The sequence below is a fragment of the Bradyrhizobium sp. genome, assembly GCF_035309285.1.
Classification (GTDB): Bacteria; Pseudomonadota; Alphaproteobacteria; order Rhizobiales; family Xanthobacteraceae; genus Bradyrhizobium.
This window is the reverse complement of the sequence record NZ_DATGFH010000034.1, coordinates 1-57,671: the sequence shown is the minus strand read 5'-3', so window position 1 is coordinate 57,671 and position 57,671 is coordinate 1. Positions and strand designations below refer to the sequence as shown.

The window sequence follows — 57,671 nt, the reverse complement described above, 5'->3', positions numbered from 1 at the left end:
CACCGGGCCATTGCCCTCGGCGGCCGAGATCAGGTGCTCGCCGGCGACGTCGACCTTCACCACCGCAAGCGCCACCGTGACGAGCTGGCCGTTGGCGTTGTAGCGCTGCTCGACATTGACGTCGAACTGCTCGACGCGGAAATATTCCGGCACCCGTCCGAGCGTGCGGCGCGCCAGAAGCTCGAACGAGGCATTGGCGGACTCATAGGCAAAGCCCTGCGCCTCACGCTCCTTCAGCTCGTCGACCAGCCGCGACAGTTTTGGATCGCTCTTGTCATAGGCAACGCCGGCGCGCTCGAGCTCGGCAATGACGTTGGAACGGCCGGCCTGGTCGGACACCAGCACCTTGCGATGATTGCCGACGGATTCCGGCGCCACATGCTCGTAGGTCTGCGGGTCCTTCATCACAGCGGAGGCGTGGATGCCGGTCTTGGTGACGAAGGCGCTTTCACCGACGTAAGCCGCGTGCCGGTTCGGCGCGCGATTGAGCATGTCATCCAGCGTTCGCGACACCTTCACGAGACCAGCGAGCTTGGCGTCCGGCACACCGATCTCGAAATGATCGGCGAACTCGCGCTTCAGCTTCAAGGTCGGGATCAGCGAGCAGAGATTGGCATTGCCGCAGCGCTCGCCGAGACCATTCAGCGCGCCCTGGATCTGCCGCGCGCCCGCGCGCACCGCTGCGAGTGAATTGGCGACCGCCTGCTCGGTGTCGTTATGGGCATGGATGCCGACATGGCTGCCGGGAATGTGTTTTGTGACTTCCGTGACGATGCTCTCGACCTCGTGCGGCATGGTGCCGCCATTGGTGTCGCACAGCACGACCCAGCGCGCGCCGGATTCGTAGGCCGCTTTCGCGCAGGCCAGCGCGAACGCCGCATTCTCCTTGTAGCCGTCGAAGAAATGCTCGCAGTCGAGCATCACCTCGCGGCCGGCCTTTTTTGCCGCCGTCACGCTGTCGCGGATGGAGGCGAGGTTCTCCTCGTTCGTGGTCTCGAGGGCAACGCGCACCTGATAGGCCGAGGACTTTGCGACAAAGCAGATCGCATCCGCCTTGGCTTCGAGCAGCCCGGCCACGCCAGGATCGTTGGAGACGGAGCGGCCCGCGCGCCGCGTCATGCCGAAGGCGGTGAAGCGCGCGTGATGGAGCTTCGGCTTCTCGGCGAAGAACTCGGTGTCCAGCGGATTGGCGCCGGGATAGCCGCCCTCGACATAATCGATGCCGAGATCATCGAGCATGCCGGCGATGACCTGCTTGTCGGCCAGCGTGAAGTCGACGCCGTTGGTCTGCGCGCCGTCGCGCAAGGTGGTGTCGAAGAGATAGACGCGCTCGCGACTCATGGCTGCCCCCCGTCTTGCAGCGTCTTCTGCATCGTGGTGTTGGTGAGCCATTCGCCGTTGACGGTGACGCTGTTGCGCTGCTTCGCAGCATAGCCGCGCTTCCTGAAGAAATCCTGCGCGTTGTCGCTGGCATCGACTGTAAGACTCGTCGCGCCGCGGCCGCCGGCGAGCTTCTCCAGCGCGTCACACAGCGCCGACGCCACGCCCCGGCCTGCTGCGCTCGGATGCACATACAGCATGTCGATGTGATCCTTGCCCTTGAGCGAGGCGAAGCCGACCGGCGCATTGTTCAAGCTTGCGATCAGCGTCAATTCGCCGGCGAGCTTCTTGCCAAATTCTTCCTCGTCATCGGCGACCGCTGCCCAGGCCTCCTGCTGATCGCTGCTATAGTCGTCGCCGGTCAATTCCTCGATCGCGGCGGTGAAGATCGCAGCGAGCACCGGAGTATCCGCCGGCAGGAACGGCCGCAGCGCGGGAGTATTGGGGCCGCTCATCAGGCCATCTCCCACGTCGTCACCGGTTTGCCCTCGGCATCCTTGCCGTCCTTCAATACGACGCCCATCGCGGCGAGTTCGTCGCGAATGCGATCGGACTCCTTGAAATCCTTGCGCGCACGGGCGGCGGCGCGGTCGGCGATCAGGGCATTGACGCGATCGGCGTCGACGCCGCTTGCCGTTTGCCTGCGTCCCTCCCATTGCGCATTGCTCTCGGACAAGAATCCGAGAAAGCGCAGCGAGGCCGCGAGCGCGCCTGTATCGCTGTTCCGCAGGCCATGCAGGGCAGCGAGCATCTGCGCGGTGTTGAGATCGTCGGCCAGCGCTTCCAACACGGAAGCCGCGGGCTTACCGCTCCGGACATCCGCGCTCGCGCGATACCAGTCGTCGAGCGTCCTGGCGCTCTCCTCGACGCTCTTCAGCGTCCAGTCGATCGGCGAGCGATAATGCGTCTTCAGCATGGTGAGGCGCAGCACCTCGCCCGGCCAATCGGCGAGAAGCTCGTGGATCGTGAAGAAGTTGCCGAGGCTCTTCGACATCTTCTCGCCCTCGACCTCGAGGAAGCCGTTGTGCATCCAGTAGTTGGCCATCGTGGGCGTGCCATGCGCGCAGCGCGACTGCGCGATCTCGTTCTCATGGTGGGGAAAGATCAGGTCGACGCCGCCGCCATGAATGTCAAAGACGTTGCCAAGATAGGCGGCGCTCATGGCCGAGCACTCGATGTGCCAGCCCGGACGGCCCCTGCCCCATGGGCTTTCCCAGCCCGGCTCGTTTTCGGTTGACTGCTTCCAAAGCACGAAATCGGCCGGATTTCTCTTGTGGGCTTCGACGGCGACGCGCGCGCCGGCAAGCTGCTCGTCGAGCTTGCGGCCCGACAGCGCGCCATAGTCCGGCATCGACTGGGTATCGAACAGCACCTCGCCGCCGGCTTCATAGGCGTGTCCGCGCGCGATCAATTGCCGGATCAGCGTCACCATGTCCGCCTTGCCGTCGGCGCGCGGCAACACGAAATCGGTGGCGCGCGGCTCGAAGGTCGGCAGCAAGCATCCCAATGCGGTGACATCGGCGTGGAACTGCGAAGCAGTCTTCTCGGTGACCTTGCGGATTGCCTCGTTCAGCGGCAGGCCCGGAAAATCCCGCGCGGCGCGGTCGTTGATCTTGTCGTCGACGTCGGTGATGTTGCGGACATAGGTGACGTGCTCCGCGCCATAGCGATGGCGCAGCAGCCGAAACAGCACGTCGAACACGATCACCGGGCGCGCGTTGCCGATATGGGCGAAGTCGTAGACTGTCGGCCCGCAGACATACATGCGCACGTTGTTCGGATCGAGCGGCACAAAGGGCCGCTTTTCCCGCGTCAGCGTATCGTAAAGGCGCAATTCCATGGATCACCCGTTCCCGCTAGCCGGGCGTCCAGTGATCTCAATGTTTTGAGAAAAGACGGCCTCAGCCAGCTCGTCGCTAGCTCGTAATCTCGCAAATGCTGCAAATGGCGAGGAAACCGTTCATGGCGGGCACCATGCGGCAAGCTGACCCTCCCCGTCAAGGTCGCATCCCCACGAAAAAGCCGCTTTCGACCCCAAGTAAGGCCTCCGCCATGGTTAATCATTATTAACCAATTGAGTTTATTCGTAATGCCTGCCGTCCTCTCATTCCCTGGTGATTCATGCGATTGCTCCCAGCGCTTTTGGCCGGCGCACTGCTCGCCTCTGCAACGGCGGCATCGGCCGAGACCCGCGTCTTCATCGTCGCCAACCATGCCGATGGCTATGGCATCGACCAGTGCCTGGCCAAAGGCGATAAGTGCGGCGCGCATGCGGCCCGCTCCTATTGCCAATCACGGAATTTTGCGCAGGCCTCCTCCTATCGTCGCGTCGATCCGGACGAAATTACCGGTTCGGTGCCGAAAGACGGCGCCAATTGCCGGCATGGCGGCTGCGACGGATACGTCGCGATCACCTGCCAGCGGTAACGGCAAGGTTCCTGCCACACCCGCGCCGCGGAAACGACGTGACGCTGCCTCCAGAAGCGGCTATGGGAGGCAGCCGCGGCCCATAGGGCATGCGCGGTTTCCCTGATGGCCGGATATGCCTAAGACATTGACCGTTTTTCCCTCCGGACGAATCCTGGCGTGCGCCGTGCTGCTTGGTGCTTTTGTGCTGAGCTCGAGCGCGTCAGCGCAGATGTATCCGCCCGCGCAGCAGCCGCCGCCTCCCGGCCTTCCGCCGCAAGGCGCACCGCCAATGCAAGGCGCTCCGCCGCCCGTCAATCCGGTTTGCCCGCGGCTTGAAACGCAGCTTGCGACGATCGACCGCGGCGGCAGCACCGATCCCGCGACGGACGATCAGATCCGCCGCTATCAGGACGCCCAGGCCCAGCAGCAGGCCGAACTCGATCGCGTCACCATGCAGGCCAAGCGCATGGGCTGCGACTCTACCGGCTTCTTCTCGCTGTTCACGGGGCAGTCGGCGCGGTGCGGCCCGGTCAATACGCGCATCCAGCAGATGCGGGCGAATCTCGACCAGATCACCAACAATCTCGAGCGCTTGCGCGCGGGTGGTGGCGGCTTCGGCGGCCCGGATCGCGACAGCCAGCGCCGCTCGGTCCTGATCGCGCTCGCGCAGAACAATTGCGGCCCGCAATATGCAAACGCGGCCGCCGCCGCGGCGCCTGCTGGCCCCGGCAGCTTCTTCAACAATCTGTTCGGCGGCAACAATAACAACAACAGCAATCCCGGGGCGCCGGGCACGCCCGGCATCGACGATTCCAGCACCTACCGCACCGTTTGCGTGCGCACCTGCGACGGCGGCTATTTCCCGATCTCCTTTGCCACCCCGCCCTCGCGGTTCGCCGACGATGAGAGGACCTGCAAGGCCCAGTGCCCGGCAACGGAGGCCGAACTCTACGCCTATCGCAATCCCGGCGAGGACATCAACCAGGCGGTCTCGATCAACGGCCAGCCGTATACGGCGCTGCCGAACGCGTTTAAATTCCGCACCGAGTTCAATCCGTCCTGTGCCTGCAAGGCGCCGGGGCAGACCTGGGCGGACGCGCTGAAATCGGTCGACGACAAGGCCGACGCCGCGCAACAGGGCGACATCATCGTCACCGAAGAGAGCGCGAAGAAGATGCAGCAACGCGCCCAGCAGCTTCCGAAGGGCAAGAAGGGCGCTCCGACTCCCGCGCAAGCCGGCACACCCGCCACCAACCCCTCCACGCCGCCCGCCAACACGACGGCCTCCTCATCCGACAAGTCGATCCGCACAGTCGGCCCGAAATTCCTGCAGGACAATCAGGGACCGTCGATCCCGCGCTGAATTTCACCTCTCCCATAGGGAGAGGTGAACCGAATTCGCGGCAGCCTAGTTCAATCAAGCTCATCCCGCCTTAACCCTCGAAGGCGTCCGCTGAGGCCCGCGCTGCGCGCGACAGCAGGGTCTCGTCCGGCTCGGGCAAGGGCTTTCCACTATCGCGAAAACGATTGGTGATGGGATAGCGGCGGTCGCGACCGAAATTGCGGCTCGTCACCTTTACGCCGGGTGCGGCCTGCCGGCGCTTGTACTCGGCGATGGTGAGGAGGCGGTCGACGCGCGCGACCACGTCGCGATCGAAACCGGCGGCAACGATCGAGGCCAGCGGCTCCTCGCGCTCGACCAGCCGCTCGAGGATGGCGTCGAGCACGTCATAGGGCGGCAGCGAATCCTGGTCGGTCTGGTTCTCTCGCAACTCCGCCGTCGGCGGCCGCGTGATGATACTGGGCGGAATCACCTCACCCGACGGGCCGAGCGCGCCGTCAGGCTTCCAGGAATTGCGCAAGGACGACAGGCGGAACACTTCGGTCTTGTAGATGTCCTTGATCGGGTTGAAGCCGCCGTTCATGTCGCCATAGAGCGTGGCGTAGCCGACCGACATTTCCGACTTGTTGCCGGTCGTGACCACCATCGCGCCGGTCTTGTTGGAGAGCGCCATCAGCAACGTGCCGCGGGTGCGGGCCTGTAGATTCTCTTCGGTGATGTCGCGCGGCAGCCCCGCGAATGGACCGGACAGGATCTTCTCGAAGCCGTTCACGGCATCGGCGATCGGCAACACCTCGTAGCGGATGTCGAGATTCTTCGCGAGCTTTGCCGCATGGTCGAGCGAGACCTGCGCGGTATAGCGGAAAGGCAGCATCACGCCGCGGACCTGCTCCTTGCCGAGCGCGTCGACCGCAATCGCCGCACACAGCGCAGAGTCGATGCCGCCGGAGATGCCGAGCAGCACGCCCGGAAAACCGTTCTTGCGGACGTAGTCGCGCAGGCCGAGCACGCAGGCCGCGTAATCGGCCTTGTCGGCATCGAGCTCGGGTGCGCTCGGCCGATTGCAGCGCCAGCCGTCATTGCCTTTGGTCCAGCGCAAGGTGGTGATGGTCTCGACGAACGCCGGCAATTGCGCTGCGACGGACAGATCGCCGTTCAACGCGAAGGAAGCGCCGTCATAGACCACCTCGTCCTGGCCGCCGACCTGGTTCAGGTAGATCAAGGGCAGCCCGCTCTCGGTGACGCGGGCGACCGCGATCGAAAGACGAACGTCGATCTTGTCGCGGGCATAGGGCGAGCCGTTCGGCACGATGATGATTTCCGCGCCGGTCTCGGCCTGGCACTCGACGACGTTTTCGTAGTCTTCGGATTCCTCGACCCAGACATCCTCGCAAATGGGAACCCCGACGCGGACGCCGCGGATTGCGACCGGTCCCGCCGCCGGCCCGCGCGCGAACAGGCGCTTTTCATCGAACACGCCGTAGTTCGGCAAATTGGCCTTGTAGCGCAGTGCCGCGATACGCCCACCATCGAGCAGCGCGCAGGCGTTGTAGAGCTTGCCGTCATCGACCCAGGGCGTGCCGATCAGCATCGCCGGTCCGCCGTCAGCGGTGTCGCGGGCTAACCCTTCAATCGCCGTCCGGCAGGCCGCCTGGAACGCCGGTTTGAGCACCAGGTCTTCCGGCTGATAACCGGCGATAAACAGTTCCGACAGCACCACGAGATCGGCGCCGTCGGCCTTGGCGCGCGCGCGTGCGGCGCGGGCTTTGGCGGCGTTGCCCTCGACATCGCCCACGGTCGGATTGAGCTGGGCGAGCGTGATAAGGAATTCGTTGGCGCGTTCGGTCATAGCGCTAATGTTGCATCGCGGCGTCGCAACTTCAATCCGGCGGTTTCAGATCACGCCTATGCGCTCGGCGATGGCAAACAGCCAGAACGCACCCGCCATCAAGAGCGTCACCCCGACCGCCGCCGATCCCATGTCCTTCACCCGTCCGATCTGCGGATCGTGGTCGGTGGTGAGGCGATCGGCGAGCTTCTCGATCGCGGTATTGAGCAGCTCGACCACGAGAACGAGCGCCACCGCACAGATCAGCTCGATCCGGCGCATGATCGTCGCGCCGATCAGCCAGGCCGCGGGCAACGCGAGCAACAGCGCCACCAGTTCTTCGCGGATGGCCTGCTCCGAGCGGACCGCAAAGATCAGGCCGTTGCGCGAATTGACCGTGGCCCGCCAGAGTCGCTTCAACTCAGAAACCCGCTGCCGCCGGCACCGGCTTCACCTTGCCGCCCCGCTCCTGCTTGAGCAATTCCGCGATCAGGAACGCCATGTCGATCGACTGCTCAGCGTTCAGACGCGGGTCGCAGACCGTGTGATAGCGGTCGTTGAGATCCTCGTCCGTGATCGCGCGCGCGCCGCCGATGCATTCGGTGACATCCTTGCCGGTCATCTCCAGGTGGACGCCGCCGGGATGCGTTCCTTCCGCATTGTGGATCGCAAAGAAGCTCCTCACCTCCGACAGGAGGCGGTCGAAAGGCCGCGTCTTGTAGCCCGTCGTCGAGGTGATGGTGTTGCCGTGCATGGGATCGCACGACCACACCACCACGCGGCCCTCGCGCTTCACCGCGCGGATCAGCCCAGGCAGATGATCGCCGACCTTGTCCGCGCCGAAGCGGCTGATCAGCGTCAGCCGGCCCGGCTCGTTATCGGGATTGAGCACGTCGATCAGCTTCACGAGCTCGTCGCTCTTCAGCGACGGGCCGCATTTCAAGCCGATCGGATTCCTGATACCGCGGAAATATTCCACATGACCGTTCTCGAGCTGGCGGGTGCGGTCGCCGATCCAGATCATATGGCCCGAGGTCGCGTACCAGTCGCCGGTAGTGGAGTCGACCCGCGTCATGGCCTGCTCATAGCCCAGCAGGAGCGCCTCATGGCTGGTGTAGAAGTCGGTCGCGCGCAGTTCGGGGTGGCTTTCGAGATCGAGGCCGCAAGCGCGCATGAAATTGAGCGCGTCGGAGATGCGATCCGCCAGCTCCTTGTAGCGGCGGGACTGCGGGGAATCCTTGAGGAAGCCGAGCATCCACTGATGCACGCTGGCGAGATTGGCATAGCCGCCGGTTGCGAAGGCGCGGAGCAGGTTCAGCGTCGCGGCCGACTGCCGATAGGCCATGAGCTGGCGCTGCGGATCGGGGACGCGCGCCTCCCTGGTGAAGGCGATGTCGTTGACGATGTCGCCGCGATAGCTCGGCAGCTCGACGTCGTTCTGTTTCTCGGTCGGCGAGGAGCGCGGCTTGGCGAACTGGCCGGCGATGCGCCCGACCTTCACCACCGGCAGCGCTCCGGCATAGGTGAGCACCACCGCCATCTGCAAGAACACACGGAAAAAGTCGCGAATGTTGTTGGCGCCGTGCTCGGCAAAGCTCTCGGCGCAATCGCCGCCCTGCAGCAAAAACGCCTCACCCGCGGCAACCCGCGCCAGCGCCCTTTTCAGGTTGCGCGCCTCGCCCGCAAATACCAGCGGCGGAAAGGTGGCGAGCTGCGCCTCGACATCGGCCAACGCCTTCGCGTCAGGATAATCGGGGACCTGCAGCACCTTTTTGGCGCGCCAGCTATCGGGGCTCCAGCGCTCGGACATGACGTTAACTCCTGAGCAAAAACCGCTACTTATCGAAGGGAAACGGAAGCGTCGCGTTATACACAGGCTGTTCCGCAAGGGCTACCGGCATTTGCCCCGGCTGGAACCAGTCGGCTTCGAAAGCCGGCCAGAAGCTTACGACAAGCCCTTGCGGCAAAAGCCAAATTCGCATTTGTTAATGGAAAACATGAAGCTTTGGGGGAAAGCGCTGTGACGGAAGCCGCGCTGGATGACGTTTTCGCCGATGACATCACGATCCCGGCGGCCGACGGCTATTCGCTTGGCGCGACCCTGTTCCTGCCGCGCGGCGCCAAGCGCCATGCGGTGTTGATCTCTTCGGCGACCGCGGTGCCGCGCAAGATCTATCGCGGCTTTGCCGGCTATCTGGCGCACCGCGGCTGCGCCGTCCTCACCTATGACTACCGCGGCATTGGCGGCAGCCGGCAGTTGGCGCTGGAAGGCTACAACCGGCCGAAATCGCTTCGCGGCTTCACGGCGACGATGGCGGACTGGGCGGCCCTCGACGTCTCCGCCGCGGTGAGCTGGATGCGCGAGCGCTACCATAACCTGCCGCTGTTCTATGTCGGACACTCCTTCGGCGGCCAGGCGCTCGGCCTCGTCCCCAACAACAAGGAGATCTCGCGCGCGCTCCTGATCGCAGCCCAAGCGGCGTACTGGAAGCTGATGACCTCGCCCGAGCGCTATCGCGTCTACGCCCTGATGAATTTCATCGGCAGTCCGCTCACTCGCGCGCTCGGCTACATGCCGGGCTGGACCGGCGTCGGCGAGGATCTGCCGAAAGGCGTGTTCCTGCAATGGACGCAATGGGTGAGCAGCCCTCACTATATGTTTGACGACACCACGCTGACGGGCCTTGCCAACTTTGCCAAATACAAGGGCGCGGTGCGCGCGCTCTGCATCTCCGACGATCCCTGGGCGACGCGGCCGGCCGTTGAAATGATGTGCGCCGGCTTTGCCGCAACCAAGCCCGAGATCATCACGGTGGCGCCGGCCGATGTCGGCGCGGGCAAGATCGGGCATTTCGGATTCTTCCGTCCCGACCATCGCGACACGTTGTGGCGGGGTGCAGCCGAGTGGCTGCAGGCCGAGTGAGCCGCTTGCTCGTCAGACTGCCGCGGAGCCGATCATCTAGTCCCATGCATGAACGCTTGCATCTCCTCCAGCGTAAGCTTCCCATCCTTGTTGGTATCCATTGCCTTGAAGATCCGTTCGTGAGCCGTCTGGAATTCCTGCAATGAGATGGTCCCGTCACTATCAGTGTCAATCAGTGCGAATATGATACGCAACATAACCGGGGGCGGACCCATCACGCTCCCGCCCATCATGCCGCGACCCATCATGCCTCCCCCCATCATACCCCCGCGCCCCATCATGCCGGCCCCTTCCTGGCCCATGGGCTGGGGTTGCGCTTGTTGCTGAACTGGTTGGGGCGTCATTTGCCCCTGTGCAAGTGCACCACCAGCGCCATACGCCAGAATGACAGCAGCTATCGAAAGTCCCAGAACGCGCGTGTACATTTCCAACCTCCTCGAACGCATGCGCCCCAGTCCCACTAATTCCGCCCGATTGATATCGATCCTATTTCCTGGCTCTCGCACCAAAAGCGGGCTGAGCCGATCCACGCCGCGGAATGGCTGCAGACGGAATGAGGAGAGTTGCGACAGAAGCCGCATTTGCGCGTACATGACTATTCGCCATGACGCAGGAGATCGCGCCGTATCAGTGGCTTCGTCCCCCGGGGGAAGAGCATGGCCAGAAGCGCGTCGTTCAGGATTCCCATGCGCGTGCTCGCGCCTGGCTTCTCAGCCTGGCTATTGCTGGCGCAGCTTGCTCACGTCACTCTTTGCGCCCAACCGGTCGGCGACCAATCAAGGCCGCCGCCGACCGACGACGAGGTCGCGCAAAGGCTGATCGGCGGTGACAGCTATGCGCGAGAGCAGTTTGAGCGAGGCCGCGCGCCTCGCCCGGCACGAGCCTCAATGTCTAGCCGTCGATCTCGCGCCCCATGATGGCGATGGCTTTCTCGTAGACCTGCGCGGCGTTCCAGGCTTCGATCGCGGCGAAATTCGGCTCGCCCGGCTGGTAGCCGGCGCCGGCGCGCCAGCCATGGGCTTTGAGGAAATTCGCGGTCGAGGCGAGCGCGTTGGCGGCGACATCGAGATTGCCGGAGCCGTATTCCAAGAGGGTCTTCGGCAGGAACTGGGTCTGACCGATCTCGCCGTGCATGGACCCGCGCTGGGCCGGCGACAGCACGCCGCGGTCGATCAGCTTCAACGCGGCATAGAGCTGGTCGGTAAAGTATTCCGGACGGCGGCAATCATAGGCGAGCGTTGCAATCGACGACAGCATGTTCTGATTGCCGCGTTGGCTGCCGAAGCCGGTCTCCATCCCCCAGATCGCAATCAGTGGTCCCGGCGGCACGCCATAGCGCTGCTGTATCGAGGCGAACAGCGCCGCGTTTCTCTGCTTCAGCGAGCGCCCGCGCGCAACGATTGCGGCAGAACCGCGCTTGACCATGAACGCCTCGAGCGAAAGCTTGAAGCTGTGCAGGCTGCGGTCGGCGGCGATGGTGGCACTCGCATAGTTCGTCCCCATCAGCGCGGAAATCCCGGCCGCGCCGACGCCCTGCGTCCTCGCCTCCGGAGCAAACTGTTGCTTCCAGGCCTCGAATCCGCCTGGGCCATTACCGCACTGCGCGGCACGCACTTCGCTCCCCATCCACGACAGCGCAACAAGCGTTGCGCAGATGGAAGCGGCAAGTGGCCTCAACCTGATCATCCAAAACTCCTGTGGTCGATGCGCTCTCGCGGGATTGAGGTTCGTGCCCGTCAGTTCAGCGGCATGCACGCACCATGCGCCCACCGTGTGCCGTACGGGCACGGCGGCATGGGTCGACTTGGCACGGGACACTCGTTGCGAATCCGGCCCCAGCCGTCCGCGACGCACGCGCCGTAGAGCGTCATGTGACAGCCGGGACCGCAGCCGGCCTCGGCACCGGCGGCCCAAAAGACCGAGACCGCGCCCGCGAGCAGAATCGCCACCAGGAGCTTGCGCATGTCGTACCTCTTAAGCTGGGCGCACGGCGCCATGAAGGAACCAAAAGACCGACCCGAGTTTAGCCAACATATGCGAAAATGAGGAGAAGGTGCGGCCAAGACCCGTCGTTTTTGCCCCTCACGCCCCCTACTTGGCCACCCACGCCGCCTCCTCCTCCGCCGGCGCGCTCGCGATCACGGGCTTGCCGATCCAGATCGCCAGACCCGCCGCAAAGATGAACAGCGCTGCCTCGGCCGCAAAGACCATCGCGTAGGACAGCGACACCGACGGGAGCAGATGCCGCGCGGCGTCGCTTACGAGCGTGCCGAGGAAGCCGCCGGTACCGTACGAGACCGCCTGCGACGCACCCCACAGCCCCATCCGCGTGCCTTCGCGGTCGCGATGGCCGGCGCCGACCAGGTTCATCATCGCGCCGATGGCGGCGATGGAATAGATGCCGGTCGTGAGCCCGAGGAACAGGAACGAGGTACGGAGCGGCCAGCCGGGCCCGGCCGCGGCGGCGCACGCGATGTTGAAAAGCCCGAGCGCGCAGGCGAGGCAGCCGCCGACGATCCAGGGCGTGGTGCGCGTGCGCCAGGCCGGAATCAGCCGGTGCAGGAATGGCACCAGCACCATGCCGATCATGGTGCCGGTGTGCTGGAAGCCGGCAAGCCGCGTGGTCTCGCCGGGTGTCATGCCGTACACCGCGCCGGCGAACGGCTCGAGGATCAGGTCCGGTGCGCTATAGGCCAGCATCGAGATGAAGATGAAGATCGCAAAGCGGCGGGCCTGCTTCTCGCTCCAGATTTCAGCGAGCTCCTCGCGGAACGTGGCTTTCGGCGGCGCTGCCGCAGCCGGGCGCGCATCGGGCGATGCGCCCTCGCCTTCGATGTTCCAGATGCCGATGAAGGTGAGCACCAAGGCGATCACCGAGATCGTCGATGACACTGCAACCAGCCGCATCGGCGAAAACGGATCGAGCGCAAAGCCAGCCGCCGCCGTGGTGCCGATAAAACCCGTGACCATCATGGTCCAGGCGATCGAGGCGGCCGCACTGCGCCGCGCCGGCTCGGTGCGCTTGGCGAGCAGCACCAGAAGCGAGGTGCCGGCGGCGGACACGCCGATGCCGATCATGATGAAGGCAACGACCGCGAGCGCAATACCGAGCGCGAGCCGCGTCGCCATCAACGCCGTCGCGACCGCGGCGAGCGCCCCGCCCGCCGCATGCAAGATCATGCCGCCGACGATCCATGGCGTGCGGCGGCCGCCGAGATCGGAACCATAGCCGAGGCGCGGGCGCAGGAGCTGCATGGCGTAATGCAGGCCGACCAGAAGGCCCGGCAGCATCGACGGCAGCGCCAGCTCCACCACCATGACGCGATTCAGCGTCGCCATGGTGAGCACCGTCACCGAGCCGAGCGCGGTCTGCACCAGGCCGAGGCGGACAATGCCGAACCAGGAAAGCGGGGGGTTTTGCATCATGCTCGCGTGGCTGAACTCGCTCGTGCGCATGATGACATGTGGGACAGGGCTGTAAAGCCATGCAAGAGGCGCAAGTCCCGTGGTTCCAAGGCGTCACCCCGAACTGTTGCCTTGCGCTCCCTCACGGCCGATGATGCGACAAAACGTGGGCGAGATGAGGAAGCGAATGCGCGGACGCCGTGTGCTGATGGAATCGTTCGTGTCGCACGGCGTGCGCCATATCTTCGGCAATCCCGGAACCACCGAGACGCCGCTGCTCGACAGCCTGCCGGCCTTTCCGCAAGTCGACTACATCATGACCTTGCATGAGGGTGTCGCCGTCAGCGCCGCGAGCTTCTATGCGCAGGCGTCCGGCCGCGTCACGGTGGCGAACCTGCACGTCGCCCCGGGGCTGGGCAACGGCATCGGCTCGCTCTACGGCGCGCTGAAGGCGGGCTCGCCAGTGGTCGTCACCGCAGGCCAGCAGGACACGCGGATGCGGCTCAACAATCCCATCCTCGGCCATGACCTCGTCGCGATGGCTGCTCCCGTCACGAAATGGAGCGTGCAGATCGAACGCGCCGATGAGATCGCGCCGATCATGCGCCGCGCCTTCAAGGTCGCGACCGACGCGCCCCAGGGTCCGGTCTTCGTGGCGCTGCCGATCGACGTGATGGAGCAGGAGACCTCCGTCGAGGCGATCGCACCGGATCAATTATGGCGGTCGGTCTATCCCAATCCCGCGGGCGTCGAGACGCTGGCGTCGCTGCTTTTGGCCGCGAAGGCGCCCGCAATCGTCGCCGGCGACGACGTGGCGCGATCAGGCGCCGAGACCAGCCTCGTCGCACTTGCAGAGGCGATCGGCGCCCCGGTGTGGTTCGAGGGGCTGCGGCATCACGCGCCCTTCCCGACCAGCCATCCGAATTACCGCCAGTCGCTGCCGGGCGATGCGCGGCAAGTGAAGAAGGCGCTGGGCGACGCCGATCTCGTCCTGCTCTTGGGCGGACCGTTTTTCGAGGACATCTGGTACGCGCCCGGCGGCCATTTTCCCGACGGTGCCGTCGTCCTCCAGATCGAGGAGGCGCCCGAGCGGCTCGCGTTCAATCACCGGCTTGATGCCGGCCTCGTCGGCGGTCTTGCGGCAAGCCTTGATGCAGTGACGAATGTGGTGCGTGCAAGAGCGAGCGCGGAGTTCAAACTCGCCGCAAAAGCGCGCAACCAGGCGCTTGCCGAACTGAGTGCAAAAGAAAAAGAGGCTTATCGCGCGCGCCTTGAAAAGGCCTGGGGCCGCGAGCCCGCCTCGATGCCGCGGGTGACGGCAGAGCTTCGGCGCGGCCTGCCCGACAATGTCGTGATCGTGGACGAAAGCATCACGGCGAGCCTCGATCTGGCGCGCGCCTTCGATTACCGCGGCTTCGGCGATTATTTCGGCGGGCGCGGCGGCGGCATCGGCCAGGGTCTGGCCGGCGCCATCGGCGTGAAAGTGGCGATGCCGGATCGCCCGGTCGTGGCGATCTCGGGCGACGGTTCGGCGATGTACTCGATCCAGGCGCTGTGGACGGCGGCGCATCACAAGCTCGCGATCGTGTTCGTCGTGCTGTCGAACCGCGAATACCGCATCCTCAAGCACAATGTGGACGTCTGGCGCCAGAACTTTGAGGCCGGCACGCAACATCCCTATCAGAACATGGACCTGGTCGGGCCCGCGCTTGATTTCGTGCATCTCGCCGCCGGCATGGGCGTCGAGGCTATCCGGGTCGAGAAGGCAACCGATATCGCGGGCGCCGTTGCGAATGCGGTGGCTGCCAATCAACCTTATCTCGTCGAGATCGCGATCGAAGGAAAACGGTGACGCCGAGCCCGCACAAGGAGTCTTTCATGGCAGGCATTCTGGATGGCAAAGTTGCATTGGTGACGGGCGGCGCGTCCGGTATCGGACGGGCAACCGCGGTGGCTATGGCGCGCGAAGGGGCGCGTGTCGCCGTATCCGACCTCTCGAAGGAAGGCCTTGAGGGCACAGTCGCCTTGATCAATGCCATTGGCGGTCAGTCGATTGCGGTCGAAGGCGACGTCACGGAAGACGCCGAGGTGGCCAACATGGTGGCGCGCACGGTCTCGGCGTTCGGACGCATCGACTGCGCCTTCAACAATGCCGGCGTTTCGGGACGCTCGGTCGGACCGGCTGGCCAGCGCATCCATGAACTCGCGCCATTGTCCGTTGCAAAAATACTTTCGGTGAACCTGATGGGCGTGTTCCTGTGCCTGAAGCATGAAATCACCCAGATGCTGGCGCAGGGTGGCGGCGGATCGATCGTCAACACGGCATCGATCGCGGGCCTGGTCGGCCTTGCCACGTCGGGTCACTACGTCGCGACAAAGCACGGCGTCGTCGGCCTGACCAAGACCGCGGCGATCGAGTACGCCCAGGACGGCATCAGGGTCAATTGCGTCAATCCCGGCTACATCCAGACGCCGATGACGAAGGACATGATGGAAACCCGCTATGATGAGATCATGGCGAAAGTCCCGATGCGGCGCCTGGGCGTCGCGGAGGAAATCGCAGAAGCAGTGGTGTGGATGTGCTCGGACAAGGCCTCCTTCATGACCGGCGCCTCGCATGTGGTCGACGGAGGCTACAGCGCCGCCTAAAGCGCGACGAGGCCTGCTGAAAGGATGACATGAGACGGCGTCACTTCCTTGCCGCTCTCGGTGGCGCGGCCGTTTCGTGGCCTTGTGCGGCGCTGGCGCAAAAGGCTCTTCCGCGCATCGGATTTCTGGCCGATGGCGCGGCCGCGTCGATCAACAGCGCCTATCAGATCAGAACGATCAAGCAGGGATTGGCTGACAACGGCCTGATCGAGGGCCGCGACTACATCTTCGAGCCGCGCTTTGCGGCCGCAAGTAACGAACGACTTTCCGAGGCGCTGCGCGATCTCTCAGGGATCGGCGTCAGCGTGATCCTGGCGGAAGCCGTCGCCTCGGTTCGCGCAGCCCAACGCCTGGTGCCGCCGCTGCCCGTCGTCATGATTGCCGTCGATGATCCCGTCGGCAATGGCCTGATTGCAGGTCTTGCAAGCCCGGGGGGCCGTACCACGGGGATCGCGACTGCAAATATCGAGATTGCGTCAAAGATGCTTGGGCTGCAGCGCTCCGTCCTTCCCAAGGCAGCTTCGACCGCCATTCTCCATAGTCCGACAAATCCCGGATTTCTGGACAGCATCCGAACGCGTGCAGGCGGGCTGGGGATTGCCGTGACGCCGATCGCGTTCCAGTCGCGCGACGAGCTCGAGGCAGCCTTCAGGAAGCTCGCGCAGAAGCCACCCGATGCCGTTCAGATCATGCTGGACGCGCAGACGAGCGACCTCATGGATCGGATTCCGGTGCTGGCGTTGATGCATCGGCTTCCCGCCTTCGCGAACACACCGGAGTTCGCCGGCTTTGGCGGGCTCATCGGCTATGGACCGTCGCGGGAGCATATTTATCTTCGATCCGGATATTTCGTGAAGAAAATACTGGACGGCGCAAGTCCAGCCGCGCTCCCGGTCGAACCGCCATCACGGATCGAGCTGTGGATCAATCAAAACACCGCGAGCGCGCTCAACGTCTCGATGCCGGCTTCCCTTCTCGCCTCCGCTGACAAGATAATGGGATAACGGGTTGGCTCGCCCTGTTGGCGCGCACGCCTTGCGCGGCTACGAATGGAAGTGAACGACAAGGGGAGAGAACAACATGAACCGACGGGATTTCATGGCAGCCGGCACAGCGGCTCTCTTCACGCACGCCGAAGCCGCTGCGCAGCCTGCGGGCGCTTCCGGCCTGCGCCTGGCGGCGCGCAATGCCTGGCTGTGGGGCCTTCCCCTGATCGAGATGGCCGGTCAACGCGCGGCGCGCAGCACGCAAGGCTTGAAGGTCAACACCCTCCATCACCAGCGCGCCCTGGTCGGCGCCAAGGACCAGTTCGTCACCACGCCGAACAACGACACGCTCTATTCGCAAGCCTGGCTGAACCTGGAGAAGGGTCCGGTCACGGTCAGCGTACCGGCCTCGGGCGACCGGTATTACTGCGTACCGCTGATGGACATGTACACCAACAACTTCGCCATCGTCGGCACCCGAACCTCCGGAAGTGCTGCGCGAACCTTCACCATTGTCGGGCCGCACGATCGAAGCGACGCGCCGCAGGTCATTCGCTCGCCGACCGACTGGGTGTGGCTGCTCGGGCGAACCCTCGTCGAAGGCGAAGACGATCTGGCAAAGGCGCATGCCTTCCAGGATGGTTGGACGATCAGCGGTCCCGAGGCGGACGCGCCCAAAAGCTTTGCGAAACGCGCCTCGCCCTGGGATGAATACTTTGCGTCCGTGCAGGCGCTGATGAACGAGAGCCCGCCGCCCGTCACCGATGCCCGCATGCTGGACAGCATGGCGCCTTTGATCCGGTTGGGCGCAAGGTTCGATCCGCAGCATTATTCCGCCGATCAGGTCGCCGACATCCGCGCCGGCATGGCCGACGCCCTCGTCCTGCTGAGGCAAGTGCGAAACTCCGCGCTGGTGCACAATGGCTGGACCTTTCCGCGCTATAGCCTCGGCGATTTCGGCCAGGACTATATTTACCGCACGGCGGTGGCGATCGGCGGCCTTGCCGCATTGCCCCGCGTCGAGGCGATGTATCTTCGCGCGGCAGGCGAGGACGGCGGCGGATTCGACAGTGCGCGATCGTGGCGATTGACCTTCGCGGCGGATCAATTGCCGCCGGTCGATTCGTTCTGGTCACTGTCGATGTATCGTCTGGCGCCGGCCGGCCAGCTCTTCTTCACAGAAAATCCGATCAGCCGCTACGCCATCGGCGATCGCACCGCCGGGTTAAAGCGCGGCTCCGACGGTTCGTTCGAAATATGGATGTCGCGGACGGAGCCCACTTCGAATCCGAATGCCAACTGGCTGCCGGCGCCGGCAGACGACAAATTTGTCCTGATCTTGCGCGCTTATTTGCCGCGGTCTTCGCTGATCGAAGGAAGCTATCTGCCGCCTGCGGTACAAGCGGTATAGGGCTCCCCAAGTTACCTTCAAGCAACCGCACCCGGTGCGGGACGTTGATCAAATGCGCCTTGCGGCAACGCTGGGAACGAACCGGAATTGGCGCGTTTGATCCGCGTGACCCCAATTTGAGCACGCAGCGCTTCTTGACTTATTAGCCGAACGTTGGTTGGACGGTCGGCGACCGCGCGGTGATAATGAGAAAAACGAACCCGGGGAGGTGGTTGGCGTGCAAAACCTGCTTCAGAAGAAGGACTTCTACGCGGGCCTGGCCATGGTGCTGCTGGGCTCCTTCGTCATCTTGCACTCGACGACCTACAATCTCGGAACGTTCATGCACATGGGCCCGGGCATGTTTCCGTTCATGCTCGGGATTTTGATGACCTTCATCGGGGTGCTGATCTTCATTTCGGGATTGATGACGCCGCTGCAGGATGGCGAACGCATCCTGCCCGAGAGCATGGAGTGGCGCGGCTGGATCTGCATCCTGGCAGGGCCGCTGATGTTCATTCTCTTCGGCGAATATTTCGGCATGGTGCCGGCGACCTTCATGTGCGTTTTTGTCTCGGCGCTCGGCGATCGAACCGCGACCTTGAGGGGTTCGGCCCTGTTGGCTCTGATCATCACGGTCTCCGGCGCGATCCTGTTCTCCTACATACTGAAGGTGCCCTTCCCGCTGTTCCGTTGGGGTTTCTAGATGCTGGCGACCGCTCTTTCCGATCTCTGGTACGGCTTTGGCGTCGCGCTCGAGCCGCAAAACGTCATGTGGTGTTTTCTCGGCGTGCTGGTCGGCAACATGGTCGGCGTCTTGCCGGGCATGGGACCGCTGGCCACCATCTCGGTGTTGCTGCCGCTGACCTTCGGCATCAAGCCGGTCGGCGCGATCCTGATGCTCTCCGGCGTGTTCTACGGCGCGCAATATGGCGGCGCGATCTGCTCGATCCTGCTCAACCTGCCATGCCACCCGCCGCACGCGGTGACATGCCTGGACGGCTTTCCCCTCACCAAACAGGGCCGCGGCGGCGCGGCACTCGGCATCACCGTGCTGTCCTCTTTCGTGGGCGCGTCGTGGGGCATCACCGAGATGATTTTCCTCGCGCCGCTTCTTGTGAGGGTCGCGCTGCAATTTGGCCCCACCGAAATCTGCTCGCTGATGCTGCTCGGCCTGCTCGCAGGCTCGACGCTGGCGCGCGGCTCGCCGCTCAAGGGCATCGCGATGACGCTGTTGGGCCTCTTGCTCGGCATTGTCGGAACCGACATCGAGACCGGAACGCCGCGCTTTACCTTCGGCATGACGAGCCTGTTCGACGGTATCGAACTGGTCGGGTTGGCGCTTGGATTGTTCGGCATCGCCGAGTTCATGAAGAGCGTGAACCAGTACTCCGACATCAACACGAAATACTCCAATGTCGGGCTTCGCGACCTGCGGCCCTCGCGCGATGAGCTGCGCCGCTCGATCCCCGCGATGTTCCGCGGCACGATCGTCGGCAGCCTCTGCTCGCTGATTCCAGGAACGGGTCCGACCATCGCCTCCTTCATCGCCTACGCTGCGGAGAAGAAGGTTTCGAGGACGCCGGACAAGTTCGGCACCGGCGTGATGGAAGGTGTCGCCTGCCCGGAGGCCGCGACCCACTCCTCGGTGCAGGGCGATTTCATCCCGACCATGAGTCTCGGCATTCCAGGCGATGCGGTGATGGCGCTCATTCTCGGCGCGCTGATGATCCAGGGCATCGTTCCGGGGCCGCAACTGATCAAGGAGCATCCGGATATCTTCTGGGGCCTGATCGCGAGCTTCTGGATCGGCAACATCATCCTGGTCGTGCTCAACGTGCCGCTGATCGGGTTGTGGGTGAAGCTGTTGATGATCCCCTACAAGTACCTCTATCCGAGCGCCCTGTTCTTCGTCGCGATCGGCGTCTACTCGACCAACAACGACATGTTCCAGGTCGGCGAGACCGTCGCGGTCGGGCTGGTCGGCTATCTCCTGCTCCTGCTCGACTTCCATCCGGCATCGATCCTGCTCGGTTTCGTGCTCGGTCCGCGCTTCGAGGAAAACTTTCGCCGCTCCATGCTGATCTCCCGCGGCGATATCTGGGTTTTCCTCGAACGCCCGATCAGCGCGTTTTTCCTGTTCCTCTGCGTGGTCCTGCTTCTCGCGCAAATCTATGTGCGCCTGCGCAAGCCGAAGGCGATGTCGGCTCTTCCTGACATCGGGCCGGAAGGCGCGTCCAGGGCAGCAGTGGCCCGGCATGACCTGACCACCGAGGACGCCTGATCAGGTTGCGGGTTGCCATCGCCGCAACGCGAGTGCGCCCGGGGCAACAATCACCGCGCCTTAGATCGCTCCCTTGTCTCGCAGCGCCGCGATCGCTGCCGCGTCGTAGCCGAGCTCTCCGAGTACAAGATCGGTGTGCTCGCCGAGCGTTGGCGGACGGGTGACGATTTCGCCGGGGGTCTGCGAAAGCCGTACCGCCGCTCGCGCGACCGGCGCGGGCTTCGGCAAGCCCGGATAGTTGACGTCGGTCATGAAGCCGGCTTCGCGAATATGCGGGTGATCCAGAGCCTGCTGCGGGCTCAGCACAGGTCCGGCCGGTATTTGTGCTCCACCGAGCGTGTCAACGGCCTCTTGTGTGGTGCGCTCGGCGCACCATCGCGCCATCCGCTGGCTGATGAGCGGGCCATTCTCGCCGCGCTTGAGGTCGTCGGAAAAGCGCGGGTCCTTCAGCCAGCAATCTTCTTCGCCCATCAATCTCGCCCAGCGAACGAATAGTGGATGCCCGGTGACCTGGCAGAGGACCCAACCGTCCTTGGTGCGGTAGATATCGGCGGGGGCCGCGGTCTGGCCGAGGTTGCCGGTCGGAACGCGATTGGCCGCGATCACCGCCTGTTCGATCAGGGTCGCGTTGGTAAAGCAAAGCGCGGTGGCGAGCAGTGCGCCTTCGACGATTTGTCCGCGGCCGGATTTGCCGCGCTCGATCAGGGCAGCGAGCGTGCCGAAGGCACAATGCAGCGCGGTGCCGAAGTCGACCCAAGCCACGGCCGCTCGGTAAGGCGGATCGCCCGCTCCCGTCATGAAGACCGCGCCGGACATCACCTGCCCGATCCCATCGAACCCGACCCGGTCCGACCACGGCCCCGGTCCGCCGAACGCTGTCGCGGTTGTGAGAATGATGTCGGACTTGACCGCCTCAAGGGATTCGTAGTCGAGCTTCATCGCCTTCAATGTCTGCGGCGGCAGGTTGGCGACCACCACGTCCGACCGCGCCACAAGGCGGCGCAGCACCTCTTGCCCCTCCGCCTTCATCGGATCGAGCGTGATGCATTTCTTGTTGCGGTTGATCTGGAGAAACAGCGCACCCTCTCCATCCGCACCCACCGGAACCACGAAACGGTCTTCGCTGCCGCCGCGTTTTTCGACGCGGATCACCTCCGCGCCGAACTCTGCGAGCAACGTCGCGCAATACGGACCCGCGATATAGCGTCCGAAATCGAGCACCCGCACCCCTTCCAGAATTCCCCCCATCGGTCGATCCTTTTTCGTTGGCAACAGGAAGCGCTTCTTCTTCGTACCGGCATCGTACGTGGATCCGGTTCGAATGGCACGCAGTCAAGCGGATCGAGCGCTCGGTTCGAGCTTCATTGAGGTCAAATATGGGATTGCGCGCCTCGCCCAGTTCGTTCGGCAGTCCGGCGAAGCCGCGCAGGGCTTGCGCCATCTTCACCCGGCCGCGTGTGCAGATTTCCCATGACCAACCCCCGCCTCGCTGGTAAGTAGGTAGGCCATGTTCAATCCGTTCGCCATTGCTGAGCTCTGACTAACGGAAAGCGCGGTCTCCGGCGAACCTTCCATGACAGTCATCCCCCAAATGCGTGGTCGGAATCGCGAGGTGCCGGGTCATCCGGACTCTCGACATGTCAGACTGCTACGAATCGTAATGCCTTTTGCGTTGGCACTCGTGTTGGCCAGCGTCTCCCTCTGGATCTTTACGCGGCACAATGATTTTCCCCGAGATTACCATCCGGATGAACCGAGCAAGATCGCCCAGTTGGTGCATCCAGCGCAGGAACGGAATTTCAACCACCCACTGCTGATGCTGGAAGCGACCAATGTCGTTCGCATGGCGCTTGGCGTTCACAACGACGAGCGGGCCGTACTGCTCATAGGGCGTTGGACCTCAGCCACTTTCGCGGCGATAGCCGTACTTGCGCTCGCTCTCGCGGGTTACTGTTTCGGAGGTTGCCGAGGCTTGTTGCTCTGCGGCGGGATGGTGGCGCTGTGCCCGGCTTTGGCCGTGTACGCACATTTTTTCAAGGAGGACACAGCCCTCCTCGCCGGGTTGGGAATAGCAATCGCGGGCGCGAGCTGGCTTTTGAGCGCCACACGCCCGCAGATGCAATGGTTGGCGGCGGCGGTGATGGGGACCGGATTCGCTGCCGCGACCAGTGGCAAGTATGTGGGCGTAGCCGCCGCACTCCCGTGCCTGGCGGCCCTTCTCGTCGCGCCAAGGATGGAGCCCCGCGGCCTGATGCGGCGCTTCGTTGCATTTGCCGTGCCCGCAGCCGCCGTCACGCTGATGGTCAATTTCCGAGCATTCCAAGACCTGGTGATGCTCACTCCGGCAGCGTCACAAAGGGTGGTCGGCGAATTCTTCCACGCGACAACAGGTCACGATGGCCTGGCGCTTGGGGTTCCGAATGCCTTCTTGCTGCGAGTGAGCGTTTCTGAACTGCTGCCTGATGCATGGGCCTTTGTTGCCGTCGCCACGCTGCTATTGCTGGTACGGCCGCGGGCCCTGGCTCTTTCGGAAATGGTCGGCGGGGTGTTTCTTCTGACCTTTGCGCTCGTGCTGAGCTGGAGCGCGTTTCCATTCCCGCGCTACGCACTGCCGGTAACCGTCCTCGGCTACTTTGTTGCCGGCCAGATGATGAACTCCGCTTTGCAGCGACTCGAACGGCCGATTTGGTTCAAATCGGCTGCGTTCGCAGGCTGCGTTGTCCTCATTGTTGCAGTTCAAGGAGCGCAGGTTTGGCGCTTCAACAAGCAGTTTGCCGATGACAGCCGTCAGCGCCTCCGTGAATGGGTCGCCAGTCACGTCGAGGAGCAGGCGGCGATCCTGGCGGAGGATTTCACCGTGCTCGAGGGCGCAGGCGACAGTTGGCGCTATCCAACGCAGAACAGAATCGCGGCACGAATCATCAGAGTGGGCTCGGTGGCCGACCGTGCGCCGACGTTCGAGCAATTAAAGATGTCGGGTGTTGACTACGTGGCGGTCGCAGAACCGAAATACGAGCGATATTTCCGTCCCGGCGTTCATTCGACCTCGTCCGAAGGAGCCAACCAGGTCGCCCAGCATAGGCGGTTTTACGAGGACCTCTTCGCACGTGCCGAACTGGTATGGTCGTCCGCACCCTCGCCACCGAGTCACGCTTACCTCAATCCTGAATTGCGGCTGTACCGTCTGCCGGACGTAACCGTTGTACGTCGGAAACCGCAGGAGGACGCGACGAAGACCCGACCGGACTGAATGATTGGTTAGGAAGCGACCCGGCCGGATTGGCGATCCCGGCAGAACACCCACCTTCAAGTCAAATCAATACCTTTAACCTGTCGTCCGGTTGCAAGCGTTGCATCACGAGCGATCGGGCGGCCGACCGCTCGCTTGCGCGAAATCAGCGCTACTTCGCGGCGACGTTGACCTCGATCGGCCTTGGCGCCTCGCCCTGCTCTTTCGGCAGCCCGGCGAAGCCGCGCAAGGCTTGCGCCATCTTCACACGGCCGCTGACGCCGGTGATGACCACGTCGACCATGGTGAAGGACGAGTGGAAATGGCCGCGCGCCTGAAGCTGCTCGACCGCAACGCCCGCCTTCGCGAGCGCCTCGGCATAGGCGATGCCCTCGTCGCGCAGCGGATCGAACTCAGAGGTGACCACGAACGCGGGAGGCAGGCCTTCGAGCTTGCCGCGCAGCGGCGAGACACGCGGATCGGTGCGGTCGGCGGGCGAGCAATAGATGTCCCAGAACCAGTACATCAGCCCGCGCGTCAGGAAGTAGCCGGTCGCATTGTCGACATAGGACGGCCGGTCGAAGGTGCAATCGGTGACCGGGCTCACCAGCAACTGGCCCGCGATCTGCGGCCCGCCGCGATCGCGCGCGAGCTGACACGTCACGGCCGCGATGTTGCCGCCGGCGCTCCAGCCCGCAACCAGCACCGGTCCAGGCCTGCCGCCGAGCTCGCTCGCATGCTCGGCGATCCAGCGCGTCGCCGCGTAGCCATCTTCCGCCGCCGCCGGGAAGCGATGCTCCGGCGCATGACGGTAGCCGACGCTGACGACGATCATGCCGGTGCGGCGGCACATATCGCGGCAGAAGGGATCGTCGGACTGCTCATCGCCCAGCACCCAGCCGCCGCCGTGGAAATACACCACGATCGGATGCGGCCCCGGCGTCGCCGGCCGATAGAGCTTGTAGGGCAACGGACCGTCGGCGCCCTGAAGCAAGCCGTCGCCGACCTCGCCGACCGGCCTTCCCGCCGGCCGGCCCTTGTTGAACTCGTTGACGAAGTCGCGCGCGCCCTGTGCGCCCATCGTCTCGATCGGCGGCAGGTTCATCTCGGCGAGCATGTTCAACACCAGCCGCACGTCCGGCTGCAGCCGCACCACCTCGCCGTCATTGCATTGCTCGGCAACGTTGGGACCGGTGAGGCGGAAGCCGAGCATGCCGCGGGCGACGACCTCGTTGCAGATGCTGCGATAAGGCCCGACGCCGCCGGTATAAGGCATCACGCCCCACGCCTTCCCCGGCACATTGGCGCCGGTGTACCAGGTGTTGGCCAGCCGATGCAGCGTGAGCATCGAGCAGTCGGCCATATGCTGCGCCCAGCCGTCCTGCGCCGCTTCGGTCGCCTCCACGGTCGTAAATCCCGCATCGCGCATCGCGATCAGGCGGTCGACGACCCAGTCGGCATGCTGCTCGATCGAGACCGCCATGTTCGACAGCACCGAGGGGCTGCCGGGTCCCGTGATCATGAACAGGTTGGGGAAGCCGGCCACCGTGACGCCGAGATAAGACTTCGGGCCGCCCGCCCAGACGTTACCGAGCGATTTGCCGGCGCGGCCCGTGATCGGATGCACGGCCATGATGGCGCCGGTCATGGCGTCGAAGCCGGTCGCGAACACGATGACATCGACGTCGAAGCTGCGCTTGTCCGTGGTGATGCCTTTGGCGGTGATCGCCTTGATCGGCTCCTGCCGCAAGTTCACCAAAGTGACGTTGGGGCGGTTATAGGTCGCGTAGTAGTTGGTATCGAGACAGGGACGCTTGGCGCCGAACGGATGGTCGTGCGGGGTCAGCGCCGCCGCGATCTCCGGATCCTTCACAACAGCGCGGATCTTTTCGCGAATGAGATCGGCGACGAGCCGGTTGCCATCGACGTCGACACCCTGATCGGCCCAGAGCTGGGTCAGGATGTGGACGAGATCGCCAGCCGCCCACGCCGTCTCGAACCGCTCGCGGCGCTCGGCATCGCTCAATTGCCAGCTCACCGCCGTCTGCTGCGGATACGGCACGCCGGCCATCGACCAGCGCGCCTGCTCGCGATAGGCGGCGCGGTCACCTTCGAAGTAGGTCTTGCGATCGGCCGGCTGAACACCGTTATGCGCGGGAAGCGCAAAGTTCGGCGTGCGCTGGAACACCGTGAGTTGCGCTGCCTCTTGGGCGATCATCGGAATCGACTGGATGCCCGAGGAGCCCGTGCCGATCACGGCGACGCGCTTGCCCTTGAGGTCGACGCCGTCATGCGGCCAGCGGCCGGTGAAATAGACCTCGCCCTTGAAATCCTTGACGCCATCGATCTCCGGCGGCTTCGGCGCCGATAGACAACCGGTCGCCATGATATAATGACGGCAGGACACGCCAGCGCCGTTGTCGGTCGCAAGCTGCCAGCGCTCGTTCGCCTCATCCCAATTCGCGGCCTTCACCTTGGTGCCGAAGCGAATGTCGCGCCTCAGATCATGACGGTCGGCGACGAAGCCGAGATAGCGCAGGATTTCGGGCTGGGTTGCGTATTTCTCCGACCACGTCCATGCCTTGTCCAGCTCCGGATCGAAGGTGTAGCCGTAGTCGATGGTCTGGATGTCGCAGCGCGCGCCGGGATAGCGGTTCCAGTACCAGGTGCCGCCGACATCACCGGCCTCCTCCAGCACGACTGCCGAAAAACCGGCCTTGCGCAGGCGATGCAGGAGATAGAGGCCGGCAAAGCCGGCGCCTACGACCGCGACGTCGACAACTTGCGTTGTTGCGCTGCTTGCCGTGTCAGAAGCACGTGCTGCAACAGTTGCGTCTTGCATGCCATCCTCCCGTGCGTTTTGATTTTGAGGGAGGCTAGTCCTGAGCGTTGAGTTTGTCATCAAGACAAACTCAATCGTCAGTAGTCACATATTTGGCGATGATTGCACGACGCAATTTTACACGCGACGACGACGCCTGGACGCAAGTCGGCGACAACACAACTTCGCGAAGACGCCGGCACCCCTACTCCGCCGCTGCCTCGCGCACATGTCGCGCGGTGGGCGTGCGCATGGTCACGAGTTCCTCGGCCGCGGTCGGATGCAAGGCGATGGTCGCGTCGAAATCAGCCTTGGTCGCCTTCATCTTCACGGCGATGGCGACCGCCTGGATGGTCTCGGCGGCGGCGTCCCCGACGATGTGGCAGCCGAGCACGCGGTCGCTCACGCCATCGACCACGAGCTTCATCAGGACGCGCGTGTCGCGGCCGGACATGGTGGCTTTGATCGGCCGGAACGTCGTCTTGTAGATATCGACGTGACTGAACTGGGCGCGGGCCTGGGCCTCCGTCAGCCCCACCGTGCCGACTTCGGGCTGCGAGAACACCGCGGTCGGGATGCTGGCATGGTCGACCTGAACCGGCCGCTTGCCGAACACGGTGTCGGCAAAGGCATGGCCCTCGCGGATCGCGACCGGCGTCAGGTTGAAACGGTGCGTGACGTCGCCGATCGCATAGATGTTCGCCACCGAGCTTCTCGACCAGGCATCGACCGCGATCCCGCCATTATGCGGATTGATGGCGACGCCGGCTGTTTCCAGGCCGAGATTGGCGACATTGGGATGGCGGCCGATCGCAAACATCACCTGGTCGGAGGCGAGGCTCGATCCGCTCGAGAGATGCGAGGTGAAATCCTTGCCGTGCTTGTCGACCCTGGTGACGGTGCAGCCGGTCAGGATGGTGATGCCCGCTTTTTCCATCTCGGTGCGCACGTGGCTGCGGACGTCGTCGTCGAAGCCGCGCAGGATGTTGTCGCCGCGATAGATCACCGTCACATCGGAGCCGTAGCCCGCGAAAATGCAGGCAAATTCCAGCGCGATATAGCCGCCGCCCTGGATCACGATGCGCTTCGGCAGTTCGGGCAAATGAAACGCCTCGTTCGAGGAAATCACATGCTCGATGCCGGGAATGACGGGGCCGTGGTTCGGCGCCCCGCCGGTCGCGATCAGGATGGTGCGCGCCCTCACGGTCTTGCCGTCGGCGAGACGAACGGTGTGTGCATCCTTCAGCACCGCCCGGGTCTTCAACACCTCGGCGCCCGATTTCTCGACATTGGCGGTGTAGGCCGCTTCGAGGCGAGCGATTTCCTTGTCCTTGTTGGCGATCAATGTCGGCCAGTCGAAGGTCGAAGTGGGAATGGTCCAGCCGAAGCCCGCAGCGTCCTCGATCTCCTGATGGACGTGGGAGCCGAGCACGAACAGCTTTTTCGGCACGCAGCCGCGGATCACGCAGGTGCCGCCCATCCGGTACTCTTCGGCGATCATGACGCGGGCGCCATGACCGGCCGCAATGCGGGCGGCGCGCACGCCACCCGAACCGCCTCCGATCACAAACAGGTCGACGTCGAACTCAGCCATCTTTCACCTCGACCTTCACTGCAACGTGCGGTCAGATCTGCTTGCCCCGCTTGCGCATTTCGGCGCGGAATTCGCCGTTGACGATGGTGGCAAAATTCTGCGCCCAGTTCGTCATATAGTTCATGCTGGTCTGGATTGCCTGGGGTTCGGCGGTCAGCAGTTTCTGGCCGAGCGGCGACTTGTAGAAGACTACAAGATCCTTCAGCTCCTGCTCGGTGAACATGTTGCAATAGATTTGCGCCATGCCTTCGCCGATTTCCTGTTCACGGCCGGCAAGCTTCTTGGCGACAATCACCTCAACCTCATTGAGGTCCTTCTGATAGTTGAGGTTGGTCGAGAGGATTTGATCCTTCGTCTGATGCACGATGTTGGGAACGGCGTTGGCGTACATGGCGCCGGCATGCTTCATCTGCAGGATCTCCTTGGCCGCAGCCACGCAGGCGGGCGTGGCCGGCTTCAACCCTGGGATCGGGGCCTGCGGTTGCTGTCCGTTGGCCGGCAACGATGCCAATGCCAGTCCCACCGCAAGACCTGCAGCCGGCAGGATTCCGAAAACGCTCTTCATTCCGCTTCTCCTTGGATTTACGGCGTTACTGCCGCTCGACAACGCGAATTCCTTGCCCGCCCGCCAGTACGGCCACACTCGCCAGCTTCGTGAACAGCCCATGCTCGACGACGCCCGGTATCGCGCAAAGCAGGCCCGCCAGGCGCACCGCATCACCGATGCGTCCCAAATGGGCGTCGATAATCCAGTGGCCGCCATCAGTGACAAAAACGTGGCCGTCCCGCCGCTTGCGGAGCACCATTTCGCCGGAAACGCCGCATTCCGCAAAGGCTTTGGCTATGCCGCGCCGGGTCGCGGCCAGCCCGAAGGGGATCACCTCGACCGGCAGCGGGAACCGTCCCAGAACTTCGACCCATTTGCTGTCATCGGCGATGACAATCATGCGGTCCGAGGCGGCGGCCACGATCTTTTCCCGAAGCAGCGCGCCGCCGCCGCCCTTGATCAGGTTGAGCGCGGGGTCGATCTCATCAGCGCCGTCGATGGTGAGGTCAAGCCGGTCGATATCGTCGAGCGTGGTCAGCGCGATGCCGCAGCTTTCCGCTTGCGCGCGGGTCGCCTCCGAGGTCGGCACGCCTACGACCTTGAGTCCGGCGCGTACCTTCTCGCCCAGAAGCTCGACGAAGTGCTTCGCGGTCGAACCGGTGCCCAGGCCCAGCCGCATGCCGTCGCGTACCTCTTCCAGCGCGCGCGCCGCCGCCTGCCGTTTCAGCGCTTCCATGGTCACGTGAGAGCCCACCCCGGAACGATTTGGGCGGGGTTCTAGCCTCGTTTGACGGCTGGGAACAGCCGGAAATCGGTCCGTTCCCGTACCTTTTTGGCTAAGGCGCCGTCACGCCGTCCATGGCGGCCTGGATCGCAGCAAAGCGCCCGTCGGTCCATTCGCGCATGTTTGGGTGGGTGAAGATGTAAAGCTGGTCCTCCCGGATCGCGGCGAGAACGCGCTTTGCCACCTCGGCCGGATCGAGGCCGGCTTCGATCAGCCGGGCCACCTCGGCGACGAGCGCGGCGGCCGGACTGTTCGGGTCGAGCCGCTGGGCCTTGCCGTAGCGCTCCGTGCGATTGCGCCCGCTCTCGCCGATCCTGGTGCGCACATAGGCCGGGCAGAGCACGCTGACGCCAATGCCGTGCGGCTGAAGCTGCAGCGCAAGTCCCTCCGACATCGAGACCACCGCGAACTTGGTCGCGGCATAGGGGCTGAAACCCATGCCGTTGATCATACCGGCCATAGAGGCGGTGTTGACGATGTGGCCGCCTTCGCCGTGCGCGCGCATATGCGGCAGGAATGAGCGGATGCCGTACACCACGCCCATCAGGTTGACATCGACCACCCAGCGCCAATTGTCGATCGAGATCGTGTCGATACCGCCGCCGGAGGCGACGCCGGCATTGTTGCAGAGGACATGCACGTTGCCGAAGGCCGCAAACGTCGCCTCTGCGGCGCGATCGACGCTGTCGGGATCGGCAACGTCGCAGGCGACGCCGCGCACGTCAGCGCCCAATCCACTCAAATCCCTGCATGCCCGGTCCAACGCGCCCTGCTCGATGTCGGCGAGCATCACCTTCATGCCGCATTCGGCGAACGCCCTGCCCATGGCAAGCCCGATGCCGGAAGCCCCGCCGGTGATGAATGCCGCCTTGCCCCTGAGCTCCCGCATGAAATTCCTCCCGCACCGTTTTGAGTTTCCACCGATGTCCAACGCGCCGACCTTGCATGATCACGCCGGGACCGATAGCGCTGCACCATGACACAATCCCCCACCATCGTCTTCGATCTCGACGGCACGCTGGTCGATACGGCGCCCGACCTCATCAGCGCACTCAATTTCGTGCTCGAGCGTGAAGGCCTGCCGCCGATGCCGCTGCAATCGGCGCGCAACCTGATCGGCGCCGGCGCGCGCAAGCTGATCGAACGCGGGCTTGAATCCGAGGGCCGCGTCATGACGGTCAAGGAGATCGACCGCTTGACCACGGATTTCATCGATTACTACGCCTCCCACATCGCGGTCACCTCGCGCCCGTTCGAGGGGCTCGAGCGCGCGCTCGACGATCTCACCGAAAATGGCTGCCGGCTCGCGGTTTGCACCAACAAGCTGGAATTTCTGTCGAAGCGCCTGCTTGACGAATTGGGATTGAGCGGCCGCTTTGCCGCGATCTGCGGCGCCGACACGTTTGGCGTGGCCAAGCCCGATCCCGCGATCCTGAAACAGACGGTGGCGCGCGCCGGCGGCACATTGTCGTCGACCATCATGGTGGGTGATGCCGGCACCGACATCGGTGTCGCGCGCCGTGCCGGCGTTCCCGTGATCGGCGTCAGTTTTGGCTACACGGACGTGCCGATTGCCGAGCTCAAGCCAGACCTGCTGATCAATCACATGCGCGATCTGCCGGCCGCCGTGGGGGAACTCAACTCGCGCTTTCTCTCGGTATAAGCTGTTGAAATGTTGATGGTTTAATGTACCCTCGCGGCCGTTAACCATTAATTAACGATGTGCCGGCGGATGGTTGCCTGGGGGGCATCAGGCTCCTAATGTCGGCGAGGGGAACGTGGCCGTATGGCCACAGGGTGAGTTGGCGGACTTCAGCATGCGTCGAGTCATTGTAATTGCCATAGCGGGCGCAAGCCTTGGCGGCTGCTCGTCATTCTCACTCGGCGACTATTTCAAATCCACGCCGCCCTCGGTCCAGGTGCAGCTTGAATCGCAGCCGCCCGGCGCTGAGGCCACGACGTCATTGGGACCGGGCTGCAAGACGCCCTGCTCCGTCTCCGTGCCGGCCCCTGACAGCAACAATTTCTCCGTCTCCTATGCGCTGAACAAGTTCCAGCCGGCGACCGTCCAGGTGTCGGTCGTCCGCAATCCCGGGGACTTCTCCAACCCCGCCACCACGGTGACCGATCCCAATCCGGTGTTTGTGGAACTGCAGCCTGCCGTCCCGGCGCGACACAAAGGCATGAAGGCGAAACGCGTGAAGAAGCCGAAGCCTGCGGCGGCCTCGACCGCGCCGGCGGCTCAATCGCCGTTCCCGGACCCGAACGCGCCGAAGCAGTAAGCCGGCGCGCCGCACCAGGCCGAAAAGCCGCCTTCCGGGGAACCTTTGCGGATTGTCGCACGACCCCGTCATGCTTACATTGTGACGGCCGCCGCGCCCGGCGTGTGGTGGCTCCATCTACGGCTTTGCGCAAGGCTTTCGCATGAACGGACCGGGTCCCCTTCCTTCGCTGCACCGACCGATGACCGATCCATTCGGGCGGACCATCAGCTACTTGCGGGTTTCGGTGACCGATCGCTGCGATCTGCGCTGCTTCTACTGCATGTCGGAAGACATGACCTTCCTGCCCAAGGTCGACCTGCTCACGCTGGAAGAGCTTGACCGGCTCTGCGCGGCCTTCATCGCCAAGGGGGTGAAGAAGCTGCGGCTCACCGGCGGCGAGCCCCTGGTGCGCCGCAACCTCATGTCGCTGGTGCGCTCGCTGTCGCGGCACCTTGCGACCGGCGCGCTCAGTGAATTGACCATGACGACCAACGGCACCCAGCTTGCGCGCTTTGCGCAGGAGCTCGCCGATTGCGGCATGCGGCGCATCAACGTCTCGCTCGATACGCTGGATGCGGCGAAATTCCGCGCCATCACCCGCTGGGGCGAGCTCGACAAGGTGCTCTCCGGCATCGAAGCCGCGCGCAAGGCCGGTCTTGCGGTGAAGATCAACGCGGTGGCGCTGAAGAACCTCAACGAGGAGGAAATTCCCGCGCTGATGCAGTGGGCGCATGGCCACGGCATGGCGCTCACGCTGATCGAGGTGATGCCGATGGGCGAGATCGGTGCAGGCCGCATCGACCAGTATGTGCCGTTGTCGCTCGTGCGTGCGCGGCTCGCCAAGCAGTTCACCCTCACCGATCTCGACGAGAGCACCGGCGGGCCGGCGCGCTATGTCCGCGTCGCCGAGACCGGCGGCAAGCTCGGCTTCATCACACCGATGACGCATAATTTCTGCGAGTCCTGCAACCGCGTGCGCATCACCTGCACGGGTACGCTGCACACCTGCCTCGGCCAGGAAGATGCCTCCGATTTGCGCAAGCCGCTGCGCGCCTCCCCAAGCGACGAACTGCTCGCCGCCGCGATCGACCGCGCCATTGGCCTCAAGCCCAAGGGCCACGACTTCATCATCGATCGCCGCCACAACCGCCCAAGCGTCAGCCGGCACATGAGCGTCACCGGGGGCTAAAACCGCTTCGTCCCGTATATTCCCGGATGCGACGAATTCACCAAGGCGCTCCAACGGCTTGAACCTCCGTCAATCTGTCGATTTTCCGATTGACGGCGCCAAAGCGCGCTGAAATGGTGCGCCCCGGCTTTTGATGCCTGCGCGGCCGGATGGGCCGCTGCGCGCTTTCCGCGCAGCCAAGACGGCAAAAGCCTGGGGAGGACTAGCCTTGCAATCGCTCCTGATGACGAGCCGCGACCGCATGCGTTTGTCGCGCGACGGCGAAGCAATGTCCTGGTGAAGCTAATCGGCGCGCCCGGCAACGGCGACGCCGCGGAGAACATGATGCGTCCATTGTTGGCTCTCAGTACGGCCATCGACCAGCTCAACGAAAAGATCGGCTACATCTGTAATCTGCTCATCTTGCTGTCCTGCCTGGTCAGCGCCGGCAACGCGATGATCCGCTACGCCTTCGACTACTCGTCCAACGGCTGGCTGGAACTGCAGTGGTACATGTTCGCCGTCGTGGTGATGTTCGGCTCCTCCTATACCTTCAAGCGCAACGAGCATGTGCGGGTCGAGATCTTCTATCTGTTCCTCTCCGAGCGCGGCCAGCTCTGGCTCGACCTGATCGGCACGCTGTTCTTCCTGATTCCGGCCTGTCTCCTGCTCTCCTATCTGTCCTGGCCCTTCTTCATGCAGTCCTACTCGGTCGGCGAAATGTCGGGCAACGCCGGCGGCCTGATCCGCTGGCCGATCAAGTTCGTGATCCCCTCCGGCTTCGTCATGCTGGCGCTGCAAGGCGTCTCCGAGGTGATCAAGCGTGCCGCGGCGCTGCAGGGCACCGTCACCATCGACGCGAAATACGAGAGGCCGACGCAATGATCACGCTGGAGATGATGCCGCCCCTGATGTTCGGCGGCCTGGTTCTGGCGATGCTGATCGGCTTTCCCGTGGCGTTCACGCTGGCTGCGGTCGGGCTCTCCTTCGGCTTTCTCGCGATCCACCTCGGCTTCTTCGACCTGAACTTCCTGCAGGCGATCCCGGGCCGCGTGTTCGGCAGCGTGCTTTCCAACGAGCTGTTGCTCGCGATCCCCTTCTTCACCTTCATGGGCTCCGTGCTGGAGCGGTGCGGGCTTGCCGAGGACATGCTCGATTCGATGGGCCAGTTGTTCGGCCCGATCCGCGGCGGCCTCGGCTATTCCGTCATCATCGTCGGCTTCATCCTCGGCGCCATCACCGGAACGGTGGCGGCGCAGGTGATCGCCATGGCGCTGATCTCGATGCCGGTGATGATCCGCTACGGTTACAACATGCGCTACATCACCGGCGTGCTGGCGGCCTCCGGCACCATCACCCAGCTCGTGCCGCCGTCGCTGGTGCTGATCGTGCTCGCCGACCAGCTCGGCAAATCGGTCGGCGACATGTATCTCGGCGCCTGGGGACCGTCGGTCTTCCAGATCCTGCTGTTCGCCGGCTACACCTTCGTGCTTGGCGTCTTCAAGCCGAACCATGTACCGCCGGTGCCGAAGGAAGCGCGCACGCTGACCGGCTGGGCGCTGTGGAAGAAGTGCCTGATGGGCATCATCCCCTCCGCCGTTCTGATCTTCGTCGTGCTCGGCACCATGATGATGGGGCTCGCGACGCCGACCGAAGCCGGCGCCATGGGCGCGGTCGGCGCCATCGTGCTGGCCGCGATCCATCACAAGGATTTCTCCTCCGCGGGCAGCAAGTTCTTGATCATCGGCGTAATCGCGGCCGGCATCGGCACGATCGTGGCGATGCTCTACACTGAGGCCAATCTCGTCTTCAAGCTCGCCTTCGCCATCACCTATCTGGCGGTCGCCTGGATCTGCATCGAGGCCGCGCGCATTCCCGACCTGCGCGATTTGATCAAGCAGGGCTATCAGACCACCATGCGCATCACCTGCATGGTCACCTTCATCCTGATCGGCTCGACCTGCTTCTCTGTTGTGTTCCTTGGCGTCAACGGCGGCGAGTGGCTCGAACACCTCCTGACGTCGCTGCCCGGCGGCGCCTGGGGCTTCCTGCTCTTCATCAACGTCTTCATCTTCTTCGTGGCGTTCTTCCTCGACTTCTTCGAGATCGCCTTCATCATCCTGCCGATGATCGCACCGATCGCGCAGAAGATCCTGGGGCCGGTGGTGGGCGACGGCCCGGCGCTGATCTGGTTCGGCGTCATGCTCTGCGTCAACATGCAGACCTCGTTCCTGCATCCGCCGTTCGGATTTGCGCTGTTCTACCTGCGCGGCGTGGCGCCGAAGGAAGTGAAGAGCTCCGACATCTATTGGGGCGCCATGCCCTGGATCGGGCTGCAGGCGATGATGGTGCTGCTCGTGATCGCCTTCCCCTGGACGGTGACGGGCCTACTCGACAAGCCCGTCAATGTCGACCTCAACAAGGTCAAGATCGAGGTGCCGCAGATCGAGCTGCCGCCGCTGGATTTCGGCCCGCCGAAGCAGTAGCGCGGGCACGTCGCGAAGCAAAGTAAACCCCCGGGCCCTTGGCGCGCCCGGGGGTTTTTCCTTGGCTTTCGGGCCCTGTGAGATCAACTCAGGCTGAGCGTGTGCCCCGTCATGAAGCTGTCGAAGGTGAGTTCGGCCACCCGGTACCATTGATAGCCGTCGTTCGCGAACGACATCAGCGACTCGTAGACCTTCTTGAAGTTGGCATTGCTCGCCGACACTTCGCGATGCAGTTCCATCGCGGCCTTGAACGAAGCCTCCATGATCGCCGGCGAGAAGGCGTGCAGCTTGGTCCCGTTGGCCAGCAGCCGCTTCAACGCCGTCGGATTGGCCTGATCGTAGCGTGCCATCATCCAGTTGTTGGAGAGATGGCCGGCCTGGATGAGCACGTTCTGATAGTGCTTGGGCAGCGCGTTCCATTTATCCAGGTTGACCATGGCGAGCAGGATCGGGCCGCCCTCCCACCAGCCGGGTGTGTAGTAGTGCGGTGCCACCTTGTAGAAGCCCAGCTTCTCGTCGTCATAGGGACCAACCCATTCCGCACCGTCGATCGTGCCCTTTTCCAGCGCCGGATAGATGTCGCCGCCGGCAAGCTGCTGCGGCACGGCGCCGAGCTTCTGCATGACTCTTCCAGCAAAGCCGCCGATGCGGAATTTCAGGCCCTTCAGATCGTCGACGGTCTTTATCTCCTTGCGGAACCAGCCGCCCATCTGAGCGCCGGTATTGCCCGCGAGCAAAGAGATCACATTGTAGCTTTTGTAGAACTCGTTGAGCACTTCCCGGCCGCCGCCAAGCACGTACCAGCCCTGATTCAGTCGCATGTTCGGCCCGAACGGCACGCACGAACCGAAGGCGAAGGTTGGATCCTTGCCGAAGTAATAGTACGACGCGGTATGCCCCATCTCGACAGTGCCGTTCTGCACGGCATCGAGCACCTGCAGGCCGGGAACGATTTCGCCGGCGGCGAAAAGCTGGATCTGGAATTTGTTGTCGGTGGCCTCTGCGACTGCCTTCGCCATGATGTCGGCGCCGCCATACAGCGTATCCAGCGACTTGGGCCAGCTCGCCGTCATGCGCCATTTGAGCTCGGGCATACTTTGGGCAATCGCCGGCGCTGCGATGCTGGCGGCGCCTGCCGCGGCCAGCCCGCTGACCTTGATGAAGTCTCGACGTCTCATGAATACCCCCTTGGTGAGATTGCGTTTAGCGGCCTTTTTGACGAGGCTTGTCGCCAGCATGGAACAATCGGGTTCCAATTTCCATCCCTGCACGCGCAAAAAAGCCCGACCTCGCCGAGAGGCCGGGCTTCGACTTAAGGCTTGCCGGGGCGCTTTCCGATGGTCGGGATCAACCGCGAGTGCGCGAGCGGATCATGAAGCTGTCGAAGGTATATTCGGCAACCTGCCACCACAGATATTCGTCGGAGCGGTAGGCCTGCATTGCGTCGATCGACTTCTTGAAGTCGGCGTTCTTGGCCGAGATCTCCGCCCATAATTCGTTTGTCGCCTTCAGGCAGGCTTCCAGCACCTCGTTGGTGAAGGGACGAAGCTGGGTGCCGCCGGCGACCAGCCGCTTCAGCGCCGACGGATTCTGCATGTCATAGCGCGCCGCCATCCAGGTATTGGCATAGGAGGCTGCTGCGTTGACGATCGCCTGATAGTTCTTCGGCAGCGAATTCCATTTGTCGATGTTGCAGTAAGCGTGCACGGTCGGGCCGCCTTCCCAGAAGCCCGGGTAGTAGTAGAATTTCGCGACCTTCTGAAAGCCGAGCTTCTCGTCGTCATAGGGGCCAACCCATTCGGCGCCGTCGATGGTGCCCTTCTCCAGCGCCGGATAGATGTCGCCGCCGGCGAGCTGCTGCGGCACCACGCCGACCTTTTGCAGCACCTGGCCCGCGATGCCGCCGATGCGGAATTTCAAGCCGGAGAGATCGGCAACGGTCTTGATCTCCTTGCGGAACCAGCCACCCATCTGCGTGCCGGTGTTGCCGCAGGGGAAGCCGATCACGGAAAACTTCTTGAAGAACTCGTTGCCGAGCTCCTGGCCGCCGCCCTGGTACCACCACGAGTTCTGCATGCGCGCGTTGAGGCCGAACGGCACCGAGGCGTAGATCGCAAAGGTCGGGTCCTTGCCGACATAGTAGTACGACACCGTGTGGCTCATCTCCACGGTGCCGTTCGAAGTGGCGTCCAGCGCCTGCAGACCCGGCACGATTTCGCCGGCGGCAAAGATCTGGATCTGGAATTTTCCGTCGGTCATGTCGGAGACGTATTTGGCGAAGATCTCCGAGCCGCCGTAGATCGTATCAAGTGACTTCGGGAAGCTCGACGTCATGCGCCATTTGATTTCCGGCGACGACTGCGCAATCGCCGGCGCGGCGACCGCAGCCGCTGCGGCCCCGGTTGCGGAAACCTTCAAAAAATCACGACGCTTCATCTAACGCATCTCCTTGGCTCGGGGCGTGTCCCCACGTTGCTCGGCTGACCCTCTTTCCGCGACGCATGTCTGCAGCACAACGAAGGCGCTTTCGGCCGCGGGGCTTAACACGGATGGGGACAGGCGAAAACGCGACAAAGGCATGACACTGTACGAAAGTCGCATATCACCCAAAGGTAGATTTGCGTCGAGCGCCGATTCAGGCGGCCGCGATTGCGCCTTGAAGCTGATCGCGAACCTTTTGGCCAATGGCGCGGTAGATCGCCGCGTGCGGCCCGTCGGGCTCGCTGACCACCACGGGATTGCCGGAATCGGACGTCGTGCGAATCGCGATGTGCAGCGGCACCTCGCCGAGGAACGGCACGCCGAGCCGCTCGGCCTCGTGCCGCGCGCCCCCATGGCCGAAAATGTCGCTTCGCTCGCCGCAATGCGGGCACTGGAAATAGCTCATGTTCTCGACGATGCCGAGCACGGGCACGTTGACCTTCTTGAACATTGCAAGTCCCCGCCGCGCATCGATCAACGACAGGTCCTGCGGCGTCGAGATGATGACGGCGCCCTTGAGCGGCACGTTCTGCGCGAGCGTGAGCTGCGCATCGCCGGTGCCCGGCGGCATGTCGACGACGAGCACGTCGAGCGTGCCCCAGAGGACATCGCGCAGCATCTGGGTGATCGCCGACATCACCATCGGGCCGCGCCAGATCATCGCGGTATCTTCTTCGACCAAAAAGCCGATCGACATGATCGAAAGCCCGAAGCGTTCGATCGGGATCATCTTCTTGTCGTCGGTGAGCTCGGGCTTGTTGCGGATGCCGGTAAGCCGCGGCATCGACGGGCCGTAGATATCGGCGTCGAGCAGCCCGACCTTCAACCCGAGGTCGCGCAGGCCGAGCGCGAGGTTGAGCGCGGTCGTGGACTTGCCGACCCCGCCCTTGCCCGAGGCGACCGCGATCACGGCGGCAACGCCAGGGATTTGCGCCTGCCGCGACATCGGCGAGCCACCGGGAGGTTGCGGCGGATGCCTGTGCGCGGAAGCGGGCGGCACGCCGCCTGCAGGCCTGCGCGGCGGTGGTGGCGGCGCACTGCCCGGCTTGCGTTCGGCCGTGAGCGCAATCATCGCGGTCGCGACACCGGGGATGGCGCGCACCGCGCTTTCGGCTCGCGCGCGCACGTCCTCCCAGGCGCGCGCTTCGTGGGCATCGACGTTGATGGAGAAGAAGACCTTGCCGTCGGTGACCGCGATCGCCGACAGCACCCCCGCCTCCGTCAAGGCGACGCCGCGCGGCGACGTCACCTTGGCGAGTGCATCCAGAACCTGTTGCTGCGTGACGCTCACGATGCATCTCCTCGGACGAGCGAACGAAAGCGCTCGCCGCGATTTCGGTTTACCTCTCCCATAGGGAAAGGTCGGATTACATCGACAGATGCAATCCGGGTGAGGGGTTGCGCTCTATCGCGCGGGCAGCGCCCCTCACCCGGATTGCACTGGACGATGCTTCGCATCGCCAGGAGCAATCCGACCTCTCCCCGCTGGGGAGAGGTAAGGCTAGTGATGCGTCGTATAGAGCGATCCGGCTCAGGAGGCCAGTTTCGTCCCGATATCCTGGGCCGTCTCCTTTGGCGCCGAAACGCTCTCTTCCTTGGCGGCCTCGTAGTTCAGCTCGATCATGACGCCGTTGGGGTCATTGACGAAGATCTGCCAGAGCTCGCCGCCCGGAACCTGCCTGGCATCGAAAGGCATGCCCTTGGAGCTCAGGCGCTGCTTCATGCCGTCAAAGCCCCGGCTGACGAAAGCCACGTGATGGACGACGCCGGAATCCGGCTTCTGCGGCTCGTCGGTCCTGGAGATGTCGACGATGTGCACCACCGCCTTGCCCTCCGAGTACATCCAGGCGCCCGGGAAAGCGAAGTTCGGCCGCGGGCCTTTTTCCAGGCCCATCACGTCCTGATAGAAGCGGACGGTATCGTCGAGCTTCCGGGTACGGATGTTGAAATGGTCGAGCACGCCTACGCTCATGCCCATGCGAAACACTCCCCTTTTTGTGAAGTTCGTTGCGGGTGCTATCCTAGCATAAAACGCAGGGCCGTCGCCCAACGAAGCCGTTGCCCTCCTGCGCACAGGGGGTATGGTGCAGGCCCCTCCGAAGCCGCCGGCCTCAAGCCAGAACGCAGGCCGCGCCCCAAGGTTACAAACAAGGTAGCAGATATGGCCAAAGTCGCATTTCTCGGTCTCGGCGTCATGGGTTTCCCCATGGCAGGACACCTCGTGAAAAAGGGTGGCCACGAGGTCACGGTCTATAACCGCACCGGATCCAAGGCCAAGCAATGGGCCGAGAAATTCGGCGGCAAGACCGCGCCGACCCCGAAAGCCGCCGCGGAGGGCCAGGATTTCGTGATGTGCTGCGTCGGCAATGACCATGATCTGCGCGCGGTCACGATCGGCCCCGACGGCGCCTTCGCCGGCATGAAGAAAGGCGCGACCTTTGTCGATCACACCACGGCTTCCGCCGACGTTGCCCGCGAACTCGACGCAGCCGCCAAAAAAGGCGACTTCAAATTCGTCGATGCCCCCGTCTCCGGTGGCCAGGCCGGCGCCGAGAATGGCGTGCTGACGGTGATGTGCGGCGGCGAGGCGGACGCCTATGCCGGTGCCGAGCCGATTATCGCGAACGCCTATGCGCGGATGTGCAAGCGGCTCGGCCCTGCCGGCGCCGGACAGCTCACCAAGATGGTCAACCAGATCTGCATCGCGGGACTCGTTCAGGGGCTTTCCGAAGGCATCCACTTTGCGAAAAAGAGCGGGTTGAGCGTGCCCGACGTGATCGACACCATCTCCAAGGGCGCGGCGCAGTCGTGGCAGATGGAGAACCGCTACAAGACCATGAATGACGGCAAATACGATTTCGGCTTCGCCGTCGAATGGATGCGCAAGGACCTCTCGATCTCGCTCGCCGAAGCCCGCCGCAACGGCGCGAGCCTGCCGGTGACCGCGCTGGTCGACCAGTTCTATTCCGAGGTGGAACGCATCGGCGGCAAGCGCTGGGACACATCGAGCCTCCTGGCGCGGCTCGAGCATGCGGATGTGAAGAAAGCCTAGCGGCGCAGGAGAGTGCGCGGGGCGGATTGCCGATGATGAGGACGCGACATGCGTCCGCAATGAAGCTTTTTTCATCCTGAGGTCGAATTGCCATTCACCGCAGCGCTGCTCATGCTGCAGCGACTGAGTGACTCGTGCTCGCGGGGCGCGAGGTGGCACGCCAGTTGAACGGGGGGCAAGCTGTGAATTCCGTTGGCATGACGAGAGCCTGCGTTTTCCTCATTTCGATCTTTTTGGCGGGGCTTTCGATCGGCGACGCTGGCGCGCTCACGCAGGACCAGGCGAAGGCGCAGTGCCGCAGCAAGTTCGCACCGGTGGTGCGCGAATGCGTGCGCAGCAAAGTCATGAAGAGCGGAGGGCCGCCTGCGCAGTACATACCGGGGTGCCGCAATGCGATCATGTCGAAAGCACGCGAATGCGTCGGCAAGGCCTTGTTCGCGAGCGCGCCGGAACCGGAAATCGACCTGGCGCCACCCTCGGGTCGTGGACGCGTCGTGATCATGCTCTCCGGCGTCGACGGGGCTACAGCCTACAAGCCCTTTGCGGAAAAAGTCGCGAAGCTCGGCTACTATGTCGTCTTGATCGATGGCCGCCAGATCTCGACAAAGGACAAGCAGGGCGGCGATCGGCTCGCGAAAGCGATCGCAACAGCGCAGGGCTCGGCGAACGCCAAGCCTGGCAAGGTCGCCGTCATCGCCTTTTCATTGGGCGGCGGTGATGCGCTGGCCTATGCGGAGCGCCAACCTGACCAGGTGGCGACGGTCATCGCCTATTATCCGGTGACCTCGTTCATCGCCAAGATCACCGATATGAAGTCCTTCGTCGGCAAATTCCAGGTTCCGCTGCTGGCCTTTGCCGGTGCCAAGGACACATTCATGAATTGCTGCCTGGTGGCAACCATTCGATCGATGCAGGCGACCGCAAAGGATCTTGGGAAATCGATGGATCTCGTGGTCTACCCGGACGCCGAGCACGGTTTCATCAAGGGTGCGAACTATCGCGCGGCCGATGTCGATGATGCCTGGAAGCGAACCACGGCGACACTCGCCCAATATCTTGGCGACGCGCCGGCGCACGAAGTAACGGCAGCGCCCAAATAAGTTCTGCAGCGGCCGGATTGGCAACCGGTCGCGCGCACGCGCGCCCGATGACAGGCTGCGCGTAATCCGCCGTCATGCGGGCATGACTTCCACCTCTGGAAGTGGCGGATTACGCCGTCGGCGAATTCGCCCCTACTCCGCGGCCGCTCCCGCCGGCGCCTCGGCGCGCCGCGTCGCAAAGCTGACCACGATCAGCACGATGACGTTCACCCCGAGCGCGACGATGCCGATGTTGAGGTCCTGGATCTCGGGCGGCAGCCAGGCCAGGTTGTGCAAGTTCACGCCGCTCAGGCTGACGGCAGCGACTGTGGCGACGCCGGCGATGATGCCCGCCGCCGCGCCCTCGCGGGTTGCGATGTTGCGTTGTGCAAGGCTGAGTATGAGCGAGGGAAACAGCTGGGTCACGAAGCTGTAGCCCATGAGCAGGAGTGCCACGATGGTCTGCCCGCCCTTGAGCGTGAAGAACACCGCAACCAGCGCCACCACCGGGACCAGCAGCTTTGCGATCCGCGATATCTGCCGGTCGTCGGCCGACGGATTGACGGCGCGGTAGAGGTTGTTGGCCATCAAGGTCGCGGCGGTCATCAGGATCATCGAGCCGGGCACCAGCGCAGTGAGCACGCCGGTCGCGCCGATCACGCCGACGAACCAGGGATCGAACGTCTTCACACTCAGCTTGAACAGCGCGAGGTCGATGTTGGGTCCCGAGAGCCCCGGGACTTGCAGGGTCGCCGCAAACCCGACGAAAAACACGAACAAGAGGATGAGCTGATAGAGCGGCAGCAGAAACGCGTTCTTGCGGATCACCGTGGCGCTCTTGGCGGTGTAGATCGAGCCGAACGAGTGCGGCCACATGAAGAAGCCGAGCGCTGTGAGCAATACGGTCGAGGAGAACCACCACAGGCTCTCGCCGTGCGCCGGCAGCACGGTGAAGCCGGGCTTGGCCTTCTCGATCGCCGCGAACATCGGTCCCAGCCCGCCGTAATAATGAGTAGGCAGATAGAGACCGAGGAAGACGACGATAGCGAGGATCATGATGTCCTTGGCGACCGCGGTCCAGGCCGAGCCGTGCACGCCCGACACCATGACGTAGGCGGCGACGATGATGGCCCCGATCCAGATCGCAACCGTCGAGGAGATCGCGCCGTAGCCCGCGATCTCGACGATGATGCCGAGCCCCTTGAACTGCAGCACCAGGTAAGGGATCAGCGCCACGATGTCGACGAGCGCGACGAGGACGCCGAGCGCGGCACTGTCGTATTTGCGCACGAAGAAGTCCGACTGCGAGTAGAGCCGGTTCTCCTTGGCGTAGCGCCAGATCGGCGGCAGCATGAAATAAGAGAGCACGTAGGCAAGCGTGCCGTAGGCGAGAATGTAGTAGGCCGGCGCGCCCTTCCCGTAGGCGAAGCCGCTGCCGCCGAGGAAAGTGAAGGTGGTGTAGATTTCGCCTGCGAGCAGCAGGAACACGAAGATCGAGCCAAAGCCACGGCCGCCGACCGTCCACTGCTCGAGATTCATGTCCTTGCCGCGGCGGGCGAGAAAGCCGAGCGCAAGCGCGAGCAGCGCGGCGGCAGCAATAAAGGGCAGCGCGCCGTTCATGGCCTCTCCTCCCGGTTGGCGGGATCGGCCGCGTAGATCACGGCCATGATCAGCGAGGTGATCAGGATCCACGTCACGATCCAGGCGAGCAGGAACGGCAGGCCGAGGATGGGCGGGTCCGCCTGGTTGACGAAGAACGGACCAATGATGAGGGCAAGAAACGGAACGACGGCGAGCCAGCGGATGCCGCGCATGGACAAACACTCCTGCAGTTGCGCGAAAAACCTGCCTGCATCGCGAAAGTTCCGGCAGGCGGCACAGACTTTAGTGACAGCGAAACAAAAGGCAAGCTTGTGCAGGCGCAGCAATCGCAACGCTCTGTGGATCACCATATGCGGCTTCGCCAAAATCTGGCGACGCCTGAACTCAAGCCCGATGATCCTTGATCTTGCTTTTCATCCTGGTGGCGATTGTCTCGAGGATGATGGCGAACGCCAGGATGATATAAGTGATCAGCCCGACCTCCCGCAGGTCGAAATAGTATCCGCTCGCCATGTAGAGATCGAAGCCGACCCCGGATGCCCCGGCAGCGGCACCCATCACGACGGCGTTGGCGAAATTCATTTCGAAGCGCAGGAAAGTCCAGGACAACAGATAGGTGGAGGACGATGGAATAACCGCCTGGAAGACGATCTGCCACCAATTCGCGCCGCTGGCCTTGAGGGCCTCGATGACGCTTCGATCGAGATCTTCGAAGGATTCGGCATAGGCTTTTGTCAGGTAACTGATGGAGTGGAAGGTCATGCCGATGACGGCTGCGGTGGCGCCGAGCCCTGCAGTCACCGCGAAGATCAGCACCCAAAGAATGGTCGGCACCGCCCGGACGAAGGCGACCACGGCCTTGATGACGTTGGTCACGGGCTTCGGCGCCAGATTTTGAGCCCCTAGAAGTCCAAGAAACAGGGCAATAAACCCTCCGAACAAGGTGGCCAGAAATGCCAGCCCCAGGGTGATGACCACCTCGTAAAGGGCCTTGAGGAACGAAAGATGCGGACCTCCGGGGTGAAGGAAGATGACCTTCAGATTGGCCAGCGTGTCGGAAACGGCTTGGGCCAGATCGGTACCGCCATTGTCGATGTGCAGCAGAGCATAGATCGTCGTCAGCGCCAGCACGAGCAGCAGGAGCCGGATGACGATCTTCTCTTTGGTCAGCGGGCTGGCCGGAAGGCGGGCGGCCTGGCCAACGGCACCGCCGGTCAGCCGATCCGCGCTGTTGAGGGCGTCCTGCAGGTGCGTCACAGGACGGTCCTTCGCACATAGTTCGAGATCATCTCGATGGAGATGATGGTGACCACGATCATGATCACCACGAGGCTCGCCTCATGAAAATGGAAGCTCTTGTAGTACACGTCGAAGGAAAACCCGACGCCCGTTCCGGTCAGCAGGCCGACCAGGGTGGCATCGCGGATGTTTGTATCGATCATGAACAGCAGCCAGCTCACCATCTGCGGCAGGCTCGATGGCAGGACGGCCTGCAGGATGATCGAGGAGTAACTGGCGCCCGTGGCCTGCAGCGCCTCCACTGCGTGGATACTGGCCTCGTCGATGGTCTCGATGAAGGCTCTGGTCAGAAAACCAAGCGAGCCGAAGAACAGCGCCAGATAGCCGGTCAGCAGGCTCTGGCTGAAGGCCAGCATCAGGATCATGGCCCACGCCACCAGCGGGATGTTGCGCAAGACCGAGGCGAGGCCCCTGGCGACGACACTGAAGAGTGGGTTGATGCGCGTCGTGCGGGAGCCAATCATGGCCAGTATCAATGCGAAGACCGCCGCGACCGTGGTCGCCGCAACCGACATGAGAATGGTATCCCGGAGTTTCCGCAGGATGTCCGGCAATTTCGTCAGGGCGTGGGCATCCGGATAGAAATTGCTCACGCCCCAGACGAGGGCCTTGCCGATACTGGTAAAGCCTGCAACCGCGTCATACTTGGTAACGGCGATCGAACCAGCGGTCAGCACGCCCAGGGCTGCGAAGAAGAGCAGCCTGTCGTTGCGACGCTTGACGAAGATATCAACTGGCATATCTCGCCCTTGGGGCGGGCGATGCCGTCCCGTAGATCTCCGCGATCAGCTCGGACGAAAGCTCGCCCGGGCCGCCGTCGAAGACGAGCCGGCCCTTGTTGACGCCCAGGATGCGGTCCGAATATTTGAGGGCGACATCCACCTGGTGCAGGTTGACGATCAGGGAGATGTGCATCTCGTTCGCAAACCTTTTCAACTGCTCCATGATGATCTTCGAGGCGCTCATATCCAGCGAGGCGATCGGTTCGTCGCAAAGAATCATCTTAGGGTCCTGGACCAGCGCCCGGGCAATGCCGACCCGCTGCTTCTGCCCGCCGCTGAGCTGGTCGCAGCGCTGGTAGACGTGATCGGCAAGACCCAGCGTCGTGATCAGCTCCATGGCCTGCTGTTTCTCGTCGCGGCTGTAACGACCCAGCGCACCTGCCAGAGTGGACTTGGAGCCGAGTCTGCCGTGCAGCACGTTCTCGATCACGGTCAGCCGGTCGACAAGGTTGTAATGCTGGAAGATCATGCCGATCTTGCTGCGCAGCTTCTTGAGGTCCTTCCTGTTGAGCTGGCCGACTGAAATCCCCTCGAAGCGCACCTCGCCCTTGCTGACTTCGATCATCCGGTTGATGCAGCGCAAGAGCGTCGACTTGCCGGCGCCAGAAGGACCGATCACGGACACGAACTCGCCCTTCCTGATGGAAAAGCTGATGTCGTCGAGCGCCGGCTTCGCCCCGTCGTAGTGTTTCATGACATGACTGACTTCCAGGAGCGGCGGGCTGGGAAGTTGCGCTATCTGCGTCATGCTTCATCCCTCATGAAAAGCTGCAGAGCCGGAAAAGCAATATCGGGGCCCGGCGGCCGGGCCCCGACAAAAGTGCTGGCGACTACTTGATTCCCAGGACCTTGCGCATCGGGTCGTACCAGGAGTCGGTGACGGTCACGAACCGCGCGGGAGCCTGGAAATCCGAGCCCTTGGCGCCGGCAGGAGCGAAGATCTTCGTGTTCTTCGCGACCTCATCGGAGCTCAGGACGTCGGTGATCTCCTTCATGGTCTTGTCGCTCAAATAGGCGCTGTTGACCTCGACCGGCGGGTTCAACACCGGAATCGACTTGATGATGACGAACTGTTTGCCGCCGAGCGAGGTAAACGGAGCGGCGGCATCCTGCTTGATCGCGTAAACGGCGCCGGCGGTGTTATCGGTCCCGGAGACCAGCGTCACATAATTCGTCACCAGGAAATCGCACACCGCGGCCACGTCGGCGCGGCCGGTCAAGGCGTTGACCAGCGACAATTGATGGGAACCGCCGAACATCACCTGCCCGAAGAAGTGGCCCTCGCCGCCTTGCGCTAGGTCCTCGAAGGTCAAGCTCTTCCACTTCGGATCGCTCTTGAACTGGCCCACGATGGCCGCAGCCGGCATGTTGAAGCCGGAGGTGGAGTTGGTGGAAACGAAGGACATCCGCTTGCTGGCAATATTGGCGATGTTGAATTGTCCGTTGGACTCGTACTTCGTCTCCTCGCCCTTCTTGACGACCAGACGGCTGTAGTAGAGGGCGTCCTTCAGGGTTCCGGACGGACCCGTATTGACCACCAGCGGAATGACCTTGGGATCCCGGGCGTGCGACGTCAGGTATTCGTTGGCCCCGAACCATCCGATCTGGGCCTGGCCGTTTTCAAGGGCAGCAATGGCGATCGCATAATCGGTGGTGAGCTTGTTTTCCACCTTCTTGCCGGTGGCCTTGGCGATTGCGTTGGCGATTTCATCGCGCATCCCCGCCAGACCGTCCGCGGAGTCGTTCGGCAGCCAGGCGATGGTGAGAGTGTCCGGCTCCTTGGCCGTCTCGGCGTTGGCGGCCGGCGTGGCCGAGACGCCGATCAGGGCAAGGGTCAGCGCCATGACGCTTGCCGAAAGTCCATGTTTCAAATGCATTGCAATTGCTCCCGCGCGGTTGATCGATAGGACGGTCAAGAACCGGCGCGCAGCCGAATTCGTCTGTACGAACCCAAATCGGGGACCCATGAGAGCGGGTTCTCCGTTCGGATGTTTCGACTGCCCTCTGGCCATGGCGACGACTGTCACCGGGCCCCTCGGCTTCTTCGTGCTTGCCTCGTTATTTCCAGGGCATTCGGAAGACGCGTTACGGCATTGCACAGCGTTCGAGACCGATGGCCGCGGGCGAAAATTCTTTTCGCACAAGCACGCCACCGCATTTGATCTAACGACCGCACATGACACTCACATGAAAGCCGATATTTTGTTTGTGTACGCAAAAGGACGTAGCTGTCGGGCAGAAGTCTGTTTCTGGTTGGGATCTAGCTTCGATGCCTGCTTGGCGTGTGCCGCCGCTAGACCAGACCTCGTCGGGGCATGATACGATCGATGCTCATGGCAGCGAACGATCATGGACCCACAGGCGGCGAGCTCGGGCCGCCAACCTGCTTCTTGTCGGTTCGGAGATTCGCCTATCGGCATGGCCGAAAGTCTATGTGGAAATCCGGGTTTGACCCGATGCGCGCGCCTGACCTGACTTCCGTGCAATGGTCAATCGGGTTGCGATCTGCAAGCATTCCGCGCGGGGGTGCACATTCATGCTGCAATCGTCGTCCTCCCTAGAAACCAGGGACTCCTGGATCGTCGCCTCGGTGGCGCTCCTTGTCATGATGATGGCGTTTGGCGCCGCCTGGATCATTGCGGTCGCGCTCAAGGACATCGCTGGCGAGATCGGCGGCACGCGTTCGATCCCGGCGCTTGCCAGTGCGCTGGCCTGGCTGGGCTCCGGCACCGGCGGCATCATGATGAGCCGCATTGCCGACCGCGTCGGCACACGCTGGACGGTGATCTGCGGCACGCTGATGATCGGCCTCGGACTTACGATCTCGACACTGGGTTCGCCGTGGCCGCTGTGGATCGGGCACGGGCTGTTCATAGGCTTGGTCGGCCTCGGCGGCATCAATGCGCCTTTATACATCTATGTCAGCCGCTGGTTCGACCGCAGACGCGGCTCGGCGCTGGCGTTGATTTCGAGCGGCAGCTATCTCGCAGGCTCATTGTGGCCGCCGGCGTTCGAACGTGCCATCGCCGCCCTCGGCTGGCGTCAGACGATGCTCTGCTACGCGATCATCGAGATCGTGGTCATCGTACCGCTCGCCGCATTGTACTTTCGTCATCCGCCCGAACTCTTCCATCAAGCCCCCGTGCTCGGCGCCGGTATCCGCCAAACGCACCTGCTCGGCCTGCCGCGCAATCTCGTCTTCGCGATGATGTGCGGCGCCGGAATCCTGTGCTGCATTCCGATGGCCATGCCGCAAGGCCATCTGGTCGCCTTCTGCACCGATCTCGGCATCAGCCGCTCGATCGGCGCCCTGATGCTATCGGTGCTGCTTGGCACCGCCTTCCTGAGCCGGCAAATCTGGGGCCTGATCTCCGATCGCATCGGCGGTCTCGCGACCGTGCTGATCGGTTCAGCCGCGCAAGCCGCAGCGATGACGGGCTTCCTGTTCACCCAGAACGAAGCCGGCCTGTTCATGGTGGCGGCCGCGTTCGGGCTCGGCTTCTCCGGCATTATCCCGGCTTATGTGCTGGCCTTGCGCGAACTGTTTCCGGCATCGGAGGCCTCATGGCGCATTCCGACGCTGTTGCTGTTCAGCGGGTTCGGCATGGCCAGCGGCGGCTGGCTCGCCGGCCTGCTCTACGATCACTTCGGCTATTACGCACCGGCCTTTGCGGCCGGCGTCGGCGCCAATCTTCTCAATTTCCTTGTGATCGGCGTGCTCGTCGCGCGGCAGCGCTATCAGGCGGCCTATGCATGAACGATCTCACGTCGCAATGAGGGTATAAGCAGACATCCGGGAACGGGTCGAAAATGACGCGAGTGGGCCCGTAGCGGACATGCAGTCATTCATCTCGATCTGCAAGTATCTTGCAGAGAACCACATTGATGTGGCCTTCGGGCCAATCCTTAAGCTCGGCCATACGCTTGAAACCTGCCTTTTCATACATTTCTGGCGCCTGGAAGTCGTAGCTCGACACCCAAATCCGGTGGACACCCCGATTACGTGCTTCCGCGACAAAAGCATTCAGCAATGCGCGTGCGTACCCACGCCTTCGATATCTTTCATCGACCCACATCTGTCGCAGTTCAGAAATGCCCGCCCACGTGTAGCCAGCCGCGACGCCAATCATTCGTCCCAAGTCGTCGTGGATCACGAAACCTAAGCCCTGGCCGTCATGTCTCCCTGTCGCCTGACTGTTGTGCTCGTAGAGATGGACCTCAATTGCGTCGAGTTCTTTCGGAGACAGGGCATGCTGGGGCTCAATATGAGGATTCATTTTGTCCGCCTTAGGAACCAGGCAGTATCGCCCGCGCGGTGTAGTATCCTCGCCGACATAGTGTGAAAACTCACTACTGGAAATATGCCGCCCGCCGCCATGCGCGTCGGCTTATGGGCCCTGAGGCGACCTCGCTCGGAGGCCGGCTCGGGTCCTCTATCGGGCTTGAAGCGGACCCATTCGCCACAATCCTCGACCGGTGCTTTTGACCCGGAGTGGAATTCGCCCCCAAATCGGCAGTGACGCACAATTGACTGGCGCTCAGGGCCTTCAATCCTTCCGCCCATCAGGAGAAGCGGTAAAGTTTGCGCGTATGTGCAATGCCGGTCGCATCCTCGAGATAAGCGGCCAGGCCACACGATGGGAGAAGGCTATGACCATCGAAAGCATTCTGAGGCGGAAGGGCACCAACGTCACAACGATAGCTCCGGACGTCAGCATCAAGAGGGCGGCGGACTGGCTCCGCGCAAAGAATATTGGCGCCCTCGTAGTGACGAGTGAGGACGCAGTTCTCGGTCTCATTTCCGAACGCGAAATCGTTCATGCATTTTCTCGCTATGGCGAGACAGCCGGGTCGATGCTTGTGAAGGAAATCATGCAATACGGTGTGACCACCGTGTCACCGGACGAGAGTGTCAATCGCGTGATGAACCTGATGACGCACCATCGCGTGCGCCACATGCCGGTACTGCGCGGCAGCAAGCTAATCGGTATCGTCAGCATCGGCGACGTAGTCAAGTATCGACTGGAGGACCTGGAGCTTGAGACAAACGTCCTACGTGACGTTTACAACGCCGCGCGTTAACGGCTCGGGCGAGAAGGCCAGCGCCACCAGGATTGCCTGGATCGTGGACGGCCACCACTCCGACTGCGTCCGCTGTTGGCGGTAGATCGGCCCTCGGCAGAACCTGACCCTATCGGCGCGAATGACCCCAAAGCCGACCTTTCAGGAGCTGGATAATTTGAAGCGGTGTATTCCTGGTTTGAGAACTGATCTTGTTTAGGTCGAGTTCGCCGAAGGCTAGCGAGGATCAATCCTCTGCAATCTCGCGGAAGATACCACCATGAGAAAAAGCAAATCGATTGAATCTCAGGCTGCAGCTTTTCTATTTGCGGCAAGACGCTGATCAACTAGCGCGACCTGGGCATCGATCACCGGATGCCTCAAGCCTTTCTGAAGGCCAATGAGCTGGACCAATTTGTCGGCGCGTTCGATATTTGGCGCGCCATTCTGCAACGCGCGCGCCGCGGAAGCCGGGCGGGTCAGGCTTTGCGCTGCAGCAGCGTACTTTTCGAACGGAACAAGATCGGACGGCTTGGCGCCGAGCTTCACGCAAAGATCGAAAACGAAATTGTAGACGGAACGCGATTCTTCGATATTTGAATGCACGGCTTCTTGCGCCGTCCGCATGCCATCCCTGGTGATGCACCGGTAGTTACCCGCGAGCAGCATCGACCATTTGGCGAGCGGCACCCAGATCGAATCGTAGGCCTTCAGCTTGACCGGGAGCTCGATCTCCTCGCCGGATATCTTGAAGCGTGCACGATCAACGTCGTTTTCAAGGTTACGGACAATCTGCGTGTCCTTGTCGTCCTCGAACCTTGCGCATTTGAAGTTGGTCGGCAGCGTAACCAGGAGCTCGTTGGCCTTCCCGTCCGGCGGACGGATCGCCTGAGGATCGGGACTATTCAGCGTGATCTTGTGTGGACTGACTGAATCCCAGACTCGCGGATCGGTATAGGCCGCCTCCAGCGCCTTGTAATCGAGACCGGGAATCCGCTTGATATAGGCGAGCGGCGGCATGTTCATGATCGACATGCAAGGCACTCCCGACTTGCCCACCGCATCCAGCAATTGGCGCACGCCGTCCGAGCGATATTGTGGCTCCTGCATGCACAAGCCGACGAGATCGAACTTCGATGGATCGACACCGGTTGCGGGGCCTGCCCTCACGTTGCCCGGCAGCTTGCGGGACTCGAGCAACACGGGCTCCTTGCGGCCACGGATGGGCAGCGTCACCCTGAACCCCTCCGCATTGATCAACTGAGCTTCTGCCGGCAGGCACACGAGGTGGATCGAATGGCCGCCGAAGAGCAGCTTGGACGCAAGCAGGGATCCATACGACGCGCCCATGAGGAGGATGTTATAGACTGGCATTTATCGTTCCCCCTTTTTCAGGACTCTGGCCAATCCGAGCAGTTCGCCGCCAGTTGCGTTCGTGCCGTTTCTTTTTCTCGGACGAAGAGATGCTGTCGTGATCCCATTCATCCCGCAAGCAAGCTATAATCCATTTCGGCGCTTCAGAGATATGATTTTCAGGAAGCCTCACCGCGTCGTCCGCACAACGCAAGAGAGTGGGACCAGGCGTCTGTTGAAGTTGCGCTGCAGCAAACGCTCTGGGGCTGATCACGTGGAGAGCCTGACTATCAATGACCCTGAAGCGCTGCGCGACGCGGCCGTTGCTTCGTTGCTACGCAGGCGCACCCGCTGATGGCGCGGCAGCGCGATCGCGCCGCCTATGCCTGAACGATCCCTTGGGCTAGGCTGCAGTCGCGCTGCTCACGGATACTTGTGCCCCTGTTAACCCGCCGCGGCGGCCTCGGCCTGCGGCAGCCAGTGGTGCATGTCCATGTCGCGGTAGAGCTGCAGCGCCGTAGCGAGATGCGTGCGCGCCGCCTCGCGTTCGCCCGCGCGCAGGCGCAGCCGGCCGAGGCCAAAGTTGCAATGAGCCAGCAGCGGGCGCATACCGAGATCGTCGGCAATGCTTATAGCCGAGCCAAAAGCAGAAATCGCAGCGGCCGTTTCCGCGCTGCCGGCGGCGATCTCGCCGGCGAGACGCAGCGCCCAGGCTTCGGAGCCGCGCTCACGACGGTCGCGGGAAATCTTGAGTGCGCGCTCGGCATGTGCCATCGCTTCGGCGCGCCGCCCCGACAAGAGACAGGCCTCGCCCAGCACGGCGATGACGGCGGCTTCGCCGATCTTGACCTGCATGGCCGACATCCGCGCGACCCCCTCCTCCAGCAGGAAGCGCGCCTCGTCAAGCTTGCCCGCCAGCGCGTAGGCGTGCCCCAGCATGCCCGTGATCCAGGCGCTCAGCGCCGCGAAATCGCCGCTGCGGGTCAGCTCGGCGGCCCGTTCCAGCACCGGTATGGCTTGCGTCAGCTCGCCCCGACGGAGCAAGGCGAGACCGAGACCGCAGGAGGCGGCGGTGATGCTGTAAGCATGGCCGGCGGCCTCGGCTTCGGCGATACCACGCCGGCCATGGTCGATCGCCTCAGTGAACCGGCCCAGCTCAGCCAGCGACGAGACGAGCCACGCGCTCGTCGCGATCGATGATTTGTATGGCAGTTGAAAATGCTGCCGGATCACGTCGTCCTGCAGCGAGCTCAGGCTGGCCTGAAGCCGCTGCACCGCTTGCCCATAGTCGCCCATGGAGAAATGCACGTGTCCGAGATAGCGGCTGGCAATGACCTCGAGCGCGGCATCGTTCTGGGCGCTGGCGGTGTCGAGCGCCACCTGGCCGGTCTCCAGCGCTCGGCCGTAGTCGCCGAGCGCCCAGAGAAGAGGCGTCAGATATCCGGAAACCCAGCCCAGACGGCGGCGGTCGCCGAGGCGGCGGGCGAGCCCCTCGGCTTCGATCAGAGTGCGGAACATGCGAGCCCGCTCGACCAGGGGCATGAGCGCGTTGCGCAGCTCGAGCCGCACATCGATCCCCTGTTGCAGAGTGGACGGCTCGTCGGGAAGATGTGAGAGGGCCGTCACCGCCTGATCCAACAGCACGATGGCGTCTGTGTCGGCCGATCGCGCAACGGCATTCGCGGCGGCGCGGCGCAGATACGCCGGCGCCTTGTCCCACAACTGGGCGCGGAAGGCGTGATGAGCCAGCTGCTCCGCCCGGTCGAAGCTGTCCGGCAGCACCGCTTCCTCGAGAGCGTGGAATATCTGCGTATGCAGGCGTCGCCGGCGCTCTTGCAGCAAGGTGCCGTAAGCAACCTCATGCGTCAGCGCGTGCTTGAACACGTATTCGCGCGTCGGGTAGCGGCGCGCCTCATACAGGAACTCCGCGGCGCGGAGACGATCGGTGGCGCGATCCAGCGCCTCTGGCTGCGCGCCGGCAATCTCCGCCAAGAGCTCGTACGACACCCGCCGGCCGATTACTGCCGCGCATTGCAGGATGCGCTTCTCCTCCGCAGGCAGACGGTCGATGCGCGCGGCGAGCACGGCCTGAACCGAGGCAGGCACGCTGATCTCCTGCGGGCGCGCCACAAGGCGATAGGCGCCTGGTTCTCCCACCAGAATTTGCGCCTCGACCAGCGCATGCACGCTTTCCTCCAGGAAGAGCGCGTTGCCGTCGGTCTGCAGCTCAAGGTCGCGCTTGAGCACGGCCAGGCTTGCATCCGTGCCCAAGAGCGCATCCAGGAACGCCTCGACCTCGGCGGGCGAGAAGCGCTCCAGGCGGATTTGCGAGTAGCTGCGGTGGCCCCAGTCCGGTTGGTAGTCCGGCCGGTATGACACCAACACAAGGATGCTGGAATCGCGCAAGCGGTCGATGACCGTATCGATGAACGATCGGCTGGCGGCGTCGATCCAGTGCAGGTCCTCGACGACGATGACCAGCGGCCGGGCACGGCTTTCGCGCAGCAGTGCCTTGGCGATGCCGTTCACGATAAAATACTGCCGTTCTCCGGGACTGCGCCGCAGCCGCAAGTCGCCGTCCGGCAGGAACAGCGCCTCGAAGGCGTTGAAGATTTCATCACGATCTTCGGCCTCGATTCCCTCCACCCTGCGCTCGAGCTTGGCGCTGATAGCCGCTGGATCATCGCCGCGCTCGACATTAAGATATCCGCGCGCCAGCTCGATCACCGGGACCATCGGACTTGTTGGGCCGAAGGCCTCCGAGCCGCTCTCGAGCACCAGGCAGCCCTCTGCCTGGGGCGAGCGGATAAACTCAAGGAACATGCGCGACTTGCCGATGCCGGGCTCGCCGACCACCGCCACTAGCTGGCCGTGACCGGAGCGCGCCTTGTGCATTGTCTCCGCCAATACGCCCAGCTCCAGGGAGCGACCGACGAAGCGCGATAGCGGACGATCCTGCGGTCCGCGGATACGGCTCCGCTCGGCGCGGACGCCGAGCAGCCGGAACAGCTCGATCGGGTGCGCCAATCCCTTGACGTCGAACAAGCCGAGCGGTGCCGCGTCCACCAGGCCGGCCAGCAACTTCAGCGTTTGGGCGGTCAAAGCGACCGTACCGGGCTGCGCCAGGTGCTCGACCCGCGAGGCGACATGAGCGGTCTCGCCAACTGCGGAGTAATCGCTTGGCAAGCCGCTGATACTCGAGCGCATCACCACTTCGCCTGAGTTGAGACCAATCCGCACCAGCACCGGGACGTCGGACTTCCAGCCCGGCTCTTGCGTGAGCTCGCGCACCGCTTGCTGCATGGCAAGTGAGGCCGATGCAGCGCGCAGCGCATGGTCCTCATAGGCGATCGGCGCGCCAAACAATGCTATGATGCCGTCGCCGATCGTGCGATTGACTGTGCCGCCAAAGGTCTTGACCGCATGGACGAGGCGTTCGAGCACGGGATCAAGGACGGCCTTCGCCTCCTCCGGGTCGCGGTCCGCGATGATCTCCAGCGAACCGCGCACGTCGGCGAACAGCACCGTGACGTATTTGCGCTCGGTCTCCAGCACCGGCGGCAGATGCAGGGCAGCAGCAGCGAGCCCTGCACCGCATCCGCCACAAAACTTCTCATCGACGCCGTTGCCGAAGCCGCAGGCCGGACACGGCCCCGTCAGGAGGGCGCCGCATCCGCTACAGAAGCGCCTTTCGCGGCGATTGACACAGCCACACTGCGCGCACTCCATGGTCGGCACCTACAGGTTCGCGCTTGCCACACCGCTGCAGCTATTTTGCCAGCGGCGCGAACTGGTCGAAATCCCATGCCTTCATCACCGTAATATCAACGTCTCCCGGCTGCTGCAGCAAGTTCAGGCATTGAAACATCCGAAAGTCCTGGTTCGGCTGGATGGTGACGATCACCACCGAATCGTAGTCGCCCATTGTGACGTGATGCGACAGGACCTTCCCTCCCAGCGTCTTCTCCAGTGAGGCGGCAATCGTGGTCCAGCGCTTGCGCGCGGCCTCCGGCGTCGCGTACTTTCGCCCCTCGCTGGTGTATTTCGACAGAATGATGAAAGTATCCATCTCTCGCTCCGCTACGGTACAAAACGCACCCTGAACACTTTCGGCCACAGCTTGCCTGTGACGAGGAAGGTGCCGTCCGCCGGGTCATAGGCGATGCCGTTCAGCACTGCGGCCCCATTCGCCTTCGGAACGTCATTCCCCAAACACCCCTGCTCGTGTTGGTCCAGCAGATCTGGAAGGTCGATGATCTTCGTCACGACGCCGTTGCGCCCGATCTCCACAATGCTGTTGGTAGGATACACATTGGCGTAAACCAGATCGCCAACGCACTCCAACTCGTTGAGATACTGCTTGGGTTGACCATCCACGGTCACGGAAACGGTCGATTTCACGGCGAACGTTCTGCGGTCGCGCAGCGTCAGCTTGTCGGTGCCGTCGCTCATCACGAAGTCATGGCCGTTGAAGCACAGCCCCCAGCCTTCGCCGGCGTAGTGGAATTCCCCATTGCGCTTGAACGGCTTCAAGTCGTAGATCAGCGCGACGTGCTGCTTCCAGGTCAGCTGGACGATCCGGTCACCCGCCACCGCCACTCCCTCGCCGAAATCCTCCTTGCGCATCTGGATCGCTTCGGTCACCAATCCGGTCTCGACCTCGACGCGGCGCAGCGAGGATAGTCCCTTGTAGCCGGTACTTTCGATCAGCTTGCCATCGTGAAGTGACAGCCCCTCGGTGAACGCCCAGACGTCATGCGGGTACTCGGCAATCACCTCGGCGTGCCAGCGCGGCGTCGCCGTGCTGGTGACCGCGCGCGGCATGCTGTCCAGGATCGGCTTGCTGCCGGCAAAATCCTGGCCTGCTGCAGAAACCGTCATCAGCACCATTGGTGCAAGCAATAAATAAAAGCGCATACGGTCCAGACTAGAACCGACGTAACGTGGAGGCAAGGGCGGACGGTGGGCACTGCCAATCCTGGTCAAGGCGAGCGGGAGCCGCGGTGGGTTCGGCATCGCTTGCGTCCAGACGTGCTCGTTGTAACCGGGCCGATGTCGGTCCAGCGCGTCGTTTGCTGAGCTTGGTATCGTATTGGCACGAGGACAACAGACAGGCCGAGTGTAGGCTTGCGACTTTTTGGCGCGCCGGCGATGACCGCACCCGCCCAGCCTCGGGACGGGCAAATCACTTCGTTTAATCAGAAGCAACGTCGGACAATGTCAAGCCCTTCCGCGAAAAATTTTTACCTTCCGTTTTACAGAAAATTATGGTTGTCTCCCCTCATCCCGCCTCCACAGGAGGGGCGTATCGCGATCGTCACGGACGTGGGTTGCGGGATGCGATGGACGTGAGGGTGCTCAGCGCGCTTGCCGCGCCGACGAAAGCATTCCTCGCGGACGAGCGAAATCGTGCGGTCCCGACGCCCCGACGCTGGCGTCAAGTTTCTCGCTGACACGTTCGCGGGAAGCGACG

Annotated in this window: 50 protein-coding genes (1 of these 50 running past the window's edge); 19 read left to right on the top strand and 31 right to left on the bottom strand. The window is 63.3% G+C overall.

Features of this window, described 5'->3' with window-relative positions:
- The 3 genes in view from cimA to cysS are tightly spaced (each overlapping or abutting the next) and all read right to left on the bottom strand, a layout consistent with a single transcriptional unit that may run on beyond the window.
- On the bottom strand, positions 1-1,341 hold the 5' portion of the coding sequence (cimA, locus tag VKR55_RS07750; RefSeq protein WP_324401434.1) for a citramalate synthase. The gene continues 258 nt to the left of window position 1, outside the view; 1,341 of the gene's 1,599 nt are visible here — the first part of the coding sequence; the start codon lies at positions 1,339-1,341; its stop codon lies off the left edge, out of view.
- Positions 1,338-1,835, bottom strand: a complete 498-nt coding sequence (locus VKR55_RS07745) for a GNAT family N-acetyltransferase (RefSeq protein WP_324401433.1) — start codon at positions 1,833-1,835, stop codon at positions 1,338-1,340. The genes cimA and VKR55_RS07745 overlap by 4 nt, the downstream gene beginning before the upstream one ends.
- Entirely contained in the window at positions 1,835-3,220 is a 1,386-nt protein-coding gene (gene cysS / locus VKR55_RS07740; protein WP_324401432.1) for a cysteine--tRNA ligase, read from the bottom strand. Before cysS ends, VKR55_RS07745 begins: the two co-directional genes overlap by 1 nt.
- Positions 3,221-3,501: 281 nt before the next feature.
- On the opposite strand from cysS, the gene VKR55_RS07735 reads away from it, so the two are divergent.
- Together VKR55_RS07735 and VKR55_RS07730 are read left to right on the top strand one after the other, a co-directional pair.
- Positions 3,502-3,807, top strand: coding sequence for a hypothetical protein (locus tag VKR55_RS07735; protein ID WP_324401430.1), 306 nt, complete (start codon positions 3,502-3,504; stop codon positions 3,805-3,807).
- Between the two features lie 115 nt (positions 3,808-3,922).
- Positions 3,923-5,152, top strand: coding sequence for a DUF2865 domain-containing protein (locus VKR55_RS07730; protein WP_324401428.1), 1,230 nt, complete (start codon positions 3,923-3,925; stop codon positions 5,150-5,152).
- Positions 5,153-5,222: 70 nt separating this feature from the next.
- Here the strand turns inward: VKR55_RS07730 and VKR55_RS07725 are convergent, their stop codons facing one another.
- Genes VKR55_RS07725 through VKR55_RS07715 form a run of 3 tightly spaced genes read right to left on the bottom strand, consistent with a single transcriptional unit; the run spans position 5,223 to position 8,769 of the window.
- Positions 5,223-6,980, bottom strand: a complete 1,758-nt coding sequence (locus VKR55_RS07725; RefSeq protein WP_324401426.1) for an NAD+ synthase — start codon at positions 6,978-6,980, stop codon at positions 5,223-5,225.
- A 45-nt stretch (positions 6,981-7,025) separates the two neighbouring features.
- A complete protein-coding gene (locus VKR55_RS07720) occupies positions 7,026-7,379 on the bottom strand; it encodes a diacylglycerol kinase (RefSeq protein WP_324401425.1) in 354 nt (117 codons plus the stop codon).
- Position 7,380: 1 nt separating this feature from the next.
- Complete coding sequence (locus VKR55_RS07715) at positions 7,381-8,769, bottom strand: class II 3-deoxy-7-phosphoheptulonate synthase (RefSeq protein ID WP_324401422.1); 1,389 nt, start codon at positions 8,767-8,769, stop codon at positions 7,381-7,383.
- Between the two features lie 210 nt (positions 8,770-8,979).
- Here VKR55_RS07715 and VKR55_RS07710 point away from each other — a divergent pair, with 210 nt between their 5' ends.
- Positions 8,980-9,882: an alpha/beta hydrolase family protein gene (locus tag VKR55_RS07710; RefSeq protein ID WP_324401420.1), complete on the top strand. Its 903-nt coding sequence runs from the start codon at positions 8,980-8,982 to the stop codon at positions 9,880-9,882.
- Positions 9,883-9,914: 32 nt separating this feature from the next.
- Here VKR55_RS07710 and VKR55_RS07705 read toward each other — a convergent pair whose 3' ends face one another.
- From VKR55_RS07705 to VKR55_RS07690, 4 genes are all read right to left on the bottom strand, one after another.
- The gene (locus VKR55_RS07705; protein WP_324401418.1) at positions 9,915-10,307 is read right to left on the bottom strand and encodes an EF-hand domain-containing protein; all 393 of its coding nucleotides are present in this window, start codon (positions 10,305-10,307) and stop codon (positions 9,915-9,917) included.
- Positions 10,308-10,773: 466 nt separating this feature from the next.
- Positions 10,774-11,568 carry a lytic murein transglycosylase gene (locus VKR55_RS07700; protein WP_324401416.1) on the bottom strand — a complete coding sequence of 265 codons (795 nt, stop codon included), beginning with the start codon at positions 11,566-11,568 and terminating at the stop codon, positions 10,774-10,776.
- Between the two features lie 50 nt (positions 11,569-11,618).
- A complete protein-coding gene (locus tag VKR55_RS07695) occupies positions 11,619-11,846 on the bottom strand; it encodes a GCG_CRPN prefix-to-repeats domain-containing protein (protein WP_324401414.1) in 228 nt (75 codons plus the stop codon).
- Positions 11,847-11,973: 127 nt separating this feature from the next.
- Entirely contained in the window at positions 11,974-13,305 is a 1,332-nt protein-coding gene (locus VKR55_RS07690) for a BCD family MFS transporter (protein ID WP_414642318.1), read from the bottom strand.
- A 169-nt stretch (positions 13,306-13,474) separates the two neighbouring features.
- Between VKR55_RS07690 and VKR55_RS07685 the strand changes: the two genes are divergently transcribed.
- From VKR55_RS07685 to VKR55_RS07660, 6 genes are all read left to right on the top strand, one after another.
- A complete protein-coding gene (locus VKR55_RS07685) occupies positions 13,475-15,139 on the top strand; it encodes a thiamine pyrophosphate-binding protein (RefSeq protein ID WP_324401412.1) in 1,665 nt (554 codons plus the stop codon).
- Between the two features lie 26 nt (positions 15,140-15,165).
- Positions 15,166-15,936 (top strand): SDR family NAD(P)-dependent oxidoreductase, encoded by a 771-nt coding sequence (locus VKR55_RS07680; protein ID WP_324401410.1) that lies wholly within the window; start codon positions 15,166-15,168, stop codon positions 15,934-15,936.
- A 29-nt stretch (positions 15,937-15,965) separates the two neighbouring features.
- Entirely contained in the window at positions 15,966-16,940 is a 975-nt protein-coding gene (locus tag VKR55_RS07675; RefSeq protein ID WP_324401408.1) for an ABC transporter substrate-binding protein, read from the top strand.
- 76 nt (positions 16,941-17,016) lie between these two features.
- Positions 17,017-18,333 (top strand): DUF1254 domain-containing protein, encoded by a 1,317-nt coding sequence (locus VKR55_RS07670; RefSeq protein ID WP_324401406.1) that lies wholly within the window; start codon positions 17,017-17,019, stop codon positions 18,331-18,333.
- 217 nt (positions 18,334-18,550) lie between these two features.
- Entirely contained in the window at positions 18,551-19,018 is a 468-nt protein-coding gene (locus VKR55_RS07665) for a tripartite tricarboxylate transporter TctB family protein (RefSeq protein WP_324401404.1), read from the top strand.
- Entirely contained in the window at positions 19,019-20,596 is a 1,578-nt protein-coding gene (locus tag VKR55_RS07660) for a tripartite tricarboxylate transporter permease (RefSeq protein WP_324401402.1), read from the top strand.
- A gap of 60 nt (positions 20,597-20,656) precedes the next feature.
- On the opposite strand, the gene VKR55_RS07655 is transcribed toward VKR55_RS07660, so the two are convergent.
- Entirely contained in the window at positions 20,657-21,844 is a 1,188-nt protein-coding gene (locus VKR55_RS07655; RefSeq protein WP_324401400.1) for a CaiB/BaiF CoA transferase family protein, read from the bottom strand.
- A gap of 412 nt (positions 21,845-22,256) precedes the next feature.
- Here VKR55_RS07655 and VKR55_RS07650 point away from each other — a divergent pair, with 412 nt between their 5' ends.
- Entirely contained in the window at positions 22,257-23,846 is a 1,590-nt protein-coding gene (locus VKR55_RS07650) for a hypothetical protein (RefSeq protein ID WP_324401398.1), read from the top strand.
- Between the two features lie 151 nt (positions 23,847-23,997).
- On the opposite strand, the gene VKR55_RS07645 is transcribed toward VKR55_RS07650, so the two are convergent.
- The 5 genes from VKR55_RS07645 to VKR55_RS07625 all read right to left on the bottom strand — a co-directional run bounded on the left by VKR55_RS07645 (position 23,998) and on the right by VKR55_RS07625 (position 30,460).
- Complete coding sequence (locus tag VKR55_RS07645) at positions 23,998-26,667, bottom strand: flavin-containing monooxygenase (protein WP_324401396.1); 2,670 nt, start codon at positions 26,665-26,667, stop codon at positions 23,998-24,000.
- A 184-nt stretch (positions 26,668-26,851) separates the two neighbouring features.
- Positions 26,852-28,240 carry a glutathione-disulfide reductase gene (gene gor, locus VKR55_RS07640; protein ID WP_324401394.1) on the bottom strand — a complete coding sequence of 463 codons (1,389 nt, stop codon included), beginning with the start codon at positions 28,238-28,240 and terminating at the stop codon, positions 26,852-26,854.
- Between the two features lie 31 nt (positions 28,241-28,271).
- Entirely contained in the window at positions 28,272-28,805 is a 534-nt protein-coding gene (locus VKR55_RS07635) for a DUF2059 domain-containing protein (protein WP_324401392.1), read from the bottom strand.
- Between the two features lie 25 nt (positions 28,806-28,830).
- Positions 28,831-29,529, bottom strand: coding sequence for a ribose-5-phosphate isomerase RpiA (gene rpiA / locus VKR55_RS07630; protein WP_324401390.1), 699 nt, complete (start codon positions 29,527-29,529; stop codon positions 28,831-28,833).
- Positions 29,530-29,623: 94 nt separating this feature from the next.
- Positions 29,624-30,460: an SDR family NAD(P)-dependent oxidoreductase gene (locus VKR55_RS07625; RefSeq protein WP_324401387.1), complete on the bottom strand. Its 837-nt coding sequence runs from the start codon at positions 30,458-30,460 to the stop codon at positions 29,624-29,626.
- 87 nt (positions 30,461-30,547) lie between these two features.
- On the opposite strand from VKR55_RS07625, the gene VKR55_RS07620 reads away from it, so the two are divergent.
- From VKR55_RS07620 to VKR55_RS07600, 5 genes are all read left to right on the top strand, one after another.
- The gene (locus VKR55_RS07620) at positions 30,548-31,234 is read left to right on the top strand and encodes an HAD-IA family hydrolase (protein ID WP_324401384.1); all 687 of its coding nucleotides are present in this window, start codon (positions 30,548-30,550) and stop codon (positions 31,232-31,234) included.
- Positions 31,235-31,388: 154 nt separating this feature from the next.
- Positions 31,389-31,853, top strand: coding sequence for a hypothetical protein (locus VKR55_RS07615; RefSeq protein WP_324401382.1), 465 nt, complete (start codon positions 31,389-31,391; stop codon positions 31,851-31,853).
- Between the two features lie 142 nt (positions 31,854-31,995).
- On the top strand, positions 31,996-33,024 hold the full coding sequence (moaA, locus tag VKR55_RS07610) for a GTP 3',8-cyclase MoaA (protein ID WP_324401380.1): 1,029 nt from the start codon (positions 31,996-31,998) through the stop codon (positions 33,022-33,024).
- Positions 33,025-33,348: 324 nt separating this feature from the next.
- The gene (locus tag VKR55_RS07605; protein WP_324401452.1) at positions 33,349-33,888 is read left to right on the top strand and encodes a TRAP transporter small permease subunit; all 540 of its coding nucleotides are present in this window, start codon (positions 33,349-33,351) and stop codon (positions 33,886-33,888) included.
- A complete protein-coding gene (locus VKR55_RS07600; protein WP_324401378.1) occupies positions 33,885-35,489 on the top strand; it encodes a TRAP transporter large permease in 1,605 nt (534 codons plus the stop codon). Before VKR55_RS07605 ends, VKR55_RS07600 begins: the two co-directional genes overlap by 4 nt.
- Before the next feature lie 83 nt (positions 35,490-35,572).
- Here VKR55_RS07600 and VKR55_RS07595 read toward each other — a convergent pair whose 3' ends face one another.
- The 4 genes from VKR55_RS07595 to VKR55_RS07580 form a co-directional block, all read right to left on the bottom strand.
- On the bottom strand, positions 35,573-36,667 hold the full coding sequence (locus tag VKR55_RS07595; RefSeq protein ID WP_324401376.1) for a TRAP transporter substrate-binding protein: 1,095 nt from the start codon (positions 36,665-36,667) through the stop codon (positions 35,573-35,575).
- A 169-nt stretch (positions 36,668-36,836) separates the two neighbouring features.
- On the bottom strand, positions 36,837-37,925 hold the full coding sequence (locus VKR55_RS07590) for a TRAP transporter substrate-binding protein (protein ID WP_324401374.1): 1,089 nt from the start codon (positions 37,923-37,925) through the stop codon (positions 36,837-36,839).
- A gap of 199 nt (positions 37,926-38,124) precedes the next feature.
- Complete coding sequence (gene apbC / locus VKR55_RS07585; protein WP_324401372.1) at positions 38,125-39,261, bottom strand: iron-sulfur cluster carrier protein ApbC; 1,137 nt, start codon at positions 39,259-39,261, stop codon at positions 38,125-38,127.
- 240 nt (positions 39,262-39,501) lie between these two features.
- Complete coding sequence (locus tag VKR55_RS07580; RefSeq protein ID WP_324401370.1) at positions 39,502-39,948, bottom strand: VOC family protein; 447 nt, start codon at positions 39,946-39,948, stop codon at positions 39,502-39,504.
- Between the two features lie 183 nt (positions 39,949-40,131).
- On the opposite strand from VKR55_RS07580, the gene VKR55_RS07575 reads away from it, so the two are divergent.
- The gene (locus VKR55_RS07575) at positions 40,132-41,022 is read left to right on the top strand and encodes an NAD(P)-dependent oxidoreductase (RefSeq protein ID WP_324401368.1); all 891 of its coding nucleotides are present in this window, start codon (positions 40,132-40,134) and stop codon (positions 41,020-41,022) included.
- A gap of 197 nt (positions 41,023-41,219) precedes the next feature.
- The gene (locus tag VKR55_RS07570) at positions 41,220-42,122 is read left to right on the top strand and encodes a dienelactone hydrolase family protein (protein WP_324401366.1); all 903 of its coding nucleotides are present in this window, start codon (positions 41,220-41,222) and stop codon (positions 42,120-42,122) included.
- 132 nt (positions 42,123-42,254) lie between these two features.
- On the opposite strand, the gene VKR55_RS07565 is transcribed toward VKR55_RS07570, so the two are convergent.
- From VKR55_RS07565 to VKR55_RS07540, 6 genes are all read right to left on the bottom strand, one after another.
- Positions 42,255-43,721, bottom strand: a complete 1,467-nt coding sequence (locus VKR55_RS07565) for a sodium:solute symporter family protein (RefSeq protein ID WP_324401364.1) — start codon at positions 43,719-43,721, stop codon at positions 42,255-42,257.
- Positions 43,718-44,029, bottom strand: coding sequence for a DUF3311 domain-containing protein (locus tag VKR55_RS07560; RefSeq protein ID WP_324401362.1), 312 nt, complete (start codon positions 44,027-44,029; stop codon positions 43,718-43,720). The genes VKR55_RS07565 and VKR55_RS07560 overlap by 4 nt, the downstream gene beginning before the upstream one ends.
- 58 nt (positions 44,030-44,087) lie before the next feature.
- Positions 44,088-44,960, bottom strand: a complete 873-nt coding sequence (locus VKR55_RS07555; RefSeq protein ID WP_324401360.1) for a PhnE/PtxC family ABC transporter permease — start codon at positions 44,958-44,960, stop codon at positions 44,088-44,090.
- Positions 44,957-45,742: a PhnE/PtxC family ABC transporter permease gene (locus VKR55_RS07550; protein ID WP_324401357.1), complete on the bottom strand. Its 786-nt coding sequence runs from the start codon at positions 45,740-45,742 to the stop codon at positions 44,957-44,959. Before VKR55_RS07550 ends, VKR55_RS07555 begins: the two co-directional genes overlap by 4 nt.
- Positions 45,732-46,532, bottom strand: coding sequence for a phosphonate ABC transporter ATP-binding protein (gene phnC, locus VKR55_RS07545; protein ID WP_324401355.1), 801 nt, complete (start codon positions 46,530-46,532; stop codon positions 45,732-45,734). The genes VKR55_RS07550 and phnC overlap by 11 nt, the downstream gene beginning before the upstream one ends.
- Before the next feature lie 82 nt (positions 46,533-46,614).
- Positions 46,615-47,661, bottom strand: a complete 1,047-nt coding sequence (locus VKR55_RS07540) for a phosphate/phosphite/phosphonate ABC transporter substrate-binding protein (protein WP_324401353.1) — start codon at positions 47,659-47,661, stop codon at positions 46,615-46,617.
- Positions 47,662-48,320: 659 nt separating this feature from the next.
- Here VKR55_RS07540 and VKR55_RS07535 point away from each other — a divergent pair.
- Entirely contained in the window at positions 48,321-49,541 is a 1,221-nt protein-coding gene (locus tag VKR55_RS07535) for an MFS transporter (protein WP_324401351.1), read from the top strand.
- Between the two features lie 85 nt (positions 49,542-49,626).
- On the opposite strand, the gene VKR55_RS07530 is transcribed toward VKR55_RS07535, so the two are convergent.
- Entirely contained in the window at positions 49,627-50,061 is a 435-nt protein-coding gene (locus tag VKR55_RS07530; protein WP_324401349.1) for a GNAT family N-acetyltransferase, read from the bottom strand.
- A 373-nt stretch (positions 50,062-50,434) separates the two neighbouring features.
- On the opposite strand from VKR55_RS07530, the gene VKR55_RS07525 reads away from it, so the two are divergent.
- Positions 50,435-50,866, top strand: coding sequence for a CBS domain-containing protein (locus VKR55_RS07525; protein WP_324401347.1), 432 nt, complete (start codon positions 50,435-50,437; stop codon positions 50,864-50,866).
- 285 nt (positions 50,867-51,151) lie between these two features.
- Here VKR55_RS07525 and VKR55_RS07520 read toward each other — a convergent pair whose 3' ends face one another.
- From VKR55_RS07520 to VKR55_RS07505, 4 genes are all read right to left on the bottom strand, one after another.
- A complete protein-coding gene (locus VKR55_RS07520) occupies positions 51,152-52,219 on the bottom strand; it encodes a Rossmann-fold NAD(P)-binding domain-containing protein (protein ID WP_324401345.1) in 1,068 nt (355 codons plus the stop codon).
- Positions 52,220-52,642: 423 nt separating this feature from the next.
- Complete coding sequence (locus VKR55_RS07515; protein ID WP_324401343.1) at positions 52,643-55,927, bottom strand: tetratricopeptide repeat protein; 3,285 nt, start codon at positions 55,925-55,927, stop codon at positions 52,643-52,645.
- A 40-nt stretch (positions 55,928-55,967) separates the two neighbouring features.
- Positions 55,968-56,267: a GYD domain-containing protein gene (locus VKR55_RS07510; RefSeq protein ID WP_324401341.1), complete on the bottom strand. Its 300-nt coding sequence runs from the start codon at positions 56,265-56,267 to the stop codon at positions 55,968-55,970.
- A gap of 11 nt (positions 56,268-56,278) precedes the next feature.
- Complete coding sequence (locus VKR55_RS07505; RefSeq protein ID WP_324401339.1) at positions 56,279-57,088, bottom strand: glutaminyl-peptide cyclotransferase; 810 nt, start codon at positions 57,086-57,088, stop codon at positions 56,279-56,281.
- Positions 57,089-57,671: the final 583 nt, after the last annotated feature.

Excerpts from the sequence above, each read along its gene's own strand:
- VKR55_RS07745 (WP_324401433.1), bottom strand. The coding sequence starts at position 1,835 with ATGAGCGGCCCCAATACTCCCGCGCTGCGGCCGTTCCTGCCGGCGGAT.
- cysS (WP_324401432.1), bottom strand. The coding sequence starts at position 3,220 with ATGGAATTGCGCCTTTACGATACGCTGACGCGGGAAAAGCGGCCCTTT.
- VKR55_RS07735 (WP_324401430.1), top strand. The coding sequence starts at position 3,502 with ATGCGATTGCTCCCAGCGCTTTTGGCCGGCGCACTGCTCGCCTCTGCA.
- VKR55_RS07730 (WP_324401428.1), top strand. The coding sequence starts at position 3,923 with ATGCCTAAGACATTGACCGTTTTTCCCTCCGGACGAATCCTGGCGTGC.
- VKR55_RS07725 (WP_324401426.1), bottom strand. The coding sequence starts at position 6,980 with ATGACCGAACGCGCCAACGAATTCCTTATCACGCTCGCCCAGCTCAAT.
- VKR55_RS07715 (WP_324401422.1), bottom strand. The coding sequence starts at position 8,769 with ATGTCCGAGCGCTGGAGCCCCGATAGCTGGCGCGCCAAAAAGGTGCTG.
- VKR55_RS07705 (WP_324401418.1), bottom strand. The coding sequence starts at position 10,307 with ATGTACACGCGCGTTCTGGGACTTTCGATAGCTGCTGTCATTCTGGCG.
- VKR55_RS07700 (WP_324401416.1), bottom strand. The coding sequence starts at position 11,568 with ATGATCAGGTTGAGGCCACTTGCCGCTTCCATCTGCGCAACGCTTGTT.
- VKR55_RS07695 (WP_324401414.1), bottom strand. The coding sequence starts at position 11,846 with ATGCGCAAGCTCCTGGTGGCGATTCTGCTCGCGGGCGCGGTCTCGGTC.
- VKR55_RS07690 (WP_414642318.1), bottom strand. The coding sequence starts at position 13,305 with ATGCAAAACCCCCCGCTTTCCTGGTTCGGCATTGTCCGCCTCGGCCTG.
- VKR55_RS07685 (WP_324401412.1), top strand. The coding sequence starts at position 13,475 with ATGCGCGGACGCCGTGTGCTGATGGAATCGTTCGTGTCGCACGGCGTG.
- VKR55_RS07680 (WP_324401410.1), top strand. The coding sequence starts at position 15,166 with ATGGCAGGCATTCTGGATGGCAAAGTTGCATTGGTGACGGGCGGCGCG.
- VKR55_RS07675 (WP_324401408.1), top strand. The coding sequence starts at position 15,966 with ATGAGACGGCGTCACTTCCTTGCCGCTCTCGGTGGCGCGGCCGTTTCG.
- VKR55_RS07670 (WP_324401406.1), top strand. The coding sequence starts at position 17,017 with ATGAACCGACGGGATTTCATGGCAGCCGGCACAGCGGCTCTCTTCACG.
- VKR55_RS07660 (WP_324401402.1), top strand. The coding sequence starts at position 19,019 with ATGCTGGCGACCGCTCTTTCCGATCTCTGGTACGGCTTTGGCGTCGCG.
- VKR55_RS07655 (WP_324401400.1), bottom strand. The coding sequence starts at position 21,844 with ATGGGGGGAATTCTGGAAGGGGTGCGGGTGCTCGATTTCGGACGCTAT.
- VKR55_RS07650 (WP_324401398.1), top strand. The coding sequence starts at position 22,257 with ATGCCTTTTGCGTTGGCACTCGTGTTGGCCAGCGTCTCCCTCTGGATC.
- VKR55_RS07645 (WP_324401396.1), bottom strand. The coding sequence starts at position 26,667 with ATGCAAGACGCAACTGTTGCAGCACGTGCTTCTGACACGGCAAGCAGC.
- gor (WP_324401394.1), bottom strand. The coding sequence starts at position 28,240 with ATGGCTGAGTTCGACGTCGACCTGTTTGTGATCGGAGGCGGTTCGGGT.
- VKR55_RS07635 (WP_324401392.1), bottom strand. The coding sequence starts at position 28,805 with ATGAAGAGCGTTTTCGGAATCCTGCCGGCTGCAGGTCTTGCGGTGGGA.
- VKR55_RS07625 (WP_324401387.1), bottom strand. The coding sequence starts at position 30,460 with ATGCGGGAGCTCAGGGGCAAGGCGGCATTCATCACCGGCGGGGCTTCC.
- VKR55_RS07620 (WP_324401384.1), top strand. The coding sequence starts at position 30,548 with ATGACACAATCCCCCACCATCGTCTTCGATCTCGACGGCACGCTGGTC.
- VKR55_RS07615 (WP_324401382.1), top strand. The coding sequence starts at position 31,389 with ATGCGTCGAGTCATTGTAATTGCCATAGCGGGCGCAAGCCTTGGCGGC.
- moaA (WP_324401380.1), top strand. The coding sequence starts at position 31,996 with ATGAACGGACCGGGTCCCCTTCCTTCGCTGCACCGACCGATGACCGAT.
- VKR55_RS07605 (WP_324401452.1), top strand. The coding sequence starts at position 33,349 with ATGCGTCCATTGTTGGCTCTCAGTACGGCCATCGACCAGCTCAACGAA.
- VKR55_RS07600 (WP_324401378.1), top strand. The coding sequence starts at position 33,885 with ATGATCACGCTGGAGATGATGCCGCCCCTGATGTTCGGCGGCCTGGTT.
- VKR55_RS07595 (WP_324401376.1), bottom strand. The coding sequence starts at position 36,667 with ATGAGACGTCGAGACTTCATCAAGGTCAGCGGGCTGGCCGCGGCAGGC.
- VKR55_RS07590 (WP_324401374.1), bottom strand. The coding sequence starts at position 37,925 with ATGAAGCGTCGTGATTTTTTGAAGGTTTCCGCAACCGGGGCCGCAGCG.
- VKR55_RS07580 (WP_324401370.1), bottom strand. The coding sequence starts at position 39,948 with ATGGGCATGAGCGTAGGCGTGCTCGACCATTTCAACATCCGTACCCGG.
- VKR55_RS07575 (WP_324401368.1), top strand. The coding sequence starts at position 40,132 with ATGGCCAAAGTCGCATTTCTCGGTCTCGGCGTCATGGGTTTCCCCATG.
- VKR55_RS07570 (WP_324401366.1), top strand. The coding sequence starts at position 41,220 with ATGACGAGAGCCTGCGTTTTCCTCATTTCGATCTTTTTGGCGGGGCTT.
- VKR55_RS07565 (WP_324401364.1), bottom strand. The coding sequence starts at position 43,721 with ATGAACGGCGCGCTGCCCTTTATTGCTGCCGCCGCGCTGCTCGCGCTT.
- VKR55_RS07550 (WP_324401357.1), bottom strand. The coding sequence starts at position 45,742 with ATGCCAGTTGATATCTTCGTCAAGCGTCGCAACGACAGGCTGCTCTTC.
- phnC (WP_324401355.1), bottom strand. The coding sequence starts at position 46,532 with ATGACGCAGATAGCGCAACTTCCCAGCCCGCCGCTCCTGGAAGTCAGT.
- VKR55_RS07540 (WP_324401353.1), bottom strand. The coding sequence starts at position 47,661 with ATGCATTTGAAACATGGACTTTCGGCAAGCGTCATGGCGCTGACCCTT.
- VKR55_RS07535 (WP_324401351.1), top strand. The coding sequence starts at position 48,321 with ATGCTGCAATCGTCGTCCTCCCTAGAAACCAGGGACTCCTGGATCGTC.
- VKR55_RS07530 (WP_324401349.1), bottom strand. The coding sequence starts at position 50,061 with ATGAATCCTCATATTGAGCCCCAGCATGCCCTGTCTCCGAAAGAACTC.
- VKR55_RS07525 (WP_324401347.1), top strand. The coding sequence starts at position 50,435 with ATGACCATCGAAAGCATTCTGAGGCGGAAGGGCACCAACGTCACAACG.
- VKR55_RS07520 (WP_324401345.1), bottom strand. The coding sequence starts at position 52,219 with ATGCCAGTCTATAACATCCTCCTCATGGGCGCGTCGTATGGATCCCTG.
- VKR55_RS07515 (WP_324401343.1), bottom strand. The coding sequence starts at position 55,927 with ATGGAGTGCGCGCAGTGTGGCTGTGTCAATCGCCGCGAAAGGCGCTTC.
- VKR55_RS07510 (WP_324401341.1), bottom strand. The coding sequence starts at position 56,267 with ATGGATACTTTCATCATTCTGTCGAAATACACCAGCGAGGGGCGAAAG.
- VKR55_RS07505 (WP_324401339.1), bottom strand. The coding sequence starts at position 57,088 with ATGGTGCTGATGACGGTTTCTGCAGCAGGCCAGGATTTTGCCGGCAGC.